46 protein-coding genes, 1 tRNA gene and 1 pseudogene (1 of these 48 running past the window's edge) are annotated in these 50898 nt (G+C 50.7%); 21 read left to right on the top strand and 27 right to left on the bottom strand.

Going from position 1 to position 50898, the window contains the following annotated elements; all coding sequences use genetic code 11:
- Window positions 1–114, top strand: the 3' portion of a protein-coding gene (locus tag QZT94_RS07310; RefSeq protein WP_072510337.1) for an amino acid ABC transporter permease. Its footprint begins 849 nt before the window's first position; only the last 114 of its 963 coding nucleotides appear in the window; its start codon lies beyond the left edge, outside the window; it ends in the stop codon at window positions 112–114.
- The gene (locus QZT94_RS07315; RefSeq protein WP_296761766.1) at window positions 111–965 is read left to right on the top strand and encodes an amino acid ABC transporter ATP-binding protein; all 855 of its coding nucleotides are present in this window, start codon (window positions 111–113) and stop codon (window positions 963–965) included. Before QZT94_RS07310 ends, QZT94_RS07315 begins: the two co-directional genes overlap by 4 nt.
- Window positions 966–1745: 780 nt before the next feature.
- On the opposite strand, the gene QZT94_RS07320 is transcribed toward QZT94_RS07315, so the two are convergent.
- The 4 genes from QZT94_RS07320 to rplJ form a co-directional block, all read right to left on the bottom strand.
- Window positions 1746–3641 (bottom strand): ABC transporter ATP-binding protein, encoded by a 1896-nt coding sequence (locus QZT94_RS07320; protein WP_296761767.1) that lies wholly within the window; start codon window positions 3639–3641, stop codon window positions 1746–1748.
- A complete protein-coding gene (locus tag QZT94_RS07325; protein WP_296761770.1) occupies window positions 3638–5419 on the bottom strand; it encodes an ABC transporter ATP-binding protein in 1782 nt (593 codons plus the stop codon). The genes QZT94_RS07320 and QZT94_RS07325 overlap by 4 nt, the downstream gene beginning before the upstream one ends.
- 133 nt (window positions 5420–5552) lie before the next feature.
- A complete protein-coding gene (rplL, locus tag QZT94_RS07330) occupies window positions 5553–5942 on the bottom strand; it encodes a 50S ribosomal protein L7/L12 (protein ID WP_072510341.1) in 390 nt (129 codons plus the stop codon).
- A gap of 64 nt (window positions 5943–6006) precedes the next feature.
- Entirely contained in the window at window positions 6007–6528 is a 522-nt protein-coding gene (gene rplJ / locus QZT94_RS07335) for a 50S ribosomal protein L10 (protein ID WP_296761772.1), read from the bottom strand.
- Window positions 6529–7333: 805 nt separating this feature from the next.
- On the opposite strand from rplJ, the gene QZT94_RS07340 reads away from it, so the two are divergent.
- Window positions 7334–8836 (top strand): cation:dicarboxylase symporter family transporter, encoded by a 1503-nt coding sequence (locus QZT94_RS07340; RefSeq protein ID WP_296761774.1) that lies wholly within the window; start codon window positions 7334–7336, stop codon window positions 8834–8836.
- A 230-nt stretch (window positions 8837–9066) separates the two neighbouring features.
- Here the strand turns inward: QZT94_RS07340 and QZT94_RS07345 are convergent, their stop codons facing one another.
- The 7 genes from QZT94_RS07345 to QZT94_RS07375 all read right to left on the bottom strand — a co-directional run bounded on the left by QZT94_RS07345 (window position 9067) and on the right by QZT94_RS07375 (window position 17588).
- On the bottom strand, window positions 9067–9687 hold the full coding sequence (locus QZT94_RS07345; protein ID WP_296761776.1) for a hypothetical protein: 621 nt from the start codon (window positions 9685–9687) through the stop codon (window positions 9067–9069).
- 88 nt (window positions 9688–9775) lie between these two features.
- Entirely contained in the window at window positions 9776–10927 is a 1152-nt protein-coding gene (locus QZT94_RS07350) for an alpha/beta hydrolase (protein WP_296761778.1), read from the bottom strand.
- A 9-nt stretch (window positions 10928–10936) separates the two neighbouring features.
- A complete protein-coding gene (locus QZT94_RS07355) occupies window positions 10937–12166 on the bottom strand; it encodes a hypothetical protein (RefSeq protein WP_296761780.1) in 1230 nt (409 codons plus the stop codon).
- Window positions 12167–12258: 92 nt separating this feature from the next.
- Complete coding sequence (locus QZT94_RS07360; RefSeq protein ID WP_296773324.1) at window positions 12259–15393, bottom strand: FAD-binding and (Fe-S)-binding domain-containing protein; 3135 nt, start codon at window positions 15391–15393, stop codon at window positions 12259–12261.
- Window positions 15394–15548: 155 nt separating this feature from the next.
- A complete protein-coding gene (locus QZT94_RS07365) occupies window positions 15549–16877 on the bottom strand; it encodes a Fic family protein (RefSeq protein ID WP_296761784.1) in 1329 nt (442 codons plus the stop codon).
- A gap of 305 nt (window positions 16878–17182) precedes the next feature.
- Entirely contained in the window at window positions 17183–17281 is a 99-nt protein-coding gene (locus QZT94_RS07370; protein ID WP_005504750.1) for an AURKAIP1/COX24 domain-containing protein, read from the bottom strand.
- A 91-nt stretch (window positions 17282–17372) separates the two neighbouring features.
- Window positions 17373–17588 (bottom strand): helix-turn-helix domain-containing protein, encoded by a 216-nt coding sequence (locus tag QZT94_RS07375; protein WP_072510349.1) that lies wholly within the window; start codon window positions 17586–17588, stop codon window positions 17373–17375.
- A 358-nt stretch (window positions 17589–17946) separates the two neighbouring features.
- On the opposite strand from QZT94_RS07375, the gene QZT94_RS07380 reads away from it, so the two are divergent.
- Window positions 17947–19323 carry a potassium transporter TrkG gene (locus QZT94_RS07380; protein WP_296773325.1) on the top strand — a complete coding sequence of 459 codons (1377 nt, stop codon included), beginning with the start codon at window positions 17947–17949 and terminating at the stop codon, window positions 19321–19323.
- A 158-nt stretch (window positions 19324–19481) separates the two neighbouring features.
- On the opposite strand, the gene QZT94_RS07385 is transcribed toward QZT94_RS07380, so the two are convergent.
- Window positions 19482–20150, bottom strand: coding sequence for a TrkA family potassium uptake protein (locus QZT94_RS07385; RefSeq protein ID WP_270626501.1), 669 nt, complete (start codon window positions 20148–20150; stop codon window positions 19482–19484).
- A 100-nt stretch (window positions 20151–20250) separates the two neighbouring features.
- Here QZT94_RS07385 and radA point away from each other — a divergent pair, with 100 nt between their 5' ends.
- Window positions 20251–21651, top strand: coding sequence for a DNA repair protein RadA (radA, locus tag QZT94_RS07390; protein WP_296761790.1), 1401 nt, complete (start codon window positions 20251–20253; stop codon window positions 21649–21651).
- Here the strand turns inward: radA and QZT94_RS07395 are convergent.
- From QZT94_RS07395 to dacB, 9 genes are all read right to left on the bottom strand, one after another.
- A complete protein-coding gene (locus QZT94_RS07395; protein WP_296761793.1) occupies window positions 21638–22243 on the bottom strand; it encodes a hypothetical protein in 606 nt (201 codons plus the stop codon). The two genes, radA and QZT94_RS07395, sit on opposite strands and share 14 nt — an antisense overlap.
- 22 nt (window positions 22244–22265) lie before the next feature.
- On the bottom strand, window positions 22266–22760 hold the full coding sequence (locus QZT94_RS07400) for a DUF3180 family protein (RefSeq protein ID WP_072510354.1): 495 nt from the start codon (window positions 22758–22760) through the stop codon (window positions 22266–22268).
- Between the two features lie 6 nt (window positions 22761–22766).
- Window positions 22767–25013 carry a 2-amino-4-hydroxy-6-hydroxymethyldihydropteridine diphosphokinase gene (gene folK / locus QZT94_RS07405; protein ID WP_296761796.1) on the bottom strand — a complete coding sequence of 749 codons (2247 nt, stop codon included), beginning with the start codon at window positions 25011–25013 and terminating at the stop codon, window positions 22767–22769.
- Entirely contained in the window at window positions 25004–25888 is an 885-nt protein-coding gene (gene folP, locus QZT94_RS07410; protein ID WP_296761798.1) for a dihydropteroate synthase, read from the bottom strand. The genes folK and folP overlap by 10 nt, the downstream gene beginning before the upstream one ends.
- A gap of 98 nt (window positions 25889–25986) precedes the next feature.
- Window positions 25987–26553, bottom strand: coding sequence for a GTP cyclohydrolase I FolE (folE, locus tag QZT94_RS07415; protein WP_270626494.1), 567 nt, complete (start codon window positions 26551–26553; stop codon window positions 25987–25989).
- A gap of 3 nt (window positions 26554–26556) precedes the next feature.
- Window positions 26557–28557: an ATP-dependent zinc metalloprotease FtsH gene (gene ftsH / locus QZT94_RS07420; protein ID WP_296761801.1), complete on the bottom strand. Its 2001-nt coding sequence runs from the start codon at window positions 28555–28557 to the stop codon at window positions 26557–26559.
- Window positions 28558–28713: 156 nt separating this feature from the next.
- Entirely contained in the window at window positions 28714–29265 is a 552-nt protein-coding gene (hpt, locus tag QZT94_RS07425) for a hypoxanthine phosphoribosyltransferase (protein WP_296761803.1), read from the bottom strand.
- Between the two features lie 9 nt (window positions 29266–29274).
- Window positions 29275–30396: a tRNA lysidine(34) synthetase TilS gene (tilS, locus tag QZT94_RS07430; RefSeq protein WP_296761805.1), complete on the bottom strand. Its 1122-nt coding sequence runs from the start codon at window positions 30394–30396 to the stop codon at window positions 29275–29277.
- Window positions 30393–31820 carry a D-alanyl-D-alanine carboxypeptidase/D-alanyl-D-alanine-endopeptidase gene (gene dacB, locus QZT94_RS07435; RefSeq protein WP_296761807.1) on the bottom strand — a complete coding sequence of 476 codons (1428 nt, stop codon included), beginning with the start codon at window positions 31818–31820 and terminating at the stop codon, window positions 30393–30395. The genes tilS and dacB overlap by 4 nt, the downstream gene beginning before the upstream one ends.
- Before the next feature lie 129 nt (window positions 31821–31949).
- Between dacB and QZT94_RS07440 the strand changes: the two genes are divergently transcribed.
- From QZT94_RS07440 to QZT94_RS07470, 7 genes are all read left to right on the top strand, one after another.
- Entirely contained in the window at window positions 31950–32498 is a 549-nt protein-coding gene (locus QZT94_RS07440; protein WP_072510361.1) for an inorganic diphosphatase, read from the top strand.
- A gap of 260 nt (window positions 32499–32758) precedes the next feature.
- Entirely contained in the window at window positions 32759–34114 is a 1356-nt protein-coding gene (locus tag QZT94_RS07445; RefSeq protein ID WP_296761809.1) for a C40 family peptidase, read from the top strand.
- 318 nt (window positions 34115–34432) lie between these two features.
- A complete protein-coding gene (locus tag QZT94_RS07450) occupies window positions 34433–35761 on the top strand; it encodes an ABC transporter substrate-binding protein (protein ID WP_072510363.1) in 1329 nt (442 codons plus the stop codon).
- 184 nt (window positions 35762–35945) lie between these two features.
- On the top strand, window positions 35946–36791 hold the full coding sequence (locus tag QZT94_RS07455) for a sugar ABC transporter permease (RefSeq protein ID WP_072510364.1): 846 nt from the start codon (window positions 35946–35948) through the stop codon (window positions 36789–36791).
- Window positions 36792–36835: 44 nt separating this feature from the next.
- A complete protein-coding gene (locus QZT94_RS07460) occupies window positions 36836–37690 on the top strand; it encodes a carbohydrate ABC transporter permease (protein WP_296761814.1) in 855 nt (284 codons plus the stop codon).
- Between the two features lie 118 nt (window positions 37691–37808).
- A complete protein-coding gene (locus tag QZT94_RS07465; protein WP_270626481.1) occupies window positions 37809–38855 on the top strand; it encodes a LacI family DNA-binding transcriptional regulator in 1047 nt (348 codons plus the stop codon).
- 28 nt (window positions 38856–38883) lie between these two features.
- Complete coding sequence (locus tag QZT94_RS07470; protein ID WP_296761817.1) at window positions 38884–39528, top strand: YesL family protein; 645 nt, start codon at window positions 38884–38886, stop codon at window positions 39526–39528.
- A gap of 96 nt (window positions 39529–39624) precedes the next feature.
- Here QZT94_RS07470 and QZT94_RS07475 read toward each other — a convergent pair whose 3' ends face one another.
- Window positions 39625–40608 (bottom strand): hypothetical protein, encoded by a 984-nt coding sequence (locus QZT94_RS07475; protein WP_296761819.1) that lies wholly within the window; start codon window positions 40606–40608, stop codon window positions 39625–39627.
- Between the two features lie 491 nt (window positions 40609–41099).
- On the opposite strand from QZT94_RS07475, the gene QZT94_RS07480 reads away from it, so the two are divergent.
- From QZT94_RS07480 to QZT94_RS07505, 6 genes are all read left to right on the top strand, one after another.
- A complete protein-coding gene (locus QZT94_RS07480) occupies window positions 41100–41750 on the top strand; it encodes a DUF47 family protein (protein ID WP_296761822.1) in 651 nt (216 codons plus the stop codon).
- A 3-nt stretch (window positions 41751–41753) separates the two neighbouring features.
- Entirely contained in the window at window positions 41754–42797 is a 1044-nt protein-coding gene (locus QZT94_RS07485; RefSeq protein WP_296761824.1) for an inorganic phosphate transporter, read from the top strand.
- A gap of 17 nt (window positions 42798–42814) precedes the next feature.
- A complete protein-coding gene (locus QZT94_RS07490; protein WP_296761826.1) occupies window positions 42815–43285 on the top strand; it encodes a septum formation family protein in 471 nt (156 codons plus the stop codon).
- A 127-nt stretch (window positions 43286–43412) separates the two neighbouring features.
- Window positions 43413–45428 (top strand): ferrous iron transport protein B, encoded by a 2016-nt coding sequence (gene feoB / locus QZT94_RS07495; protein ID WP_296761828.1) that lies wholly within the window; start codon window positions 43413–43415, stop codon window positions 45426–45428.
- 16 nt (window positions 45429–45444) lie between these two features.
- Window positions 45445–45666, top strand: coding sequence for a FeoB-associated Cys-rich membrane protein (locus QZT94_RS07500; RefSeq protein WP_270626469.1), 222 nt, complete (start codon window positions 45445–45447; stop codon window positions 45664–45666).
- Entirely contained in the window at window positions 45651–45917 is a 267-nt protein-coding gene (locus QZT94_RS07505; protein ID WP_296761830.1) for a FeoA family protein, read from the top strand. Before QZT94_RS07500 ends, QZT94_RS07505 begins: the two co-directional genes overlap by 16 nt.
- 267 nt (window positions 45918–46184) lie before the next feature.
- Here the strand turns inward: QZT94_RS07505 and rplA are convergent, their stop codons facing one another.
- The 5 genes from rplA to QZT94_RS07530 form a co-directional block, all read right to left on the bottom strand.
- On the bottom strand, window positions 46185–46901 hold the full coding sequence (gene rplA / locus QZT94_RS07510; protein WP_072510372.1) for a 50S ribosomal protein L1: 717 nt from the start codon (window positions 46899–46901) through the stop codon (window positions 46185–46187).
- A gap of 80 nt (window positions 46902–46981) precedes the next feature.
- Window positions 46982–47416 (bottom strand): 50S ribosomal protein L11, encoded by a 435-nt coding sequence (gene rplK / locus QZT94_RS07515; RefSeq protein WP_072510373.1) that lies wholly within the window; start codon window positions 47414–47416, stop codon window positions 46982–46984.
- A gap of 165 nt (window positions 47417–47581) precedes the next feature.
- Window positions 47582–48433: a transcription termination/antitermination protein NusG gene (gene nusG / locus QZT94_RS07520; RefSeq protein WP_296761833.1), complete on the bottom strand. Its 852-nt coding sequence runs from the start codon at window positions 48431–48433 to the stop codon at window positions 47582–47584.
- A 50-nt stretch (window positions 48434–48483) separates the two neighbouring features.
- Window positions 48484–48672, bottom strand: coding sequence for a preprotein translocase subunit SecE (gene secE, locus QZT94_RS07525; RefSeq protein ID WP_270626625.1), 189 nt, complete (start codon window positions 48670–48672; stop codon window positions 48484–48486).
- Between the two features lie 145 nt (window positions 48673–48817).
- Window positions 48818–48890 (bottom strand) — tRNA-Trp (locus QZT94_RS07530).
- A 235-nt stretch (window positions 48891–49125) separates the two neighbouring features.
- On the opposite strand from QZT94_RS07530, the gene QZT94_RS07535 reads away from it, so the two are divergent.
- The 3 genes and pseudogenes from QZT94_RS07535 to QZT94_RS07545 all read left to right on the top strand — a co-directional run.
- Window positions 49126–50343 carry a pyridoxal phosphate-dependent aminotransferase gene (locus QZT94_RS07535; RefSeq protein ID WP_296761835.1) on the top strand — a complete coding sequence of 406 codons (1218 nt, stop codon included), beginning with the start codon at window positions 49126–49128 and terminating at the stop codon, window positions 50341–50343.
- A 95-nt stretch (window positions 50344–50438) separates the two neighbouring features.
- On the top strand, window positions 50439–50639 hold the full coding sequence (locus tag QZT94_RS07540; protein ID WP_072510377.1) for a hypothetical protein: 201 nt from the start codon (window positions 50439–50441) through the stop codon (window positions 50637–50639).
- A pseudogene (locus QZT94_RS07545) lies at window positions 50636–50898 on the top strand (hypothetical protein); the annotation flags it as partial. The gene QZT94_RS07540 and the pseudogene QZT94_RS07545, both read left to right, overlap by 4 nt.

Consider the following 50898-nt stretch of genomic DNA (forward strand, 5'->3'; position numbering starts at 1 on the left):
GATAACCGTACCGGAGATAAAGCCGGCAAGAAACTGTTTGGCTCGGCTAAACAACGCGCGGTTAATGCCGCCGGAACTACAAAAGACGACCCATTTATCGAGTACACACCATGAGCAATATGAACAAAACAGATGAATCCCGCGACCTAATGGTTAAGGTTCAGGCAGCCCATAAGTTTTTCGACGATTTACATGTGCTTAAGGGCGTAGATTTAGAGGTTAAACGAGGAGAAGTCTGCGTTCTGCTAGGACCTTCCGGGTCAGGAAAATCTACCTTACTACGCTGCATTAACGAATTAGAGCAGGTATCTGGAGGACGTATCTACCTAAATGGTGAACTATTGGGAATGGTTGAAGAAAACCCGTCCTCCAACCCCATACGCGCCCTTTTGGATCGTAAACGGGGGTCAATTACTTCTCAGGGGAAGCTACTACGTAAGCTACCCGACAAAGAAATTGCTCGACAACGCGCAAAAGTAGGGATGGTTTTTCAGCGTTTCAACCTTTTCCCCCACAAGACCGCACTTGAGAACGTGATGGAAGCCCCGATGCAGGTTAAAGGGCTATCTAAGCAAAAAGCAAAATCGCAAGCCTTGGAACTGCTGGAACGAGTAGGGCTCTCTGACCGTGCCGACCATTACCCGGCGCAGCTTTCGGGTGGGCAGCAGCAGCGAGTCGCGATTGCCCGCGCCCTCGCCATGGAGCCAGAGCTTATGCTGTTTGACGAACCCACTTCCGCCCTCGACCCCGAGCTAGTGGGGGAAGTGTTGTCGGTCATGCAGGATTTAGCACGCGGAGGCATGACCATGATTGTGGTTACCCACGAGATTGGTTTTGCCCGGGAAGTCGCCGACCACGTGGTGTTCATGGACGAAGGTAAAATCTTGGAACAGGGCACCCCTGAACAGGTAATCAACCATCCCCAGAACCCCCGAACCCAAGACTTCTTCTCCAAGGTGCTGTAGAGTCGAGAACGCCCCCTAGCTAGCGCGATTTTTAGCTTAGAAATGCTAGACTCACAAATCTTTACTACTAGTATCTATATTCCATACTGATGGAATTGGCGCGATTTGACTGGTGGAATTGGCGAAATTAGGTGATTGCAGACCGGCCCTTGAACGCGCAACTATGCCAAGCACAGACATAGATGAAGGAGCGATGGCAGCTTCATCTATGTAGGCGCAGAGGGTAGATTTTTCCTCCTGCCCAAGAAATTCGGAAAACGTAGCGGCGTTTTCCGAATTCTTATGCCCACCGCACCCACTCGGATAAAATCTCCCCTCCGCACGTAAAAGCAACAGGAAAATCAAGGTCACTCACCAGTAGAAATACCAAACATAGACATCAATGGGGAAGAAAAAGGCACGGGATTAGGTTTTATCCGAGCAGGCTAGGCGGGTGAAAAAGGGGCGCGACCTGCAAAGCCACGGCCTTAACCACCACCCCAACATCGGAAACACACCTATTTAGCCACCACAACAAATTCCATTCTTTACATCTGTAAGGAACCGGATCTACAAGGACCTTTACTTCTTCAGACCCGCAACTTCCAGCGCACAGCAACACCAAAACACAGACATGAATGGCGAAGAAAGCGCTGAAACTAGGTTTTCCCGAGTCGGCTAGGCGGGCGGAATAGGGGCGCGGCCGGCAAAAGATACGAGAGGGGCTTGACCTGCGAAGCAGGTCAAGGGATCCCCGGAGTGCTTTTGCCGAGCCAGCCCCGAAACGCAAGAACGGAGCATTTAAGCATCAATATCACCTTTGGTGAACTGCGCGTTGTAGAGGCGGGCGTATGCGCCCTCGGCGGCCAACAACTCTTCATGCGTACCGAACTCGACGATATCGCCATGCTCCATCACGAATATCACGTCACTGTCACGGATAGTAGACAGGCGATGCGCGATCACGAAGGAGGTGCGCCCCGCAGTAGCTTTGGCTACTGCTCGCTGAATCAGCTGCTCCGTGCGGGTATCGACCGAGGATGTAGCCTCATCGAGAATCAGCAGGGGCTTATTCGCAAGCATGGCACGAGCAATAGTCACCAGCTGGCGTTGTCCGCTAGAGAGGGCGGAATCTTCCCGAATCTCGCTATCGAGACCGTGAGGAAGCTGCGCAACCAAGTCACTGAGCCCTACTGCTTTGATCACCTGCTCCAGGCGTTCCTCGGATACGTTCTGTCGGGAATAAACCAGGTTCTCCCGCAAGGTTCCTTGGAACATCCAGCTGTCTTGCAGCACCATAGCGAACTGCGAGTCCACGTCCTCGCGCCGCATTGCAGAAAGCGGGGTTCCGTCCAAGAGGATTTCCCCACTGTCCAGTTCATAAAAGCGCATTAACAGGTTTACCAGGGTGGTTTTGCCGGCTCCAGTCGGCCCTACTATCGCGACGTTTTGTCCCGGCTGCACCAGCGCCGAAAATCCGTGAATGATTTCTTTGCCCGCTTCATAGGAGAAGCGAATATCCCGGAATTCCACTTCACCTCGGGTTACTTGGTCGGTCAGCGCCGGTTTTTCGGATTCGTCCGGTAGCTCGTCCTCTTCCAGGATTTCAAAAACGCGCCCTCCGGCAGCGGCTGCTGACTGGAAGGAGGCCGCGGCAGAAGCTAGGTTCGATAGCGGCTGGGTGAAAATCCGGATATAGAGCATGAATGCGGCGATTACTCCGATAGTTACATAGCCTTTCACCACCAAGACTGCGCCCAGTACGCATACCACCACGTAACCGAGGTTTCCCACAAATCCCATAATCGGCATCATTAACTGGGAGAGGAAATCTGCGCGCCAAGTCGCATTAAATAGTCGCTGGTTACGACGGTTAAACTCGGCACTGGTGGCGGATCCCGCATTATAGATATTGATAATCCCTTGCCCGGATAAAGATTCTTCGATATGCCCGTTTAGGCTCCCCAGGTAGGACTGCCGGCGAATAAAGAAACGTTGGGAGAACACCATAATCACCGCGTTGAGGACGAACCCCAAAAGCGTTACCCCCATACCGGCGAGCGCCATCCGCCACTCGGTGTAGAGCATCATACAAGCGGCTCCCACCAAGGTGACTACGCCGGTAATGATAGTGGTGATTGTCGAATGCAGGGTTTTCACCAGGGTGTCGATATCGTTGGTTACCCGGCTTATAGTGTCGCCGTGACTGGTTTTGTCGAAGAAAGACAGCGGGAGACGGTCGATTTTTCGGTCAATCGCGGAGCGCATCCGCTGCCCAGTGCGTTGGGTAACTTTGACCATAATCAGCGATTGCCCCACGTTAAAGCAGAGCCCTAAGGCGAGAACGAGGGTAGCCATCCGCGCCAGCGTAAAGATTTTGTCCATATCGATACTGCTACGCAATCCGGCGGTAATCTCATCGGTGATTAACCCGAGGAACATCGGCGTGACCGTAGTCAAAAGCGATCCGGCGATTGCCAAAACTAGCGCGAATAGGATAGCTACCCGGTAGCGCCCTAAAAACTGGGCAAGACCGCGCACCGATTGGGAGAACTGTCCTTTCTTGGCTTTCTCATAGACGTTCCCGCCGTGGCCTCCGCTTGGGCGTACTGGTGACATTTTTTCTGCGACTGGTTCTAGGCCGCGCCGCGCCGACTCGACTCGCCGGCTCCACTCGTTCATTTCTACGTCTTTCATGCCAACTCCTCCTCAGAGAGTTGGGACAGCGCAATTTCTCGATAAATCTTTGAGGAAGCCATTAGCGACTCATGCGTTCCCCGCTCCACGATTTTGCCGTGATCGATTACTAGAATCTGGTCAGCTTCTCGCACAGTAGCTATCCGCTGCGCCACAATGATCTGGGTTTTCCCGTTTGCTTTCGCCGATAATTGCCCGCGAACATCCCGGTCAGTGGCATAGTCGAGGGCGCTAAAAGTATCGTCGAAAATCAAGATTTGCGCATCTCTGGCCACGGTTCGGGCAATCGAAATCCGTTGTTTTTGCCCGCCGGAAAAGTTAGTGCCCCCTGCGGCTACTTCTGCCGCGAATTCGCCCTCTTTATCGGCAATGAAATCGCAGGCAGCGATGTCGCCAGCCTCAACAATATCGGCGGGGGTAATGTTTTTCGAACCTTTTCCAAAAGCAATATTGGAAGCGATAGTGCCGGTGAATAGCGTGATTTTTTGGGGTGAATATGCGATTTGGTTACGCAGTTCCAGCAAAGGCAATTCCCGCACGTCTTTGCCGTTAATCAAAACCTGTCCTTCCCGGGGATCATAAACCCGGGGAATCAGGTTCACCAGTGTTGTTTTCCCGCTGCCGGTGGCTCCAATGAGGGCTACGGTTTGCCCGCGAGCAATCTTCAGATTTATCTGATGGAGGGCGTCGTCTTCGGCTCCGGGATAGCGGAATGAAACGTCTCTAAACTCAATCGCCGGTTCCTGTAGGTCTGGGCGGGTTTCTTTCTCGAGGACGCGGGTGGATTTATCGGCGGTAGCGGCCGACTCAACTAGGGAAGGTTCGCAATCTAGTACTTCCCGGATACGGCGATTAGCAACGATGGCTCTGGGTGCGAAGACGAATACCATTGCCATCATCAAGAATCCGCCAATTGCTTGGGTCGCGTACCCCGAAAATACCATCATCTGTGAAAATAGGGTTATTTTTTCCGCGCCGGCAGCTGCGGAAATCATAAAAGCACCCAGAACATAAATCGCCAGGTTAAGCCCGGATATCACCGTGTTCATCACCGGCATCATGAAGGAAAAAGTTCCGGATACCATCAGATGCGTGTTAGTTAGTTCGGTGTTGGTGGCTTCAAAACGCTGCTCGTGGAAATCCTGGGAGCCGTAGGCACGGATAACCCGCACTCCCTCCATGTGTTCGCGCGTTACTCGGTTCAGGTCGTCAGTAATCCGCTGCATCCGCATCATCCGCGGCATCACGATTCGCCAAATGATGAAAATCATGACCAGCAGTATCAACGCCGCAACCCCGGTAGCGGCGGTCCAAGTCAGGTTCTTCCCGGCGATTTTTACGATTGCCCAAATGGCAAGGATGGGGGCTTTCACCATCATTTGACACCCCATAACCACAAACATTTGCAGCTGAGTGACATCGTTAGTGGAGCGGGTAATTAGCGAGGGCGCGCCGAAACGGTCAAAGTCTGCTTGGGGGAGGGATATCGCTTTGGTAAACACTGCTTGCCGTAAGTTGCGGGCGACGGTGGCACCGATCATGGCCATGCAATAACCGGTGACTATGGCTACTACCATGGATCCGGCGGCGCAGCCGAGCATTTTTGCGCCTTCAGATAGCACCCCGCTGACGGTAGCACCTGGTTTCACAATCATTTCGGTGATGGTCTGCATGAAATCAATCAGGCGCAAATCTAAGAAAACCTGGCAAATAATGGTGATAATCGCCAGCGCGCTGAGCAGCCATTCTTTTTTACCTAGGTGCCGCAGTACGGTCATTATCTAGCAGCCCCTTCCTTTTGGATATTAACCCGATATTAACCCCTTCTTTTAGATTAGCTTCTTTATAAAAAAGGCGGTGCGGGGAAGAATTTCCCCGCACCGCCTTTTTAAAGTAAAAGACTAACTAGCCTTACTTCAGAGTGATAGTAGCACCCGCGCCTTCCAAATCAGCTTTGGCTTTTTCGGCGTCTTCCTTGGATGCGCCCTCCAGAATGGTGGTGGGAGCGGAATCAACCTTTTCCTTGGCTTCTTTCAGAGCCAGTCCGGGCTGTAGGGCGCGCAGAGCCTTGATTACAGCAATCTTCTTGTCGCCAGCAGCTTCGAGCACTACGTCGAATTCGCTCTTTTCTTCAGCTGCTTCTTCGCCACCGGCAGCACCGGGGGCAGCAACAGCGACAGCTGCGGGAGCTGCGGCCTCTACGTCGAATACCTCTTCGAATTCTTTAACGAAATCCGATAGTTCCAACAGAGTCATTTCTTTGAAAGCATCAATTAGCTCTTCTTTGCTGAGCTTAGCCATTTTGGCATTCCTTTCTTTTTGCCCACGCGAGGCAGATTTTTTCTTGTCGATCTATACGGCTTTATTAAGCCGCTTTTTCCTGCTTTTCGCGCAGGGCGTCCACGGTGCGTACCGCTTTGACGGCGGGCGCCTTGAACATATAGACAGCCTGTACCAGCTTGCCTTGCATCGCACCAGCCAGTTTGGCCAGCGTGGTTTCGCGGTTGTCCAGTTCAGCTAGCTGCTTGACTTCATCGGCAGTCAAGAACTTGCCATCTAGGAAACCGCCCCTGATTACCAACTGCTCGTTATTCTTAGCGAAGTCACGTAGCGCTTTGGCTGCATCTACGGCTTCTCCAGTTACGAATGCGATTGCAATCGGACCGGTCAGTTCCTCGTCCAGGCAGTCAATTCCCTGGTTCTTGGCAGCGATACGCACCAGCGTGTTCTTCGTGACGGAATAAGTAGCCGTTCCTGCCAGGTTCTTGCGTAGCTCGGTCATCTGAGCCACGGTCAAACCGCGGTATTCGGTGAGCAGCAGGGCCGATGCGGAGCTGATTTTTTCTTCCAGCTGGGCAATCATTCCTTGCTTATCAGCTTTCGCCATTTGACCCTCCTTCCGTTTATCCGTGCCGGGGACCAGAACAAGAAAACCCCGCGCAGATTGCACGGGGCGAAAATAAACGTACCAATCCTAGCTGCTATCTTCCCCGGGGGGGGAAGGACGTCCTCTTTTTCTGAGGACACGCAACTATTTTCGATACGTTACGCATCGTTCAACCTACACAGGCTTCCAATCTGGAACTTAAACCCACTGGTGTGGGCACCGGCGATCTTGGGCAGTAGCCAATTTAGCAGCCATTTTCCCAGCAGGTCAAGGCAGAAGAACAGGATAGGGCGCTTTTGTGGGTTATTTAACGCGCAGCAGATTATAACGCGCAGCAGATTAGTTCAAGAGAGCATATCTGTCCACAGTCGCTACTAGAGTGCCCTTCTCCCTCCAATCCTCAATCTAGCAAGCTCTCAACTCAACTCTCATGTAGCTCTCAACTATAGAGAGTTACAGTTGAGAGTTGAGTTGAGAGTTAAACCCTCAAGACCCCAGCCACCCCGTGACTTTTACCTAGCACCGCCCGCCTACAAAACAACTCAAAAACACTTGAACATTTAGGCGATAAGACCCAAAAAACCATGATGTGTGCTATCTCACAAACACGCTTTTACAATATAGGATAAAAGACCTACAAACAAAATATGGGGGAAACCAAAGTTTTACTCTTGCATCAAGACTTTAGTGGTTATAGCCTACTTTTACACTTCGATGAGAAGATAAATATTTATTTTCCTCCTAGTCACTTAGTCCCAGATTCCTATAAAACAGAATCACCAACATCAGGAGTTCCTCCATGTCTATGCTCAAACACAAAAAGAACAAAGACGAAGTAACCGGGGAATCTAGCCTGGCGGTTACCGAGCTAACCGCCAGCAGACCCTACGTTCCAGAAAGCAAAAAGCCAAAGAAAGACAACACTCACTGGTTATATATCGGCGTAATAATCGCAGTGGTAGCCGGGATTATTTTCGGGATAACTGCCCCCGATATAGCCAAGGAATTCAAGGTGGTCGGTACCACCTTCGTCCGACTCATCACCATGATGATTGTCCCCGTAATCTTTTGCACCATCGTCCTCGGAATCGGTTCGGTACGAGCCGCAGCCTCGGTAGGGAAAGCCGGCGGAATCGCACTCGCCTACTTTATTGCCATGTCTACCTTTGCTCTAGCGATCGGCCTAGGGGTAGGAAACCTGATAGAGCCGGGACACGACCTCAATATTGAAGCCACCAAAGGAGCTGCTAGCCAGTTCACCTCTGGAGCTAAGCAAAAGGGCGACGGGATTATTGGATTTATTCAATCAATCATTCCCGATACTTTCTTCTCCTCGCTCACCGCTGGTTCCGTCCTCCAAACCCTGTTTATCGCCCTGCTAGTTGGGTTCGCGGTACAGAGCCTCGGCAAAACGGGAGACGGAATTCTGCGCGCAGTTGAAGCCATCCAAAAATTGGTTTTCAAAGTGCTCTACATGGTTCTGTGGCTAGCTCCCATCGGCGCATTCGGCGCTATGGCAGGGGTTGTCGGTTCTACCGGCGCTAAAGCAGTAGGACAGATGTTATTGCTGATGGTGGCATTCTATATAACCTGTATTCTGTTTATTTGCGTCGTCCTCGGCTCGGTATTAGGAATATTTGGGCGTTTCAATATTTTCAAACTCATGAAATACCTAGCGAAAGAATACTTGCTGATTGTAGCGACTTCCTCCTCCGAATCCGCGCTACCAAACCTGATGCGGAAAATGGAGCATCTCGGGGTTCAAAAAGCAACCGTGGGTATCGTAGTACCCACCGGCTACTCGTTTAACCTGGACGGAACCGCTATCTACCTGACTATGTCGGCTATTTTTATTTCCGACGCCATGAATAAACCGATGGGAATGGCAGAACAAATCGGTTTACTGGTATTCATGATGATTGCCTCTAAGGGCGCAGCTGGGGTGTCTGGGGCAGGTATCGCTACTTTGGCGGCCGGTCTACAGTCACACCGTCCCGAACTACTGGATGGGGTTGGAGTAATCGTAGGTATTGACCGCTTCATGTCAGAGGCACGCGCCCTCACCAACTTCACCGGGAACGCAGTTGCTACCCTACTGGTTGCCACCTGGACCAAAACCATTGACCGCCAGCGGGTTTACGACGTATTAAATGGAAAACTCCCCTACAGCCCCCAGGTAGATGACACGGATATTGACCTAAAGAACCCCTCGGTACAAATCAATACCAACCTGCCACACACTCCACAGCCAGATGTGGCTGCAATCGAAAAGTTGGCTTCCCAAGAGCAAGCCACTGCCAATAAATAAAAAGAACGGTTTCACCGCCGACCCCTGGAGCAACGCTTAGGCTCGCTCAGATTGGGATCCCTCCTTGGGCGGTGAATCCCCGGTAAAGCTCTCAGCTAGGCTCTCGAGGGGAGACTCTTTTGGAGTTTCCAACTTAACTGCCTAGCTGAGAGCTTATTATTTAAAAACACTCATAGAGGGATATAAATCCAGGTGAATCAATAACATTTACCGGGTTACCGTCGGAAATCCTATGCCAGCTCGTCTTCTGGATCTGGGATAGCTTCAGTAATCGCGCTCAATATTCCCGTAAAGATTGCTAACCACATTGCTTGCTTGGTGTGCGCATAACGGTGACCTGCCCGACGTCTTTTTTCTCCCCTCGAAAAAATAAGTTTTTCCCCGAGGGGCACTAACGAAAGCAGGAAGGCACCAAAAGTAAAGGCGACTGCTGTCGGGATGGTGATGACCGTATCTTCCTCTTCGCTTTCCGTAACATTTTCCGGGTCGCAACATTCGCAGGGATTTTTCTCCTCTGAAAATTCCCCCTGCTGACTATTTTCAGTCTTGCCCGCCGCGGCATCTCGGTGACATTCGCAAGCACCTCTGCGCTCCGCGCAACCCTTTTTATCTGCATCTTTAGGGTTAATTTGCAGCGAGGGGATAACGCCCATAATCCATCCCGCAGCTATTTCCCCGGCTAGCAACAATACTTTTATGCCAGTGCGAGACTTGCGGGAAGGTAGATAGTCAGGCAACGCATACCAGGAAAAAGTGCTCAAAGCATAAATTGTTCCGCTCCCCAAAGCGCGTTTAACAGTTGATTGTTCCTGGTAGCCCTGTTTCAGCTTTGCAAACACTGATTTGCTCACTACATCCCCCTAACTTTTTACCTGGACGAAACCCGAGAATATACCGAAACATAAGAAAGTGGTAAACATAATACTGGCTAACTACCCCTTAGGGGCAGATGGCGCGGGCTGCGGTCTCGCCGATTTCACTTATAGGACGAGCTTGCCCCGGCAAGGCTTCGGCAAGCCAACGGTGAATGCCGAACCATACCTCTTGACGCACATCGGGGAAAGATAAGAATAGATCGTGTTTTCCGGGGTAACGTTCCATGGTCACGCGACGGGATAGCCGCCAGGCATTCGCGCACATGGTTTGGACGTTTAGCACCGAATCAGTAAACATCATTTCCCGTTTACGTTTCCCGCTAGAAGAAGCGGTAGAAGTCAAGAAATAGGTAGGCACCTCCGTAGGTTCACCCGATAAAAGCCGCTTTTGAGCGACAGTAATCGCACGTACCCAGCCAAAACGCACTACCGCATCGGCACTACCTTTCCACTGTCGAATCAGTGGCCAACCTGCCACTGCGGGGTCTCGACGGAAAGGCTCAAGTCGCTTAGGCAAAGTTCCGTCGATTTTTTTATCCCAACCCATCAAAGAATCTACGTAAGCGGAGTCAGCTGACTGCAGTGGAACCTCTTTCTTGGCTGCCCGCCGGGAAAACAATTCTGCGAGGGCGCGCGCCCCGAAACGCTGGGAAGTTCCCCCCGCCATTTCAATCCAGGGGGAATCAAGCAGCAGTCCTGCCACTTGATCCCGGTGTCGGTTCACCCAATAGGCTGCTGTCAGCCCCCCGGTAGAATGTCCAGCCATAACTAGAGGTAAATCCGGATGTTCTTCCCGTATTACTTCTAAAGCCGCATAAATATCTAGGTCGTAAGAAACAAGATCATCCGTCCAGCCAAAGGTCTGCCATTTCCGCAGCGAACGCCCGTATTTACACAGGTCAATTGCGTAAAATGCTCCCCCTGACAGGGAAACATGGCGCGCCAGTTCCCGCTGGAAGAAATAATCATTCCAACCGTGCAAAAAAAGACAAATAAAAGTGGGGGTAGTGGGAGTTTCGGCAATCATCCAAGGATCCTCGGCGGGCAGATGCCTGACTACGGTAGCGCACAATTCGCCCTCTTCATCGCGAGGAAGCTCTAAAGTGCGTGCTTGAAAACCTTTACCGAGGATATCTGCTACCCATTTCCCTAACGGCGCTGGAGCCGGCGGTGGCTGCGTTGGCAAACCAGCGACAGCTAAACCATTATTTTCCATCTTTTCCCTTTAATGACCATGTTTTCTCTGGTGTGGAGCGGTATTGCGTTCAATTTCGGTATTAACCTCGGCGATAGCTTCCGCCAAGGACGGACCTTGCAGATTCCCAATTCGGAACGCTTCCCACCCGTCCAGGGAGCTATCCCCTCCGACCTTTTCAAATGCTATCTGAACCTGATCGGTGAGCTGCCCGTCCCCAGGGTCAATCACGCCTTCTTCCTTCAGGAGAGCTTCGCAAATCCGTCCCTGATTATCAGACCACAGCAGCACTGCATCTTGTCCCACCAGTGACGAAATAGATTGCAAGCCTTCGGCATCTTTTTGCAGCAGCTTTAACTCGCTGACCGGCTCGTTTGACTGCGCCTGTACTTCATGGCTCTCTAAACCTTGGGCATTGTCCTCTTCAGCAGGAACATCTTCTTCACCGGGGCGCTCTTCAGCAGCAGCAACCCGGTTTTCCGGGGTATCTAACTCTGTAGACTCTGATATCCCCTGCCCATTATCCGCATCTGAAGTTACCTCAGCATCAGTCTCGCCCTCGGAAACAGTTGGAGGAACCGGCGGGGCAGGCGGAACCAGAGTAATCTCTGGTTCTTCAGCGGAAGCAGGATTGTCATCAATATGCCAAGAAATCTGCGGAGCTGGGGCACGATGTCCCCCAATCTGGGGATGTGCGTAGCTGATATTGCTGGGGGTGAGCTGCGCGACCTCTAAAAAGCGTCTGCCATTGGACATTTGTCGTGAAGAAACCTGATGGATTTCCAGACCGGAACTGCGCAGCACCCCGAGCGCCGAATAGCAACCCTCATCTATTTCTCCTACCACCAGGATTAAGCGAGGACCTGGTTGTGTGGTGGGTGGCATGGCTTCGCGGAACTCTGCCCAGCCGGTTTGGAAAGCTTGCACTCCCCCCGGATATTGACTGGCTAAATCCATCCATCCTTGCCCGGATACCTGCCCGAGACGTGAAATTGCAGCTACCAGGCTGACCGGGTCTAGACGGGAGAGTACTTCTACCGAAACAACCTGACCAGAGGCATCTAACGCGGTCAATGAATGCGGACCAGTTCCAGATTGACCGCCGTTTCCTGCCCATGCAACCGGAAACAGAGGACGATCAATTACCTCTAGCACCTGCGAGCGGATAGATTCCAGCACATCCATCTCTAATCCATGCCCTACCGGCGTGCCAAACTGTGCCGGTATTAGGCGACCTGATTCTAGTTCAAAGAGTGCCATCGACTCACCGTTCCCTGTTTTAGCTTTAGGATTCCTCTCCTATTGTGTCACGGATATCCACTGAGACACCCGTTTCCGCGCCGAGACTGGCTCTATGATTTATTTTCTGAGGACGTGCCGATGCGTTTTGTAGCGTTCTTTAGAGCGGTGGCACTGGGAGCTGATAGTAGCTGCGCCAGGTGAATACCGCCGCGACCAGCTAAAGTTTCTGCTTGGGTGCGACAAGAAAAACCATCCGCCAAGAAAATAGCGTCCGGGTTGGCTTTTAACTGCGGTAGGAGGGCGTGCTCGGCTACCGCTAACGACATCTGGCGGTGCGAGGCTTCCATTCCGAAGTTACCGGCCATGCCGCAGCAACCTTGCAGTTCCACCAGATTCGCGCCAGTTTTCTCGATTAGGGCGCGATCGGCTTCCCAGCCCATTACTGAATAGTGGTGACAGTGCGGTTGAGCGACTACTTTCACCCCGGTGAGGTCAGGTAAGCGCAGGTCGGGACAGTTAGTGGTTATGAATTCCGCAAGAGTAAAGGTAGCTTCCCTAACCATTAGGGCGCGTGGGTCAGCTGGGAGGAGTTCTAAGAGGTCATCTCGTAGCACCGCGGTACATGAGGGCTCAATTCCCACAATCGGGATTCCATTAGCGGCAAGCGGCCCCAAACGTTCAAGAAGTCTTTCGAGGTGTCTGCGTGCCCCTTTAAGTTGCCCGGTGGTAATCCAGGTCAGTCCGCAACAAGCATCTGGGGGCGCCAAAAACACCTGCCATCCTGCCCTGCTCAGCAACTGAATAGCGGCTTTGACTCCGCGTTGGTCCAGTCCCCGCGAAAAAGAATCTGCCCAAATCACCACGGGTTTGGAGGCTGAAAGCGCCGCCTGGCGGGTTCTTTTTCCGGCTTTATCTGCATTTTCTTTATCCGCTATTACTCCGGACTTTCCGAAAAAACCTTGTCCCCAGGGGGAAATCTCTGATGCTTTCGGCCATAGTTGGCGGTTCGGATATTGGCTTTCTAAAGAGTGAGTCGCGAAAAGAGGAAGCGCACGCTCCGTATCCAGGTGAAGCAGTTTCAGGGCAAGCTTACTCAATAGGGGAATCTTGGTACCCAAATTAGCCAGTTGCGCTGCTCCGGGTATTCTTGCCATTAGCCGCAGCCACCGCGGTAACCATCCCAGGGCATAATGCGAGGCTGGACGAAGTTTACCCTGGTAGCGTCGAAATAGGGTTTCGCTTCGCCACTTTGCCATATCGACCCCGGCAGGACAATCCGCAGAACATGCCTTACACGCTAGACATAAATCGAGCACCTGCCAGATTTCGGGGTCTGACAATCCGTGAATTAGCCCCCCGTTGGTAGCTTCTTGCAGGATACGCGCCCGGGCGCGAGTCGCATCCTGCTCACGCCGTCTTGCTTGGAAAGACGGACACATGAATCCGCCCGCCCCGCTGTTATCGGCGCGACATTTTCCCACCCCGGTGCAGCGATGGAAAGCATCGGTAAGGCTACCGGCGTCCTCGGAAAAAGCAAAGCCTTCTGGGCGGGCTTTAAGGGCGTGCGCTTGGGTACGCCGCACGTTTACTTCCACCCCATCCGGACCTGCCGGTCCCGTCAGTACCCCGGGATTCATCAAGTTATCAGGATCAAATAAGGCTTTGACTTGCGCAAATAAGTCTACTGCCTGCGAGGAATACATTTTTGGTAGTAGCTCAGACCTGGCTCTACCGTCCCCGTGTTCCCCGGAAATAGAACCACCGTATTTTCCAACCAGCTCCGCGGCGGCAAATAAGAATTCTCGCGATTTACCTAGTCCGGAAGCACTCCCCAGTGGCATATTGAGCCGTACATGTACGCATCCGTCCCCAAAATGCCCATACAGCAGTCCGTCCAACCCGAACTTTTCTAGCAGCTTTTGGAAATCCTGCAGATAGGCGGCCAAATTATCCGGAGGTACCGCCGCGTCTTCCCAACCTGGCCAGGCCTGATCTCCCCGAGGAGTTCGTCCTCCCAGTCCCGCTCCATCTGCGCGAATCCGCCAAAGAGCAGCTGCATCAGCCCCGGGAGGATAAATCATGACTGCCTCTCCGCTGGCTCCAGAAGCATCCGCGAGTTGGCGTGCCCGTTGTAAGGCGGCATCCTCATCTACGCCTTCCCCGCCGACCTCGCATAACAGCCAGCCGCTACCTTGCGGCAAATCTGGGACTGCACCTGAGCCTTTATGTTTGCGCACTACTTCCACTAACCGAGCATCCATCCCCTCCACTGCCAGGGGCTTTAAGGGGAGGATTTTAGGGACGGCAGCGGCAGCGGCAATCATATCTGGGAAACCTAACGCCACCAGTACGGGAGCTTTGGGAAGCGGAACGAGGCGCACGGTTGCCTGAGTGAGAACCCCCAAAGTGCCCTCGGTTCCGGTCAGAAAAGGGGCGAGGGCGCAGCCGTTTTCTGGTAGCAGGTGCTCCAGGGAATAGCCGGATACTTGTCGTCCAAAGCGTCCAAATTCGGTGCGGATAGTAGCTAGATTCGCTGCTACCAGGGATTTTAGACCGGGAATCTGTTTGATTTGCTCGCTGCAGGAGGACGAATCTTGCAGGGAAGCTGACCCGGCCTTTTGCGGGGGCTGTCCAGCTATAATCTCGCGCCCTAACCCATCAATTAACCGCAGCTCTAAAACGTTATCGGAGGTGCGCCCATAGGCGGTGGCGTGCGGCCCGCAAGCATTGTTGCCGATCATGCCACCGATGGTGCAGCGAGAAGAGGTTGAAGGATCGGGGCCGAATCGTAAGCCGTATTTAGCGGCCGCCTGCTGTAACTGGGATTGCACTACCCCTGGTTCTACGATGGCGTAACGCTTTTCGGCATCAATTTTTATGATTCGATTCAGGTGGCGCGAGTAATCAATTACTACTCCGGGACCAATGGCATTTCCCGCACACGAGGTACCCGCGCCCCGGGCAGTCACTGGTACCCGGCATTCCCGGGCAGCCTGAAGTAGTATCCGCAGGTCGTCTTGATCTACTGGGCAGGCAATAAGCCTTGGAGGAATCCGATAGTTAGAGGAATCCGTGGCGTAGACGGCGCGGTCAGCCCGGGAATCTAGGAGTTCTCCGCGAAATTTTTCGCGCAAGATAGAGCGAAATCTATGGTAGTGACCTGCCTGGATACCCATAATTCGCCTTTCGTTACTTCTGTGCCTAATCCTATCTGCTTCCCGCTTAGCTCCTAAAGCGTGTTCCATTCCCATACTCCTGGAGCAGTGTTATTACCGCCAGCAGATTTCTTAAAAACGTTCAAATAGCTTCCATACACCTTAAGTGTCAGAAATAATTATTTCTGACACTTCAGGGAGGCAAGCCTGACACTTAGAGTATTTTACCAGGTAATACCGCCCTTCTAACTGTCAGGGTCATCTCCGGAACCCGAACTGAGCCGTTTTTTCCACCCTGGTACTACCCGCCAAACAACCCAGCGACCTTTGCGTCCTCTGCGTAAAAACCCCATCTCTTCCAGACCACTTAAGTCACCATGCCCGCTAGGACGAGACACCCGGAATCGCTCCGCCACCATCTGCGCCGTCCACAGCATTTCTGGCTCCCCCCGAGATTCCAACAAAATATCGATTTGCCGATTATTCAAGTCGGCGCGATCTTTCAACCCTTCTTTAAGCTCTGCCGCCTGACGGCGATCATCCGCTAGGTATTTCTCCAGATGCTCCACCGCTCTGCGAAGGATTTTTAGCTGATAAATAAAAAAATACGTAAGATCTCCGTCGTCATATTCTACATTCAAAAAAGCCCGCGCATACTGAGCAGGCGCTTGCTTTAGTAATGAGGAAACCACCAAAAATCTGGCTGCCGGAAAACCTGCTTTCAGCAACATCCAATAAAACAGGGATCGTGCAGTTCTCCCGTTGCCATCAGCGAAATAGTGATCATACCCCATCATGAAATGTACAACCATCGCTTTCAACAGCGGGTGCATCCACGGCTCAGGATTATTTATGAAGTCGCACAGCTCCTGTATTCGGGCAGGTAACTCGCTTGCCAGCGGCGGAACATAAATAATCTGATTCGAGTCTCCAAATATCTTTACCCGGTCATTCTGATCAGACTGTACCGTGCCCGCATCGCTTGCTATCTCTAAAGTCCCCTCCGTAACGGTACGGTGTAGGTCTTTAATAAAATCGGGAGTAGCCTCACGATCCAGCAAGTCCTGCAAATTCTCCATCGCCAAATAGTTATTAACTATCATTCTTTCGCTGATATCTTTAGGCTCACGGTTTTGTTCCAACAGCTGCCGGGCAACCCGCCGCGAGGTAGATGCCCCTTCTAACTGGGCGGAATAAATGGCTTCATCGGTCAATCCGTTGTAAATGAACTTGTGACGCTGATACGAAGATACGCTCGTGTCCAAACTAGATAACTTTTGACCCAAGAAGTAACATTCTCGAGAAATAAAAGCGGGAAGGCAATAACGGAAGGGCCTTCCCGACTGCTGCCTGAGGGCAATAGGGATTGCATTATTTTCCCGCTGCAACCGAACAATCCCCCACCATTGAGAAATATTTAAATCAAAGGGAGGGGTTTGGTGGCGAAACTTATCCCAAGGGTCATAGGGCTCAAGAGAGCTTTTCCCCAAGGCTGCAGCAAGATTACCGCCGAGGGTTTTTGTGGCACTGGCAAACTCCTCAATATAGTCAGGAGGCATCGCGGGAGTTTTCATATCTCCACCCTAACAAATGAAGTGTCAGAAATAATTATTTCTGACACTTAAGGGCGACAAGCCTGACACTTAGAGTATCTATCCAGGTAGACTCCGTCCCGAAGTGTCAGCCAGAATTATGCCCTATCAAAGAGGACACAGAATACTGGTCACCAACAGTGCGTTAGAGCGTAAGGACTAGCGGCGCTATTAGATACCAAGAGGGGCTAATGCCCATTGGGTATTATCACCCGAGCAGACCTGCAGGGGCGAGAAATAAAAATGGATTCAGGCTTACCTGAATCCATTTTTTACTATTACCGCCGTTACTTCTTGTTGCGACGTTGGTGACGAGTTTTACGCAACAGTTTACGGTGCTTTTTCTTTGACATGCGCTTGCGGCGCTTCTTAATAACCGAGCCCACTAGGCCCTCCTTTTGCTTCTTGGTGCGCCCAGGGCGCAGATAAAACCAGAGAGTATTTTTCTTGCCCTACTATACAACACCTGAGCGGATACTAACTATTGGCTACGCCGGAGGTCTGTTCCCAATCACCAAAACCTTGCCCCATCATCTGATCTACCGCAGCGGTGGGTACTCTAAATGATTTACCCACCCTGACTGCGGGAATATCGCCAGCGTGAATCATGCGGTAAACCGTCATTTTGGACACGCGCATCAAATCCGCGACCTCTGCCACTGTCACGAAGCGTGGAGCTTGCTCCTGTGCCATAACTGTTCCGTCCTGAGTTTTAATCCATGCCGGTTTGGGGGCTGTCTACAAATTTTAAGTCGTTTACCTAGAGAATCTGGGCGCTCGACATCTATCTATAAAAATACCCCATGAAGCCCACTTTTCTCAACTGTCACAGGATGCTTACTAAAAAATCACTAACGTTTTAAGTTATCTACAATGTCTTGAAGAAACATTTACTATAAATAAACTTTTTCGAGGACGAAACAACAGTTTTCCCTACCCCCAAATAACCCCGTAGAAACGATTACCGCTCCTCCTAACCGAAACTAGCAACTGCGCGCTAATATCAAGGCAGGATAGATTGCTAGAAATACGCTTAAAAACAGGAGGTGTGATGGCAAAGCAACAGCGCAAAAGCAAGCGCACCAGATTTAAGCAATCAATAGACCACTTAGCCCGCACCTCCCCCGCGCGCCTAGTGCTAATACTTTTCGGTGCAATCATCCTGGTAATGCCCTTGTTGCTATCCTTACCGATTGCCACCACGACCGGAAAACCCGCCAACCTGGTAGACGCTATATTTACCTCTACCTCCGCGGTTTGCGTAACCGGACTGACCGTAGTCAATACGGCCTCGTACTGGTCCCTATTTGGACAAATAGTAATTATCCTCGGAATTCACATCGGTGGTCTGGGGGTAATGACCCTGGCATCTATCTTGGCGCTAGCGGTCTCACGCCATATTGGACTCACCCAACGCATGTTGGCAGCAACCGAAAAAACCGCCTCCCTCGGAAAAGTTGGCGGTCTTATCCGCACCGTGATAGTAACCTCTCTAACCTGTGAATTTATTCTTTTTATTGCTCTACTTCCCCGGTTTATAACCCTAAACGAGTCCATTTCCTCAGCAATCTGGCACGCCCTATTTCAATCAATATCAATCTTTAACAATGCGGGATTTATCAACCTCCCCGAAGGCATGCAAGCCCATCTTGGTGACTGGTGGATGGTTAGCCCAATAATCCTCGGAACTTTCCTGGGAGCCCTCGGTTTTCCAGTGATGCTAGACCTAAAAGAGAACTGGCGTTCCCCCCATCGCTTAACTTTGCACTCGAAACTAACCATAACTACCTATACGGCAGTATGGGTGGTTACCGCAGTGGTAATCGCGTTCTCAGAATGGAACAATCAGGGCACATTCGCCGCTATGAGCACCGGAGATTCTCTCCAAACCTCCATCCTGTTCGGCGTAAACTCTCGTTCCTCCGGAATCAGCACCATCGACGTGGGACAAATGACCAGAGGAAGCTGGTTCCTATTAGATGTGTTGATGTTTATCGGTGGCGGATCGGCCTCTACCGCCGGCGGTATCAAAGTATCAACCCTGGCGGTGATGATATTAGCGATAATTGCCGAGGCGCGTGGCGACCGGGATGTGGAAGCATTCCATCGGCGCATACCCCCCTCGGTAGTGCGCCTATCGGTAGCAGTTACCGGTCTGGGAGCAATAATCGTAGTGACCGCAATCTTCTTCTTACTGTCAGTAACCGATTACTCGATGGACGTAATCGGATTCGAAGTAATCTCTGCCTTTGCCACCGTAGGACTATCAACCGGAATTACCCCCGATTTACCAATAATCGGAAAATATTCCCTAGTAATCCTAATGTTTGCAGGTAGGACTGGTACTATGACGGTCGCGGCGGCGCTCGCGCTGCGCGAGCGCCGCCGAGTTATCAGAATGCCCGAAGAACGCCCCATCATCGGATAATCCAGGTAAAAATCTAGGTTAATACCCAAAAATCTAGCGAAAACTGACCTTAAAACAGCAACACCTGTTAGAGCTGCCACAAAGAGAAAATAGGCGCTAAGAACAATCCTCGCCCCGTCCTCGTAAATTCCTAAATCAATATCCTGACAAAAAGTAGGCTAAGGCATCTGCGCGAACTGCTCCAAAAGTTCAGCATCACCGGACACAATAATAATGTCATTAGCATCAATACGAGACTGCGGAGAGGCATACTCAAATGGCTGTCCCGCAGACAGCACCCCAATCACCGTAACCCCATACTTCGAACGCAAATCCAACTCCTCCAAAGTGAAACCATGACAAACCTTAGGAGGACGCATTTTCACCACCGAGAAGCCCTTACGATCCATCTCGATATAGTCCAGCATCTTGCCGCCCACCAAGTGAGCAGTACGCACGCCGGCATCATATTCTGGATAAACCACATGGTGAGCCCCAATCCGCTTCAAAATAGAGCCATGCTCTAGCGAAGTGGCTTTCGCCCAAATCGAAGCAATCCCCAAATCCACCAGATTAGCGGTGATAAGCACCGATGCTTCCAAGGCGGTTCCTACCCCCACCACTGCGGCTTGAAAATCAGTCGCCCCCAATTGTTCGAGCGCCTCCGCACTGGTAGCGTCAGCTTGAACTACCGGAAGTCGCGACTGCCATTGGGTAACAATCCGCGGGGACTTCTCTACAGCTAAAACCTCACGATCCAGACTGTCTAAAGATGCCGCCACTGCCGATCCGAAACGTCCCAGACCAATAACGAGCACTCCAGAAGTGCCGGAATCCCGCTTAGCCATATACGTCCTCCTTATGTTCCCAGACGTAGATAATTACGCCATATGCTTCCAGCCTACCGCGCAACAACCGTTGTTAGGACACCCGCGCTAGAGTTAAAGCATGGCCAAGGTAAAAACTAGCTATCAATGCTCCGAATGTGGCTGGCAATCCAGCAAATGGTTGGGACAATGCCGCAACTGTAAGGCTTGGGGAACTTTAGAAGAAACCGTACCCTTAGAAACTGCCAACACCCAACCCGGTAAAATTGCAGGCAAAACACCTCTCACTAAAGCCCTTCCAATCCGTGAAGTTGATATTGCTGACGCTAGATTTATCCCCACCGGAATTGGGGAACTTGACCGGGTGCTGGGCGGCGGTCTGGTGGCAGGATCCGTGGTGTTACTAGCAGGTGAACCGGGGGTTGGTAAATCAACCCTGTTGCTAGATGTAGCTGGAAAAGTTGGCTCTTTTTGGAAAAACAAATCAGTTCTATATATAACCGGGGAAGAATCGGCAGCCCAAGTCCGTCTGCGAGCCCAGCGGATTGATGCTCTCGCTGACAATCTACTGTTAGCTGCGGAAACAGAACTAGAAAACGTTTTAGGACATATTGATCAATGTTCTCCCGCCCTAGTAATCGTAGATTCGGTACAAACAATTGCTTCTGCCCAGGTCAGCGGGCAAGCCGGGAATGTCACTCAGGTGCGCGCCGTCTGTCAAGCGCTAATAGAGGTAGCAAAGAGTCGCGGAATCCCGATTCTGCTGGTAGGACACGTAACCAAATCCGGTGGAATCGCCGGGCCGCGCGTCCTCGAACATTTAGTTGATGTCGTAACCCAATTTGAAGGCGATCGCCACACCCGTTTACGACTACTGCGAGCGGTAAAGAATCGCTATGGCGCCACCGATGAAGTTGGCTGTTTTGAACTGGTTGAACGAGGAATTATTGGGTTAGAAGACCCTTCGGGACTGTTTCTTTCACAAACCTCCTCACGGGTACCTGGTACTTGCGTGACCGTGACTTTAGAAGGGCGACGCCCTATGCCTACCGAGATTCAAGCCCTGGTTTCCCCGCTAGTCTCGGGAGGATCGGCTCGGCGTACCACCTCGGGACTAGAATACTCGCGAGTAGCAATGACCCTCGCGGTATTGCAGTCTCGCTTGCGCCTGGCACTATCCAACTGTGATGTGTATGTTTCTACCGTAGGGGGAGCAAAAACCAGTGAACCGGCAGTTGATTTGGCGGTGGCGTTAGCTATTACCAGCGCCACCCAGTCGCGTCCTCCCCTAGAGAAAATGGTGGCTATCGGAGAAGTGTCCCTGACCGGGGAAATCCGCGCCACAGTAGGGTGCGGGAGGAGATTATCGGAGGCAGCGCGGCTAGGTTTTAGCCATGCCCTAATACCTCGCATAGGAGCCGAGGAAGTTTCCGCACCCAAGGGAATGACCCTACATCCGGTAACCAACCTGGCAGAAGCAGTTATGACCGCCCTCCCGGCGGAGGGAACTACTTCAAGGTAAAGACTGCTTTAGCTTCCGTTATTTCTTTATCGTTAAGGACGGGAATCGCCTGATAGGTTCCCGCTTGCGCTAAATCGCCCTTATCGCAGCCATTCCTGACTTTGCCATCCCAAGTTAAAGTACTGTTATATTCCACGGCAGTTCCCAGCAACAATGGCTGCTCCTGCGCCGTACCTTGGCATTTCCAAGATTGCCAAACCGTATCTTGACCGGTAACAATTTTTACCCCCACCTTGTCCGAGGCTCCATTCATGGTGCAGGGTTGATCGCCTTTAGTGTTACGTAAAACTATCTTGAAATTGACTGGGGAGCCAACCTGGTTTTCTGCTTTTTCTGGCTGCAACTTGTATGCAATGTTAGCCATATCGCAAGTAGTAGGTTGGGTTACCAGCTCTTTCGTCGTTTGTTCCGCTTGGGCACGCTGCTGAGTATCATCCGCTGCCTGCATCCATGCCCAAGCAAAACGAACAACGAAAACCACTAAGGCAACTAATATTGCCAGGATTAAAAGGGCGACTACCCGGCGCACCCAAAATGTTGCTTGCGAGGGGCGCCCATTAGTATTACGGCGCTGGCGACGGTCTAAATTCATGCCACCAGGTTACCGCACGTGCTTAGGCAGAAACCGGATTGGCACCACCCGGAGCGCTATTTCCACCCGGCTTTCCCTCGTCGCTATCATCAATCATGCACCAGGATTCCACAAGTAACGCGACTATTAACAGCAAAGCATTAGCCAATGCCAACGCAATAACCTGGGCGGCAAAAGAACCCGCAATTTCGGTATGACGTATCTGGAACACCAAAATCAGTTGAGACAGCAGATAGCCTAAAAACAGGGAGGCCCAAACCGCAGATGCTTGGGCAACCAACGCCACCAAGGGTGCTTTTGCCAACTGAATCCAAGAAGATTTTCCCTCTCGTAAACGTTTAACTGACTGCCCAAAAATCCCCAAAACAATCGCGCCACAAAACACAATAACCGTTAAAACTGGGCTGAACTGTAAAGGAGTTCCCCCCATTTTCAGCGCTAAATCACTGAGAAAATAGCCGACTATTAGCGCAATCGCTCCTAGAAACAGTAGGGATAGTCTGCTAAGCGGTTTCATAGGAGCCTATCCCCTATCTGCCGGGTCAAGAAACTCGGTAGGTTGATCAGTAGAATCGTTTTCCGGTTTCACTATCGGAATTGCTCCGGTAGTGGTAGGACGTAAAATCGAACGTCGCTCTACTGTAGGAGTATCGTGCGGGTCGCTATCATCAGCGCGAGATAAATCCTGTTCTGTAATTTCTAGACTGTCAGGGCGGGGAGGATTCTCCAATGTGGGAATCGGACCGGTCACCAGTCTGCCAGCGTGACGACCACTGCCGTATTCTGGTCCTTCCTCAACCTGTTCGGTATCGCTACCGGCTTCCCGGTTTTGATCTTCGACAGTCTTAGGCTGACTATCACCGCCCTGAACAGGACTTTCAGCAGGATTTTCTAATCTGCACTCCTCTTCCATTAAAGGCGCAGGAACGGCATTTTCCCAGGAGTTTTCCTCCAAATCCTCCGGACATTCTGCTGGTTTAGTGATATTTGGGACTGAAGATAGCTGTTCATCGCCTGAGAACTGGCAAGGCGCGGAACTGGGAGAAACAGATTGCCATATCGGCTGCGCCGCATCCTGAGATAGGCTGCTTTCATCTGCTGGGGGCAGCTCATTCAAATACTGTTCACTGCCGGTTTTTTCTCCAATAAAAAACGCTTTTATCCGCTGCCAAATACTCTTTTTCTTTACTTCTTGTACTGGAGAGGAATTATCCCAGTTATCAGGAGAATTGGGTGCTTTAGAAACAGAATCTTCCCCCGCACTGATATCCGCAATATCGGATTGTGGAGCGTTCTTTGCCGGTATTCCCTCATCTAATATCACTGGTTGCTGGGGAATTTCAGTATTTAGGCGCGGCAGCGGCTCCGAAGAGACCGGAGTGGGCAGTGCCGATGAATCGTTACTAACCGCGGGGATGGGGGGAAGCGGCGAGGAGGTTACCGCGTCCTTATCCGAATCAGCAGCATCCTCCGAATCCAGTTGCGGGATTTCTGCACTGGGGTGCAGCTCGCGCGCATCATCTAAAACTCTGGGGGCTGCTGGAGGACGAGTAAGCGCTGACCAGCGAGGTAAGGGAAGCGCCCCGGAACCTGCTTCTGTTTGAGGATGCTCACTGCCCAACCAGTTGGGGTAAATCTCTTTAACGCCGTCACGATCAGCGGCATAGTCAGCAAGAACCACCACTTCTCCCGCGCCCGCAAGCTGGGCGGTAGGAGCAATTAGCGACCAGGGCAATAACACGAAGGCGCGTTTGGCGGCACGAGGATGCGGCAGCTCTAAACGTTCATCATCACTGGTCACGCCTTGATAATCAATAATATCTAGATCAAGGGTGCGCGCTGCCCAACGCTCGGTCCGTTTCCGCCCATGCTCGTCCTCGATACCCTGCAATAAATCTAATAAACCCAGAGGTGAGAGCATGGTTGAAACAATTATTACCGCATTTAGGTAATCGGGCTGCTCTTCCTGTCCAGCAGCGAGTACCGCACTGGTTCGCACCAGCGGTGAAACTTCAACAATCCCAACCCCGCTCGCAGCCGATAGCTGCGATATTACTTGCCGGAAAGTGTCGGAAACATTTCCGATATTTCCCCCCAGGGCAATTACTGCTTGCCGGGGCGAGGAAGGCACCTGTTCCAAGGGGCTATCTAGCCCCCCACTAGCCCTATCTTCCTGCTTAGATGGCTGCTCGGCGGAGTCATTTTCTTCCTGCGTACCATCGGTATTTGACGTATCGGAGTTATTCTGGTCGAACGGGGTAATATCTTCTTGATTTGGCGAGGGTGCGGCAGCGGAAATCTCTTTAAGGTCTAGCAGCTCGGTGTCAGGCTGAGAATCTTCAACCTCTTCCGGCAGATAGGTTTTAAAGTTATCTAAACCTCGCCAGATGTTTACCGAGACATCTTCTTTTTCTACCCCCAGCGGCGCGTCTGGTTTATGCACACAAACCCGAACTGCCTGCACATTGGGAAGCGCTAGGGTTTCCTCGGCGATTTGGGCAGCCACTTTTTCGAGTAAATCTTGAGGCTCACCGCTAATGATACGGCTAATAATGCCACTGACCTGCGAGTAATCAACCGTATCTGCCAAGTCGTCGCTGCGTCCTGCCGGCTGCATATCCAAGTAAATATCAGCATCAACTGAGAAAAGTTGCCCATCCTGGCGCTCATGGTCAAGCACGCCGTGTAGACCGCGTTCCTTAATACCGACCAGGCTGATGTGGTCGAAATACTGGAGACGTTCAGTGATTTCGTCGGGTTTTAGCAACATTTTACTTCCCTCCACAGTTGGCCGGCTGCGACCGCACTGGCTGAAGCCGCAACATTATGTACTCGCACTGCCCAAATTCCTTTAGCTGCACACAGGGCACTTACTGCCGTGGTTGCTGCTTCGCGTTTTAGCGCTCCGTCTTGCACACCGGCAGGAATCTGACTGTCACAAATCTTAGGTATCGCCAAGTCTAAGAATCGTTTCCTTGAAGCCCCGATAAGCAGCGGATATCCTAGATGATGCAATCTATCGATATTTCCCAGCAGCTCCCAGGACTGTTTGGCAGTTTTGGCAAAGCCTAGCCCCGGATCAAGAATGAGACGGCGCATATTAACCCCAGCCTCCTGGCAGGCGTGAGCACGCTTGGTCAAACCCTGACAAACCCTGCCGGTAACATCTCCCCCGTAATCACACAGGTTATCCATAGTTTTGGGGTTACCGCGCATATGCTGACAAATATAGTAGGCATTATTTTGTGCCACTACTTCCAGCATCTGCGAATCCTTCACCCCGCCCGAAACATCATTGATTATTTGCACCCCGAGCGCTATTCCCGCCTGGGCAGTGGAGGCATTTACAGTGTCTAGAGAAATAGGTAGCGGGTGAGAGGATTGTTGCCGATACCCGCGAATCACCGGCAGAACCCGGTCTTGCTCTTCGCTGGCACTAATCGCTTTAGCCCCCGGACGGGCGGATTCCCCTCCTATGTCGAGAATATCTGCCCCCTGTGCTTCTAGCTCCAGGGCATGAGCGATTGCTTTATCAGGGTCGTACCATTGTCCACCATCGGAAAAGGAATCTGGAGTTACGTTGATAACCCCCATGACTTTGGTGCGCCCGGGCGTAAAAAGGTTCCGAATCTCCAGAATTTGCATAGTTCTAGCCTACCCGTGATTAAAGCCCCTTGGTGTTTACTAGGAGGTCGAAACTGATTTTTCTGGTTCTTTAAGCCGAGAGCGTCCTCTGGGGAAAGTCAGTTTGCGCGAATCAGGGAGAGCACTTCTGCTCTACTACGTGAATCTGAACGGATAATTCCACGTAGAGCCGAGGTGGTGGTGCGTGCTCCCGGTTTTCTAATCCCCCGCATGGACATACATAGATGTTCCCCTTCGATTACCACTGCGACCCCGCGAGGATTTAGCTTTTCCATTAAGGCATCCGCTACCTGGGCGGTTAGACGCTCTTGCACCTGCAAGCGATGGGAAAAACCCTCAACTACTCGTGCCAGTTTCGACAATCCGGTTATGCGACCATCACGGGGAATATATGCCACATGTGCAACCCCAAAAAAGGGTAACAGGTGATGCTCACACAGGGAGTAGAAAGGGATTCCCCGCACCATCACCAATTCGTCATCATCAACCTGGAACTGTTTTTCTAAAGGCTGTGCGGGATCGGTTAGCATCCCCGAAACAGCTTCTTTCCAGGCTCTGCCCATGCGGGCAGGGGTTTCCTGTAATCCTTCTCGGTCAGGGTCTTCCCCGATAGCGATTAGCAGGTCGCGAACCGCTTTTTCAACCCCCTCTTGGTTATAGCCCACCAGTTATTTACCTTCCACTTCCAGGTCTTTAGGAATCGGAGCGGTAGTTGGGGCGCTAGGTTCAGCAATCGGATGTCCGATTACTGCCCCAGGAACAGCCCCATCTTTGCCGTATGACCATATTTCTCGCTCGGCTTGCTTAGTTACCGGAGCAAAAATATCTGTTAGTTCTTCTTCTAGCAAAGTTTCTTTTTCGATTAGGCGGGCGGCTAAATCGTCGAGGATACTGCGGTTTCGCGTCAGAATCTCCCAGGCTTCACGGTTGGCACTATCCAGGAAGTTACGTACCTCTTCATCAATGGTACTGGCTACGGCTTCTGAATAGTTTCGGCTAGAAATCCCGTCACGCCCCAAGAACGGTTCACTGTCATCTTTCCCGAGTTTTACCGGCCCTACCTTATCGGACATCCCAAAATCGGTTACGAGGCGACGGGCAGTAGCGGTGGCCTTTTCAATATCGTTGGACGCACCGGTAGAGGGGTCAAGGAACACCAGTTCTTCAGCTACCCGCCCTCCCATGGCATAAACCAATTCATCTAACAGCTGGTTGCGGGTGCGCGAATAGCGATCTTCAGTGGGCATCACCATGGTGTACCCGAGGGCGCGCCCACGTGGGAGTATCGTAACCTTGGTAACCGGGTCGGTATAACGCAAGGCAGCGGCACAAAGTGCGTGCCCGCCCTCGTGATAAGCGGTAACCAGCTTATCGTGATCGTTCATTACCCGAGTGCGTTTCTGTGGCCCGGCAATCACCCGGTCGATAGCTTCATCAACTGCTCGCATATCAATCAAATCGGCATTAGAACGCGCAGTCAGCAGCGCAGCTTCATTAAGCACATTTTCCAGGTCAGCACCGGTAAAACCAGGAGTGCGTTTGGCAACCTGTCCCAAATCAACATCTGTGGTCATTGGTTTGCCTTTGGCGTGCACCTGCAAAATCGCTTTGCGCCCCTTGATGTCGGGCGCATCTACGTTTATCTGCCGATCAAAACGTCCTGGACGCAGCAAAGCCGGGTCTAGCACATCGGGACGGTTGGTGGCGGCAATCAAAATCACGTTAGTGTTTTCATCAAACCCATCCATCTCTACTAGCAGCTGGTTTAGGGTTTGTTCGCGCTCATCATTCCCGCCACCCATACCGGTACCGCGGTGACGACCAACAGCATCAATTTCATCAACAAACACGATTGCGGGGGCGGATTCTTTGGCTTGGCTAAATAGGTCACGTACCCGCGAAGCCCCCACACCCACGAACATTTCTACGAATTCGGAACCCGAGAGAGTAAAGAATGGTACCTTAGCTTCCCCAGCTACCGCTTTGGCTAGCAGGGTTTTACCGGTTCCCGGAGGGCCACACAGCAGCACGCCCTTGGGGATTCGAGCACCCAGGTTATGGAACTTAGCCGGGTTAGCCAGGAACTCCTGGATCTCTCGTAATTCCTCTACCGCTTCATCGGCTCCCGCAACATCACCAAAGGTAATCTTGGGGGCGCTGGCATCAAGTTTCTTGAACTTCGATTTACCAAACCCCATAATGCCGCCGCCCTGCATTCTGGACATTGCCCACCAAATCAAGGCAAAGAAAAGCAGCAGCGGAATCATCATCTGGGCTAGGGCTGACCACCAAGAACCGGTGGGGAAAATCGAGTTATAGCCCTTTTTGAGGTTAGAGTCTTGAATCAGTTTGTTAATCTGTTCTGCTTGTGGCTGCACAAACGTGAAAGTAACTTCTTTGGCGGCACTTGGCGGGAATATCTGCGTATCCTGTCCCAGATTCTTTGGGGTGTATTTCTTTGAGAGCGTCAGTTTTACCTGTTGAGTACCATCATTAATCACTGCCCGCTGCACAGTTTTAGCTTTTAACAGCTCGATACCCTCGGAGGTATCGACCACTGTGGGCGCCATGGCTTGCGAGAATACCCAAAACACGGCAATCACGACAAGCGTCGGAATCCCCCATTTGAGCCAGTATTGCTTGTTACTATTCTTTTTCTTATTCGCCATTTATCGGTTTCATACCCTATTAGCCGGTGCCGCTAGGCGGCGTTGTCTCGATAGATTTAAGCCTAAACGCTTTGCGCCCTAAATGCTTACTTTGGTTCTTTTCTCCCCAATTATTATGCTTTCGGCGCAGCGGTTTAATTAACTGAGGAAAAACTCCTACTGATAAACGTGAGGAGCCAGTGTACCTACGAAAGGTAGGTTTCTATACTTCTCTGCATAATCCAGACCGTATCCAATCACGAACTCGTCCGGAATATCGAAACCTATGTATTTCACCTCGACTTCAACTTTTGCGGCCTCGGGTTTACGCAGTAGAGCCGCAATTTCTACCGAGGCTGCACCCCGCGATGAAAGGTTGCGGGTGAGCCAATCCAAGGTTAGCCCCGAGTCAATCACGTCCTCTACGATAAGCACATCTCTGCCGGTCAAGTCGGAGTCTAAATCTTTTAGAATCTTCACTACCCCAGATGATTTAGTAGCAGCTCCATAGGATGAAACTGCCATCCAGTCTATTTCGGCAGGAGTGTGGATAAGGCGAGCCAAATCAGCCATCACCATGGTGGCGCCCTTTAACACTCCCACCAGCAGTATTTCGCGTCCTCGATAATCTTCATCGATTTTTTTCGCCATTTGAGCGAGCTTATCTTTGATTTCTTGCTCGCTGATTAATATCTTTTCGAGCGCATTGCCCATATCGTTTGCGTCCATTTTCCCAGTTTATCCTTTTGATTTTGTTCGATTCTGCCTAAATAAAAGCTTATAACTGCCTTTTGTTCGCGAACATACTACCTGACCAGGCAACTGAATCGGACCGGTTCCCCGGCGGGCAGTCGCTAAAAAGTCCACGGTATCTAGCTGAACTTTCCGCAGGTCTGAGGCGCGCGCACCAGCCGTAAGCGCGGCCAAGCGCCACACTCGTTTACGAATAGCTGCCGGTTGGGAAAGAAGTTCTTTGGTGTCTACTGTCACCGTCCCCACCTCGTCCTGACTGGTTTTGTTAAACCATTTTTCAGCGAGAGCATCTAAAGCATCAAGGTCTTCTTGTAAAAGTAAAGCAGTACGCGCGAGGGCGGGACGCGGATCAACTCTTAAAGCTTTTTCGAGGGCGGGTAGCCCAAGATGTCGTAAAGCAGCGCGACGCAATGGGTTTCCATCTGCTGCCTGTACCGGCCCATCTGGATAGTTAGAAGGGTCATCTATATAGGGCAAGCCCCACTGTTTACAGGCAGCGACAGTATCGGTGCGCGGTAGGTCTAATAGGGGGCGTAAATACCCGGCTCTCTTGGCGCTATGTCCGGTAGCTACGCCCTTTGGTTTTATGGTTTCAAAGGGGCGCATTCCGCAAATCGAACGCGCTCCACTGCCACGTATCAGCCCTAATAGAACGGTTTCTGCCTGATCGTCACGGGTGTGCCCTAATAGGATAAATACTTCCGATCCTATTTTCCCGTAGTATCTAGCTTGCTTCTCCAACGCGAGGTAGCGCGCTTTACGTGCCGCGCCCTCTTTACCACTGCCGTTTTCTTGGGCGGAAAGCTCTAATAGGGCGATATCTGCGTAGCCGAGTTCCTTGAGGATTTGGCATACCTGCCTTGCTTGAAGCGCTGATTCTTTGCGCCAACCATGATCTACGGTTACGCCTACCAGGTGAAAGTTTCTAGAGGAGGCAAGATGACTACAGGCAGCAGCCAGTGCCAGGGAATCTGGCCCGCCTGAACAAGCAACTAGCAAGGTGGCGTGAGGATTAGTTTTTTCCAGGCGCCTAAGATACGCCAATACGGCGCGCTGTACGCGCCCGCCAGCACCTGCCGGCACACCCGGTAGCTCCTGTGCTTTCACAGGGTTGCCAGTCCGTTTACAAAGTTGTCAATAGCGGCGCGGGCGTTTTCCCCCGTTCCTTCTTTATAGGAATCAATGATTACGGCAAAGGTTAGGGTGCGACCAGATTTTGTGGTCACCAGACCGGTTAAAGATCTGGCGCGCTGCAATGAGCCAGTTTTTGCCCGCACATTACCGGATGCGGCTTGCTGCGAATACCGGGTATCTAAAGTTCCATCTAGAGCCCCGATTGGCAGTGAGGACACTATGGGGCGCAACTGCGAGTCGCTACCTGTTGCCGCTTTCTGCATGACTGCCGCTAACAGAGCCGGTTTGATCCTATCTTCAGTTGATAGGCCAGAACAGTCTTGATTAGCGAAATCTGCGCTCTCTAGATGCAGTTTTTTCAAGACTTTCTGCGCTGCTTTTATCTGTCCGGCAAAGTTAGTACCGGAACCAATTTTGGCTGCCGATGCCCGACAAAGCACCTCTGCCAGCATATTATTGGATTCTTTTAGAGTTTCGTGAACGATTTCGTGCAGGGCAGCACTTTTTACTTCCGCTAACATTGCTGCTTCTTTAGGCGCAGTACCGCGTTGAACCGCTTCGACACTAATCCCGTTATCTTTCATTCGCTGCGCGAATTGTTGGGCTGCTGAAAGCGCAGGATCAGGCAGGTATCCGTAGGATAGCTGTGGGTTCGCCAATCCGTTATTGATGGCTATGGGAGTGGGCTTACTTTCATATCTGTCGTTTCCTTGCGCTTTCCAGTTGGGAAGCGGATTTTGGTCTCCGAAAATGCTTTCATCTAGGAACAGCTGCGTGGTGCTGACTTTTTGCGCTTTGAGTTTCTTCGCGGTTTTAGCAGCTAAATCTCCCAGACCTGCATGTCCAGAGATAGCGTCGGGATTGCCCGCATTGGGGGATAATAGCTGATCCCCGTTTCCTCGCAGGTATAGTTTCCCGGCTGCGAAATGGGTTGAGGTGGTGAAGCGATATTGCGCTCCGAGGGTATCCAATGCGGTGGCGGCGGCAATTATTTTTGAGGAAGAGGCGGGGGTCATCAGCTGGTTTCCGTTTATCTGGGCAATAGTCTTCCCGCTTGCGGTATCAATTACGACCGCTCCCGCTCTGGCGTTAGTATCCGGGGAAGCTGATTCCTGAGATTTATTGTCTACTCCGTGTTGTGCTTGACTAACTAGCTGATCCATCAGGGGTTTTAACTGTTCTGGCGTGACTTGATTAGCCTGTTCATTTATCCCTTTGGTAGCCTCGGCTTTCGTGGTGTTGAGGTCGATTTGGACGGTTTGCGGTAAATCTAGGGATTGTTTTTCTATTGTTAGGATTCCTGGAACCAGATTGTAAGCGTCGGCCACCGCATATCCGAGGCTTCCGATTACTAGGGCGACCAGAAGAATTAGCGGCAATAGGACGGATTTTCGCATTCTTCCCCTAGCTGACGAATTTTCAACGTATTCTTACAATATAAAAAGTAGATGCCATGACTTCGGCGGTAAATACTTTTGCCCCGATTGTCGCATATTTCGCTAAAAAGGCGGAAAGGGGAAAGGGAAATGGAATTTGACGTTACTATCGAGATTCCGAAGGGTAACCGCAACAAGTACGAGGTTGATCACGGAACGGGTCGTATCCGCCTAGACCGTATGCTGTTTACTTCTACTCGTTACCCTGATGACTATGGCTTCATCGATGGGACTTTGGGCGAGGATGGCGACCCTCTTGATGCTCTGGTGATTTTAGAGGAAAGCACTTTCCCGGGTTGCGTTATTCGTTGCCGTCCGCTTGGAATGTTCCGGATGCGGGATGAAAACGGTGGCGACGACAAGGTGCTATGTGTTCCGGCAGCAGATCAGCGGGCTTCGTGGCGTACCGAGATAGAAGACATTTCCGAGTTTCACCGCCTTGAGGTTCAGCATTTCTTCGAGGTTTATAAGGACCTAGAGCCAGGCAAATCGGTAGAGGGCGCGCATTGGGTTGGGCGCAAAGAGGCCGAGGAAGAGATTCGCCGTTCTCGTCAGCGTATGAAAGATTGGGAAGCGGAAAACGGCAAGAAGTATTTCGGACTGGTTGCCGATGTTTTCGACGGACATATAACCGAGTAGTTTTTTCTGTTAAGCACGCGAGAAACACCAAATAGCCTATATTGTGAGCTATTTCATACTTTACTGTTTCTCGCGTGTTTTTCTTTGTGACACCAGCTATAACACCTCGAAACTGCCGGTTTGATTAAAAATAAGCTTCAGCTTTCATCTTTGTTACACATGTTATTAATGTGAAATATGTTGTTAGAGATACTAAAGCGCGGTATTGTGACACTTAGCTCGACTTATAACTCCCAAAAGTCGCTCTAGGAGGATAGCTTATGAAGCTCCACGTATCTACGGAGCGTAAAGCCGGTAGGCGCGCGCTGGTAGTCTCGGCCAGTCTCGCCCTAGCAGCTTCCGCTTCAATATTTGCACCCGCTGCCTTTGCTTCACCTGCCGATGACAAGGTCGAAGCGGCCAAGGCGGCAGAAAATAGCGCTGCTAACTCAGTGGCAGACATTGAGGCTCAGCTGGTCAAGCTCAGCGCCTACACTCAAGATGTCCGCGATCAAGCAGAGGACGCAGAAGCCGGTTATAACGACGCCATCTCTAACTTGGTGGTTGCCAAAGAAACCGCTGACAAGACCGCGAAGGACTCTCAGGAAGCCAAGGGAAAAGTTGAGGAAGCCCGTAAAGCTCTGGGGGGACTAGCCCGCACGGTCTATACCACGCAAGGATCACTATCCTCGCTGACTCCTTATCTACATGCCGACGGTTTGCAAACTGTGGAAATGAGGAAGGTCTCCATCGAACTGTTCGGTTCGAAGGCGGATTCCCAGATGCAGACCTTCGACTCGATTGCCAAAGTTGCAAGCGTTTTGGAAGCGCGAGCTAAAGCGGCACAGAATGAAAAAGCTGAGGCAGCGCGGGATTTAAAAACTCAAAAGGAAGCTGCTGACAAGCTAAAGGCTGACACTGAGCAAAAGCTAGCTTCCCTGGGAGCTCAGCGTGAAGAGCTAGTGAAGAAACTAGCAGCTGCACGCGGTGTAACCGAGCAGGCAGAAAAAGAGCGCCAAGAGCAGATTGAGGCTGAACGGAAAGCCCGGGAAGAAGCCGCAAAGCAAGCTGCTCTAAAGGCTGCTGAAGAACAGGCAAAGCGCGAAGCAGCAGAAGCCGCCCGTAAAGCAGCCGAGAAGAAGGCTCGCGAGGAAGAAGCCGCTAAACGCGCAGAATCAAACCGGAAGTCTAAAGACTCTAAAGCTAGTTCCAGCCAAAGAAAAAATAAGAGCAATACTGCTAGTAGTTCAGATTCCAAAGCAAACAATACCTCTGAGAAAACCTCCTCTGCTAGCCAGCATGGCTCTAGAGCTGGAGTAATTTCTTATGCTAAACAGTTCATAGGGGTTCCTTATGTTTGGGGAGGCTCGACTCCAAAGGGATTTGATTGCTCGGGACTTACCTCTTATGTCTATCGGAATGCTGCCGGAATATCTCTGCCTCGGCGGGCGATACAACAGCGTAGCGCCGGAACTATTATCCCCAAATCACAGGCTCAACCAGGGGATATGGTGAACTACCGCAGCCACGTCGGAATTTACCTTGGAAATGGCTATATGATTCACGCTCCCAAACCTGGAGATAAAGTCAAGATTGCCCGAGTTTACGGAAATCCGGTTTACGTTAGGGTGATGTAACCCCTTAGGCACGTCCTCTAAAACTATAAATAGAAATGCCCGGTGGCGGCGCGGATGGTTTAATCCCCGCGCCGCCACCTTTTTACATATTCACTTTCATCAGCGCAGCAGGGCTAGCCTCGGTATTCTAGCTGAGCTAGTTTCGAGCATTAACCTCAATTTTCAACCCTGAAAGTTAACAAGACGATAACAATTTCCCCAATTAGACTTCCATCAGAAAGCAAGATGAGGTAGGTTATCTCTATACATCGGAAACGTTTCCGATGGGACGCAAGTAATCGCTTCCGTCTTTTACCAACGCTCCAAGGGAGGACGTTAATGAAAAGGAAAACTCGTATTCTGGCAGCAGCTGTTGCTGGAGCATTTGCGCTAACCGGTCTAGCTGCCTGCGGATCTGGTTCTGACAACGCTAACGAAAAAGGCTCTGTTTCTTTCCTAAACTTCAAACCAGAAGCAGAAGAAGCCTACAAGAAAATTGCTAAAGCCTACACCGATGAAACCGGAGTAGAAGTTAAAGTCGTTACCGCAGCCTCGGGCACATACGAGCAAACCTTAAAATCGGAAATTTCTAAACCCAAGCCACCCACCCTGTTCCAGGTAAACGGTCCGGTAGGTTTAAAGACTTGGCAGAAATACACCGCCGATTTAACCGATGCAAAGTTCGCTAAAGATTTAAATGACCCCAACCTGGCTCTCAAGGGCGAGGACGGAAAGGTTTACGGCGTCCCCTTGGCGGTAGAGGGCTACGGCATCATCTACAACCAAGAAATCATGGACAAGTATTTTGCAATGCCAGGCGCCAAAGCCACCAAGATGGACGAAATCAACAACTTCGCCAAGTTGAAGGAAGTTGCTGACGATATGCAGGCTCACAAAGCCGACTTGGGAATCGATGGGGTATTCGCCTCTACCTCGCTAGCTAGCGGTGAAGATTGGCGTTGGCAAACCCACCTCTCCAACATCCCCATGTATTACGAATTGCAAGACGCTAAAGCGACCGATATCGCCAAAGCAGAATTCAAATACAACAAAGAGTTCAAGAACATTTTCGATCTTTACCTAACGGATTCTACCGTTGACAAGAAACTGACCCCCTCCAAGACCGTGACTGACTCCATGGCTGAGTTTGCTCAAGGGAAAGCTGCGATGGTACAAAACGGTAACTGGGCATGGAGCCAGGTAAAAGATGTTGAGGGGAACAAAGTTAAAGAAGATAAAATCAAGATGCTCCCCATTTACACCGGTCATCAAGGTGAAGAAAAGCAAGGACTGGCAGTAGGAACGGAAAACTTCCTAGCTGTTAATGCCAAAGCTTCTAAAGCTGACCAAAAAGCTACTATTGATTTCGCTAACTGGCTATTCACCAGTGCCAACGGCAAGAAATTCGTAGTTGAAGATCTTGGGTTCATCGCTCCGTTCAAGAGCTTCAGCGCTAGCGAAACCCCCAATGATCCGCTAGCTAAGGAAGTTGCTGCTGCCTTAAGCAACAAAGATCGTAGCGTGGTACCGTGGTCGTTCACCATTTACCCCTCACAAAAGTTCAAGGATGGCTTCGGTCAGGCACTAGGACAATATGCTGCCGGAAACATGGACTGGAATGCGGTAGTAAAGAACTTCACTGACGGTTGGGCAGCTGAAAAGAAATAGCTAACCACCCTGCAGTAAGACAAATCGGGTGACAGCCCGGCTGGGAGGGGAGTAAAACTCCCCTCCCAGCAAACCTCCAAGCTATGCAGGACAAACAGCAGATTCTGATTTAATTAGTTTCAAAACTACAAGCAAAACAAGTTTCATCCTGAGACACTAACCATGATCAGGAAAAGGACAGACAATGAAGTCAAAGTTAAAATATTACTTCCCAATTTTCGTATTACCGACACTGTTGGCATTTCTTATTGCTTTCCTAGTGCCTTTTATTATCGGTTTTTTCCTATCATTTTGTGATTTCACCACCATAACCGATGCAACTTTTGTAGGAATCCAAAACTACGTCGATATATTCGATGGTCGTGACGGATTTACCTCTGCATTCATTTTTACAGTTATGGTGGTAATCGTATCTATCGTTTCGGTTAATCTGTTTGCGTTCGCAATCGCTTGGGTATTGACCCGTAAACTAAAAGGAACAAACTTTTTCCGGACTGTATTCTTTATGCCCAACCTGATTGGTGGCATCGTATTGGGCTACACCTGGCAAATCATTATCAATTCCATCTTGTCAGAATACGGAGCTACCCTCGTAAGTGACTGGAAATATGGATACCTAGGGTTAATCGTGCTGATTAATTGGCAGCTGATTGGCTATATGATGATTATTTATATTGCCGGACTGCAAAACGTACCCCCAGAGCTTACCGAAGCAGCAGAGATAGATGGGGCAGGTCGCTGGCAAGTGCTGCGTAACGTCACTATTCCCATGGTGATGCCCTCTATAACCATCTGTTTATTCTTAACTTTGTCAAACACTTTCAAAATGTACGACCAAAACCTGGCACTAACCAATGGTGCGCCCTCCGGTAAAACCGAGATGGTCGCCCTTAACATCGTAAATTCCATGTTTGCCGAGGTAGGGGCAGAGGGCGTCGGTCAAGCTAAAGCCGTAATTTTCGTAGTAGTCGTGGTAGTTATCGCCATGTTCCAGCTGCGGACCACCAGAGCAAGGGAGATTGAAGCATGAGCGAAGTAAAAGCACCAGCTCCCCTACCCTCAACAGGAATGAAAATGAAAGAAGATAAAAAAGGAACCAGCCCGGTCACCAAAGCCCTGCTTTACGTGGTCTTAATTGCTCTTACCTGCATATTTTTAGGGCCGATTCTGTTCGTTGTTATGAACTCGTTCAAATCGAAATTTGAACTATCGAACAGTCCCTTCTCTATCCCCCTCGGAGATTCCTTCGTAGGTTTACAAAACTACGTTACCGGTCTGCACCTATCGAATTTCTTCAGTTCGATTTTGTGGTCTTTCGTAATTACTATCGGATCGGTAGCGATTATAGTAATGCTTTGCGCTATGACTGCCTACTACATCACCAGGGTTAAGAGCTGGTGGACGAGCGCACTCTACTATATTTTTGTTTTCTCGATGGTAATTCCATTCCAGATGGTAATGTTCCCCACCGTACAGGTATCCAGTCTGCTCCGTCTGGATAACCCGCTCGGATTAATGGTGCTTTACCTCGGGTTTGGAGCCGGTTTGAGCGTGTTCATGTTCGCTGGATTCGTAAAATCAATCCCGATTGACATTGAAGAAGCTGCCACCATTGACGGTTGTAACCCTCTTCAAACCTATTTCCGAGTAGTCTTGCCAATGCTAAAACCCACTGCCATTACGGTAGCTATCCTCAACACCATGTGGGTCTGGAATGACTTCCTGCTCCCCAATCTGGTGTTAGGACCGGGCAGTAGCTATCGAACCATCCCCATTGTGGTGCAGTTCCTGCTGGGATCGAACGGAAACCGCGATATGGGTGCTTTAATGGCTATGCTGGTACTGGCGATTATCCCGATTGTAATCTTCTACATTTTGATGCAGAAATACATTATCGAGGGCGTCGCTGCCGGGGCTGTAAAAGGCTAAAACTTTAGCAGGGTTTGGGGCGAAACATCTCAAGTTTTCGCCCCAAACCCTGTTTTTATTTCCACCCGATATAATTTCAATACCTACTTTTATTTACTTTTACTTAAGGAACATCTCCATGGCACAGTTAGCGGCAGTAACCATTAAAGACATTGCCGCTGCTGCCGGAGTGGGAATTACTACCGTTTCCCGCGCCCTCAATAATCAAGACGAAATATCTCCCGCCACCAGGGCACGCATCCTAGAAATTGCCGACGACTTACAGTATCTCCCCAATCGCCATGCACAAAACCTCAGGTCATCTCATATAAATAACATCGCTATGGTGATGAAGGGTCCTTCCAATCCCTTCTTCTTGTCACTAATCGACCCGTTAGAAAAAGAAATCCGTTCCCAGGGTTACCAAATGTCCCTGCTGCGAGTTCCGCACGGAGTAGAAGAAGTAGAAATCGGGCGTGGCGCGCAGCAAAACTCTGGAGCCGCCGGAGTATTATTTTTAGGGGGAGAAGCCCATCAATCCACAGCCGTGTTCGACACTTTCCCCTTACCTTTCGTTATGTGTACTGTTCCCCCCGGTCCACAATGGAATCACACGGTTGCCACTGTCAGCGTGGACGAAAACTCTGCCATTGCCAAAATTGTCTCCCACCTGGTGAAACTGGGACATAAACACATCGCCTTTTTAGGGCCGGACAAGTCAGAACATTCAGTGGGACTAATCCGTCAAGAAGCTTTTATCTCCGCTCTAAAACAGGAAGGAATATCTTACGATAAGCAGCTAACGGTACAGGGAAATAAGAAAGATAACCCCTATTCTCTAAGCTACGGATACCATATGGCTCAGCGCCTCTTGGCACGTAAAATCCCGTTCACTGCGGTAGTAGCTATCAGTGATGTGATTGCTATTGGTGCTCAAAAAGCCCTGATAGATGCCAATATTAGAATCCCACAAGAGGTTTCGGTAACTGGATTCGATGGCATAGAGTTCTCCCGTTACACCAACCCCGCTTTGACCACCATTGAACAACCCATTGAACAGTTAGCTGAAAACACCTGTCGCCTATTGTTTTCCCAAATAAACAAGAAAAAGGTAAAACAGTCACAAATACTACTACCCGGCAAACTGCTGGTTGGCGATTCTACTGCCCCAGCACCAAATTGTTAATATTTTTCTCCAACAATCCACATTTACCATGAACCGATTCTTTTCCCATGAAGGCTCCTTAGCCGCTCTCCTGACTCTCCTCGCTGATATCGCCATGATTAGTGCCTTTATCACTATCGCTTCGATTCCGGTAATCACTATCGGTCCGGCTCTAAGCGCCGGATTCTATGTTCTTTTACAAATCGTCCGCGAGGAGGGAGCAAGACCGGGATTTACCTTTTGGAGACGTTTTCGTGCAGATTTTCGCTCTTCCTTACCCGGTGGCATCATCCTAGTCGTCCTCTTGCTGGTAGGTATCTATCAGTTACAACTAATAAAATATCTTCACCTCACCCCCACCTGGACCTTGATAATGCGCTCCGGAGTAATCCTCGGCTTGGCAGCAATCGTTGCTATCGCTACTTGGTTTTTTGCCTATGCTTCCCAGTTTTCCGCTTCCTTTAGCCAAACTCTACGCAATGCCGCCCTGCTGGCTCTAGGGCGGCTACCGCGCACCCTCATAGCCCTATTGTTTAGCGCCCTGCCGCTAGGGGCTATCTACTTGCGTCCTTCTTTAGCCTGGAGCGCAATAATCTTGATGCCCCTTTTTGGCTGGGGATTCATCCTCTATTTGCAAGCATTGATATTAGATACTCCTTTGACCTTGCTCAAAGATACCGAATCCACCAGATAATCCCCCTTAGTTCCCAGCTAAGAATGATTATTACCCGTCCTAAGAACCTTTAGATGACCTAGATAGCATTAGGTGGCAACACCCTTTGGGAATACCCTATTTCGTGGTTGCTGGCTGGGATTGCTTCGCAGCGAGGGCTTTGCGGGTAAGCACTTGCCCCCCACCTTTAACCGGGTCGCCAAACCAGGCTTTATAAAACTGATAAAAATTTAGATTCCCCGGTTGCGCACACTCGTCATTTAGTCCAGCAAGCGCATCTGATGAGGGCAAATAGGGGGTGTAGTTGTACAGTGCAGCAGTTGCCCAGTTTTGAGGAACAATTTTCTTACTTCCGCAACGCGAATCTGGTCCAAATCCCAAAGTAACTGCTTGACCTGCCGCTACATCATAATCCTGCGGATTTAGCTGGTAGCGCCGCCACTGTCGCGCCGCGTAATAAACCTGAGTACCAAACCCATAAAACTGCGAGTCACAGGCTTTATGATCCGGACAGGCATACCCCATGGCAATTTGGTATCTGCGAGGAGTAAGGCGCGTTGAAGAAGCAGTAATAAGTCCCTGTTCTTTTTGCAGGGTAACCAAAATAGCTTTCGGGTTAATCCCACAGGCACGGGACACCTGAGCAATGATTTGCCCCGCGGTTAAGTTTTCGCCACCCTGAACTGCCCGAGAACAGAACCGGTCAGCGTCGTGACCTGTAAGGACGCCCCGATAGTCTTTCAAACAGGGCACGGATTGGCTCTGTTTATCCCCGCCACTAGCCGGGTTATAGATTCCAGTATCTTTCGGTATTTTTTCGGCTTTCCCACTGCGACATCCATATCCCCAATCAGTAATGAATGCTTGGATTTGCTCAGAAGAAAGAGAATTCCAGCGAGTGAATTCGCTGTCGCTAATCAAATTAGTTTCATCAAAGCCCTGAGAGCTGACCGGAGGCATTCTAGGCTCAGCCGGTAGCTGAGCACTACTATCCTGCCGGTTAAATAGATAAATTAGGCTCACTACCAGGGCGATTATTATCGTCAGTATCAGCAAACTAACTAGACGGCGCAACCGATATTTGGGGGCATTATTAATCACCTCTTCATTATCCCTAGATTGCTTCTTCCTGGGCAAAGAGGACGAATAACGGCTTGAGGATCTGGAAAACAATCGTTCAAACCAATGTCAAAGCATCATAGCCGCTACTGAGTACCCCTAGGTGCAAGGGGAGGTAGCTTTCGATAGACTATAGGAGCGTCGGGCCGTTTAGCCCCGGGCTCCAAAAATTGCCGCTACGAGCGGCCTCAGCGCCGACTGGCGCTTCACGGTCCGGCGTTTTCCCTCCCTTATCCCCTACGCAACACCCCCTATAGAAACATCAAAGAAATAATCGAGGATTCCCTCTATTTAGTTCCCGCTACCGGCAGTTCTATCCCAGGTGTAGCTGTGAGGCTATCTCACACTTAGACCTTATTTTCCCTGTTCAAACCCCTTTTATTTTCACAGGTTGTTCCAAGCACTCCCCCTATAAAAAATACCGGGAAAGCTAATTATCGGTTAGCTAGAAAAGTTGGATACCCTTAAGGCGGATGGTTCTTCGTCAAGGAGGCAAGATGCTGTTCGGCAAGAAAAAAGAAGATAAAGAAGATTTCTTCGACCTATTCAATAAAGCGGCGCATAACCTAGAAATCGCGTCGGAATTACTGCTTAAAATTACCAGTGTAGATTCCTTTGAGGAGCGAAAACAGTTACGTTCTCAGCTGCACGATCTCGAACATAACTCGGACGAGATTACGCACCGCACTATGAATATGCTGAACGCCACCTTTGTCACCCCCATGGATCGCGAAGATATTTCTCTGCTAACGGCAGCATTAGATGATTGTATGGACGGTATCGACGAAGCAGGCGACCTAATCGTCCTTTACGAAATAGAAGATATTCCGCGACGGCTAGAAAAACAGGCACAAATCCTGCAAGAATGTGCTAAGGAAACCGTGCAGGCTCTCCCGAAACTACGGAAAAAGCAGAACATCAAAGACTACACGGTAAAAATCAATAGCCTAGAAAACAAGGGCGATAAACAGTATCGCAAGATTTTGGCAGAGATTTTTAGCTCCGAAACCGACCCCATCTATGTTATTAAACTGAAAGATGTGGTCGAGTCGCTAGAAACCACCTGTGATTCTTTTGAACGCCTAGCCAACGCGGTTGAGGCCATCTATATCAAGGAGTCCTAAATCGTGGACACTACTTTGGTACTGGTCAGTATCGTTGTGGTTATCGCTTTAGTTTTTGACTTTACTAACGGTTTCCATGATGCCGCTAACGCCATAGCCACCTGTGTTTCTACCCGTTCGATGCGTCCTAAATCTGCTCTGTTAATGGCCGCGATAATGAACATCGTGGGTGCCATGCTGGGAACTGGGGTGGCTGAAACCATTGGGAACGGGATTATAGATATTTCCCATTTCACCGAGTCCACCTCTGTTGCCGAGCAGCATCATGGCCTAGTGATTATTTTGGCTTCCTTAGTGGGGGCAATCGCCTGGAACATTATCACCTGGTATTTCGGGCTTCCATCTTCCTCTAGCCACGCTTTGATTGGGGGGATGGCAGGGGTTGGTTTAGCTTCTGCCATCACTGTTCAATGGATGGGGATATTAGATCATGTAATCATCCCGATGATAGTTTCTCCCCTGGTAGGCTTCTTTACTGCCTATTTGATAATGCGAGCGCTCTTAGCGCTACTCAAGAACGTCAGCTATCACCGCACGATGAACAATTTCCGTTTCCTACAGCGTTTTTCAGCTGCTGCTATGGCGCTCGGTCACGGCTTGCAAGATGCCCAAAAGACTATGGGCATTATTACCATGGCGCTGCTTACAGCGGGATACCATGGGAGTTCAACTGGGCATTTGACGATTCCTTTCTGGGTTAAGGTTGCTGCTGCCGGTGCGATTTCTCTGGGAACCTATTTCGGGGGAGGACGGATTATGCATACCCTCGGATCTAAGGTTATCGACGTTACTCCGGCTCACGGTTTTATTGCGGAGCTAACTTCTTCTTCAATCCTGTATTTCACCGCATTCGTTTGGCATGCTCCGATTTCTACTACTCAATCGGTTTCTTCCGCGATTATGGGGGTAGGGGCTACTAAGCGTCTGTCTGCGGTTCGCTGGGGGGTTGCCGGTAATATCGCGATTGCGTGGGTGCTTACGCTTCCCGGGGCAGGTTTGATTGGGGCTCTCAGTTATTTCTTGATTCACGCCGTATTCCCTTATTAGACGCTAGTGTGTAAGTAATGACTGTTTTTAGTTTTCCTCGTCTAAGGACGCACCTGGGGTTGCTTTGCGCCCTGGCAGCTTTGAGCCTGGGGTCTTTATCTGGGTGCTCCTCTCAGCCAGTCGCTACCTCTGATTTAGAAGTTGGCGATTGCTTCAATATGAGCGAGGAAGTCTTGACCGGAAAACAACCGGCCGGACAGGTAGAACGGGTGGATTGTAGCCGCTCCCATAACTCGCAAGTGGTTGGGATAAAATCCCTGGACGGAAGCTCTTTTCCGTCTCAAAAACAGCTCTACGATTTGGCTCTTAAACAGTGTGCCCAGGATTTTCAAGATTTCGTGGGGATTAGTTACCGCGATTCCCGCTGGGATCTTTATCCTCTTTCTCCCACCGAGACCAGTTCCAAGGATGAGAGTGCGCGAAAGCTAACCTGCGTGGCCTTAACCCTTCCTCCAAACCAGACTTCTTTACAGAATGCGAAAGAGTAATCTTTCGCATAGCTAATCCAAAGCTTTAAGTCCTATTAAGGATTGCCTTATAGTAGGTAAGGTTATATTTAGTTAGGTGCGCATAAGCAGTATCGCTAATATCGCAGATTTCAGAGAGGATTAGGCTATGCGAATCGCCTTTGCTGGTAACCCCAATAGCGGTAAAACCACTATGTTTAACGCTTTAACCGGCGAAAAAGGGAAAGTTGGAAACTGGAGCGGAGTTACCGTAGGGCAAACTGAGGCTAGCCTAAAGCCAGAGCTAAGTGGGCAACAGGTTGCCACAGCGGTAGACCTGCCCGGAGCCTACTCTATGTCTCCTTTTACCCCCGAGGAAACCATCACCAGCAAATATGTCCGTGACGCTAATCCGGATGCGATTGTGAATATCGTTGATGCCACCAATCTGCGTCGCTCTCTATTCTTTACCACCCAGCTACTTGAGCTGGGGGTTCCGGTAGTAATCGCCCTCAATAAAAGCGACATCAACGAAAAAGAAAACACCCAGATAGATACGGTAAAACTGCAAAACAAACTGGGCTGTCCGGTCGTGCCCACCGTTTCCACCGCGAAAGATAACAACGGTTTAGCGCAGGTACTAAAGGAAGTATTTACCCAACTCGGCAAGACCCAACATCCGCCCTATATGCAGGCTGATATTGACCTTACCGATAAACAAGCCGTAGAAAACGCCGACCGTGAGCGCTACCATTTCGTAGACCAGGTGGTAGACCAGGTGGAAACCCGGGCAGTAAAAGTCGCCTCCCATACTCGCCAAGACACCCTGGATGCGATACTAACCAACAAAGTTGCTGGTATCGCTATTTTTGCTGGGATAATGTGGGCAGTTTTTGCCATTTCTCAAACCTATCTGGGCCCGCTCTTAGCTGATTGGCTAGTAGGTTGGATTGAAACTTTCCAGGACTGGGTTAGCGAACAAATGGCAGACAGCCCCGCGCTACTGACCACGATTGTTGCTGACGGTATTATCGGGGGCGTAGGTGCAGTTATTGGATTCTTACCACTGGTTATGGTGATGTACTTCCTGCTGGCGCTCCTGGAAGAATCTGGTTATATGGCCAGGGTAAGCGCCGTCCTCGACCCAATTTTCAAACGGGTGGGGCTGTCCGGTAAATCAGTAATTCCCATCATCATCAGCACCGGATGTGCCATTCCGGGTATCATGAGTTGCCGTACTATCCGTGACGAGCGCGAACGGCGAGCAACCGCCATGCTGACCTCCTTTGTTCCTTGCGGGGCAAAAATCCCGGTTATTGCCCTATTCTGTGGTGCATTCTTTGCCGGATCCGCCTGGGTCAGCTGGGTTAGCTACTTTTTAGGTCTCACCCTAATCTTCTTGGGAGCCTTGCTGGTAAAAATGGTTACTGGCTACAAGTTCCGCAAATCCTTCTTCATTATGGAACTACCCCGCTATAAAGTCCCTAACCCGTGGCACGCAACCATATCAATGCTAGAACGCGCCAAAGCCTACATCATCAAGGCTGCCACCATTATTTTGCTTTGCAACCTGGTAGTACAGCTAATGCAAACCTTTACCTGGAACTTCCAGGTAGTTGAAGAGGGCGCCGAAAACACCTCCATTTTGGCTTCTATTGCCACTCCTTTCTCGATTCTGCTAATCCCGCTCGGGTTTGGAACCTGGCAGCTGGCTGCCGCCGCCGTCACCGGTTTTATCGCTAAAGAAAACGTAGTAGGTACTTTGGCGGTGGTCTACGGTCTTACCCGGTTCATCGACACTGAAGAACTAGCGATTACTGGAGGTGCAAACACTATTGCCACCACTATGGGGCTTACCTCAGTAAGCGCCCTCGCCTACCTGTTCTTTAACCTGTACACTCCTCCCTGTTTTGCGGCTATCGGAGCTATGAACTCGGAAATGCAAGATCGCCGTTGGCTCTGGAGCGCTATCGGTCTCCAATTTTGTACCGGTTTCACTGTTGCTTACCTGGTGAACCAGGTGGGAACCCTGGTACTCTACGGACATTTAGCCGCAGGTTTCCTACCGGGACTAATTGCGGTCGCCCTAATGGCTATGGTCATTACGGTGATTGCCCGCCGAGTACGCGCTAGCTTTGCTGCCGAATACCAGCTGCACCAGCAAGCCAAACTAAGCGCCAACTAAAGAAAGAGATACTGCTTTGAGTACAGTAATTGCTAGCCTGGCTTTAGTCGTAATTGTTGGTCTAGCTATCGGTTACATTGTGAAAGAAAAACGCAAAGGTACTAAATGTATTGGGTGTCCAATTTCTTCCGACTGCACCTTAAACCCCAATGTTGCAGCCCAGTCGGAAAACCGTCATAATCTACAGATAACAGAGATTGCCAATCAGCCAGGTGAAGCGAAATGTCACTGTCATTAGCGTGCCAGACAAAGCAAGCCTGCCGGACTAAGGAACGAATGAATCTTCTGGAAGCTATCGAAGGTCGAACCTATGTCGTCAAGGATATAGCTACTGATGACCCGGAAATGGATAGTTTCCTGTTTCGTCTCGGCTGCTACAGCGGACAAGAAATCACTGTTATCTCTCGTAAGCGCAAAATGTGCATCGTGGTGATCAAAGACAGCCGTTACAGCATCGACAATCAAATTGCCGAAGCCATTATGATTTAGGGCGCCGACTGAGTGCCTTTTTAGTAGTTATTCTCCGCGCTGCGCCCAGGGGCTGGCTCGGTAAAAGCACTCCGGGGACCCCGTGAGCCTCGCAAGGCTCGGCTCAAGCCCCTCTCGTATCTTTTACCGGCCGCGCCCCTCATGTGAGCAAATATTTGGAATTAACGCGAGAAACTAAAAAGGGGTCCCGCCGGTGGATTTTTCCACCGGCGGGACCCCTTGATTTTCAGCTATTACGCCTTTGCCCTAAGGCGGGCACGGCAATCCTTAGCGAGGATCGTCAGTCGCTAAATCTTTAGTCAACGAGCTATCCAAAGGAATAGACGGTCCCATCGAAGTAGAAATCGCAATCTTCTTGATGTACTGACCTTTTAGAGCTGATGGACGCAGACGCAGAACTTCATCCAGAACTGCCTGGTAGTTCTCAGCCAACTTCTCGGCATCGAACGAGCTCTTGCCCAACACCACGTGCAGGTTGGCATGTTTATCTACCCGGAAGTCGATACGACCACCCTTGATTTCGGTAACTGCCTTAGCTACGTCCATGGTTACAGTCCCGGTACGCGGGTTAGGCATAAGCCCACGCGGACCGAGGACGCGACCTAGACGCCCCACTTTACCCATCATGTCCGGGGTAGCTACTGCCACATCAAAGTCCAGGTATCCCCCCTGAACCTTTTCGATTAGTTCGTCGCCACCAGCTTCGTCAGCGCCAGCGTCCAATGCTTCTTTATCCTTGGGGCTATTGGCAAAAACCAGGACCCTAACGGTCTTACCAGTGCCATTAGGCAAAGAAACAGTGCCACGAATCATCTGATCGGCTTTACGCGGATCTACTGTGAGACGGAAAACCGCATCTACAGTGGAATCAAACTTGGTGGAAGCAATATCTTTCGCCAAGCGGAAAGCCTCTAGTGGCTGGTAGAGACGATCCTTGTGTACTTTTTCAGCGGCCTGCTTAAAGGCCTTTGAGTGCTTTTTCATCTGCTTTACTCCTTGCAGTTGTGGTGAGGGCGCACGTTCCCCTCCACGGTCTATAAGTCTTATTTATTAGTGCCTTGAAGTTAGCCTTCGACAGTTACACCCATAGAACGAGCGGTTCCCGCGATAATCTTTGCAGCTGCATCGATATCGTTGGCGTTCAAATCGGCTTTCTTTTGTTCGGCAATCTCTTTAACCTGATCCATGGTCAGCTTGCCTACCTTATTGGTATGCGGAGTGCCCGATCCCTTTGCAATCCCAGCAGCTTTCTTAATCAGCTGAGCAGCCGGCGGGGATTTGAGAACAAAGTCAAAGGAACGATCCTCATAGACGCTGATCTCTACCGGAATAATATTTCCACGCTGATCCTGCGTAGCCGCATTGTAGGCTTTGCAGAATTCCATGATATTTACCTGGTGCTGCGATAGCGCCGGGCCAACTGGAGGCGCCGGGTTAGCAGCACCGGCCTCGATCTGTAACTTGATCAGGCCGACTACTTTTTTATTCTTTGCAGCCATTTAGGGTCCTTCTCAAAATAATAATTTGTTGTTTTACTTTTCCCGACGGTTGCCGGAAATCTTTACTGCTGTCATGTCCTGTCTAAAACAGAACAGCCAGCACAATCGTCCATTCTAAGGGCGTGCACACAGATTGAACCAATTAATACTGGTCACTGTGAGCAATTAAATCTTTGCGACCTGGTTAAAGCCGAGCTCTACCGGAGTTTCCCGATCGAAGATAACCACCAATACCTTGAGCTTCTGCTGGTCAGGCATAATTTCCGAAATGGTAGCGGGCATAGTAGCAAACGGACCATCGGTAACGGTAACGTTCTCTCCAACCTCGAAATCAACCTCAATAACCGGTTGTTCTTTAGCCTTGGTCTTGCTGGCACGTTCGTCCTGAAGCTCCGCAGCTTTAATGGAAGCGGGGGTCGGAGCCAACATCGAAACTACCTCGTCCTCGGTTAGTGGCACGGGATGCTGGGAATCCCCTACAAATCCGGTGACCGCCGGGGTGTCTTTAACAACCCGCCAAGCGTCAGGGGCGTCCTCTACCGCTTCCATCCGTACCAGAGCGTAGCCAGGAATCCGAACCCGGTCTATCACTTTACGTTCAGTAGATTTAACCTGAACCACTTTTTCCATGGGGACTTCAATTTGATAAATGTAATCCTCCATATTGAAAGTGACGATCCGTTGCTCAAGGTTGGCTTTTACTCGCCGTTCGTAACCGGAATAGGTGTGCAGTACATACCAATATCCGGGCAGGAACTCTAGTTCTTCGCGTAGTTTGTCCTGCTCTTGGCGACTAAGCTCCTCAGCGGTAGCTGAGGGCACGAGCGGTTGATCTTGAGCGGTATCAGTAATTTCCAGCTCGGCGGGTGCTAACTGTTCTGGGGTCGTATCTGCATCCGGTGCTGCCACTGCAACCTCATCGGGAGTGGTCTGCGCTGCCTGTGCAATGTTTTCTGGCTGCGCATCAGCGCTATCGGAGGATTCTACCTCCGAGGAGAATACAAGATCGTTACTCACGCTATTTTCTTCCTGCTCCATATTGCCTTCTTGCAAATCCTGTTCCTAAACTAACCGCCAAATACCAGGTTCACCAGCCAGGCGGTGATTACGTCAATAACCCCAGAAAAAGCCATCATTGCCAACACAAACACGATTACGACCACAAAGAACGTGGTTAGCTCATCGCGGGTTGGCCAAACAACTTTCTTTAATTCCGCAATAACCTGTCGCACAAACTGTAGGATGCGGCTGAAAATATCGCTCTTTGCCTTTTTGGCATCTGCCTCTACGGAGGCTGAGCCCTGGTTAGGTGCCAAGATCGTTTCCTCACTTGCTGTCTTGGGACTCCCGTCGAAGCCCCTATCTCGTCCTGTACCGGGCCCGGCACAGGTTTCAAATTTGCAGGGCAGGCGGGACTCGAACCCACAACCTACGGTTTTGGAGACCGTTGCGCTACCAATTGCGCCACTGCCCTTCCAGCCTAATGGCTGACCGATTAAGGTGCTAGATAAGTTTATGAGGTTTTCCTAGTCACGTCCAACTTAGGACGGCATAGTGGGGAAAAACGCATCTTTAACTTGCTTACCCCCAAGAGAAAACTGGAGATAAAAACCCGCGCCACGTCCTCATTATTTAGACAGTTGGCAATAGCTAGATGAAAATTTGGTCCTGCGGGGAAAGGAAACCCACAGGCGTGGCAAAATGAGAGTATGAACAAACCACAAGAATGCAGAGTTTCTAACCGTCTAGCGCAAATTTCACCTTCCGCAACCCTGGCAGTAGATGCCGCTGCGAAAGAACTTAAAGCTCAAGGGCGTCCCGTTATCGGATTTGGCGCCGGAGAACCAGATTTTCCCACCCCTGACTATATTGTGAAAGCCGCACAGGAAGCCTGCAGTGACCCCGCCATGCATCACTACAGCCCCGGTAAAGGACTACCCCAACTGCGAGCGGCGATTGCGGAAAAGACCTTACGTGATTCGGGATACAGCGTAGATCCCGACAGCGAAATTATTGTCACCAATGGCGGCAAACAAGCTGTTTACGAGGCTTTTTCTTCGATTATCGACCTCGGAGATGAAGTAATTGTCCCCACTCCCTATTGGACTACCTATCCGGAAGTTATAAAAATGGCGGGCGGGCGCATGATAAACGTGGTCGCCACCGCAGAACAGGGATATAAGGTGAGCGTCGAGCAATTGGAGGCCGCGCGCACCCCTGCTACCAAGGCTCTGCTGGTGGTTAGCCCTTCCAACCCGACTGGCGCGGTCTATACCCCTGCCGAACTAACCGAAATCGGTCAATGGGCCTTAGAGCACGGGATTTGGGTAATCACCGATGAGATTTATGAACACCTCCTCTATAACGATGCCCCCAGTGCCCATATCGTAAAGCTGGTTCCTGAACTGGCAGCGCAAACTTTAGTGCTTAACGGGGTTGCCAAGACCTATGCAATGACCGGTTGGCGTGTGGGCTGGATGATTGGCCCAAAGGATGTGATTAAAGCCTGCGCCGCGTTCCAGTCTCACACCACCGGGAACGTGTCGAATGTGGCGCAACGTGCAGCCTTGGCGGCGGTGTCTGGACCTTTGGATCAGGTAAAGAAAATGCGGGAAGCCTTTGATCGGCGACGTAAAAAAATGGTTTCTATGCTCAACGAGGTTTCAGACCTGGTAGTTCCAACTCCGAAGGGCGCTTTCTACTGCTACCCCTCTGTAAAGAACATTTTGGGGCGCAGCTTAGCAGGAGAAACTCCCCAAACTTCCGCGCAATTAGCGGATTTAATTCTGCGAAAAGTGGAAGTGGCAGTAGTTCCCGGCGAGGCGTTTGGTCCTTCAGGATTCTTCCGGCTCTCCTATGCCCTCAGCGACCAGGATTTAGAGGAAGGCGTAGGGCGCATTGTCGATTTTCTTAATCAAGTTAAGTAGGTTGCCCTTTGTACCCAATCCATCATCTATAATAATTAAAGGAGAGGACGCGAGTATCTCTTAGAACAGTTGGAAACCCGAAGGAGGGGCTAGGCGTGCGCAAGTTTGCATCGGTTGCGATAACCATCGTTGCCGTATCCCTAGCTGCTTTCATCGGGATACGCGCGATGCAACTAAACGGGGTCTACGAGTTAGGACCGGCGATTAGCTTCGAACCTCAAGCCCCGGTTCAAGTTCAGCAATCTGCTCCCAGCGAACCTGTCTCCCCCATACCTGAAAAGGCAGGTCAGCCATGAGCGAGCAACCAACTTCCCCTCGCCACAGCTATCCTGGCAGCCCTAAAGCCTCCCCGCTTTCACCTGCCACCCCAGCTGGGCAACCCTGGGGAAATACGCCGATTCAACCCGCGAGCCCGCCCGCCGCGCGGGCGCCACTTCCAGCAACTCCTCCCCTAACCGACAATCCCCCCAGCTCAGTTAGCCTACTAGAGGAAATGACCATCCCTAGGGTCGAAACCAAACCGCTAACTACCCCGACCAAGATTTCTCCCCCAAA

Origin of the sequence: Varibaculum sp. (genome assembly GCF_008661855.1) — a bacterium.
Lineage (GTDB): Bacteria > Actinomycetota > Actinomycetes > Actinomycetales > Actinomycetaceae > Varibaculum > Varibaculum timonense_A.

Coding starts and splice junctions, on each gene's coding strand:
- rplA (WP_072510372.1), bottom strand. CDS start 46,901: ATGAAAAAGCACTCAAAGGCCTTTAAGCAGGCCGCTGAAAAAGTACAC.
- QZT94_RS07340 (WP_296761774.1), top strand. CDS start 7,334: ATGCTCAAACACAAAAAGAACAAAGACGAAGTAACCGGGGAATCTAGC.
- QZT94_RS07315 (WP_296761766.1), top strand. CDS start 111: ATGAGCAATATGAACAAAACAGATGAATCCCGCGACCTAATGGTTAAG.
- folK (WP_296761796.1), bottom strand. CDS start 25,013: ATGTTGCTAAAACCCGACGAAATCACTGAACGTCTCCAGTATTTCGAC.
- dacB (WP_296761807.1), bottom strand. CDS start 31,820: ATGCGAAAATCCGTCCTATTGCCGCTAATTCTTCTGGTCGCCCTAGTA.
- QZT94_RS07535 (WP_296761835.1), top strand. CDS start 49,126: ATGAACAAACCACAAGAATGCAGAGTTTCTAACCGTCTAGCGCAAATT.
- QZT94_RS07385 (WP_270626501.1), bottom strand. CDS start 20,150: ATGGCTAAGCGGGATTCCGGCACTTCTGGAGTGCTCGTTATTGGTCTG.
- folP (WP_296761798.1), bottom strand. CDS start 25,888: ATGCAAATTCTGGAGATTCGGAACCTTTTTACGCCCGGGCGCACCAAA.
- feoB (WP_296761828.1), top strand. CDS start 43,413: ATGCGAATCGCCTTTGCTGGTAACCCCAATAGCGGTAAAACCACTATG.
- QZT94_RS07320 (WP_296761767.1), bottom strand. CDS start 3,641: ATGAAAGACGTAGAAATGAACGAGTGGAGCCGGCGAGTCGAGTCGGCG.
- QZT94_RS07360 (WP_296773324.1), bottom strand. CDS start 15,393: ATGGAACACGCTTTAGGAGCTAAGCGGGAAGCAGATAGGATTAGGCAC.
- QZT94_RS07350 (WP_296761778.1), bottom strand. CDS start 10,927: ATGGAAAATAATGGTTTAGCTGTCGCTGGTTTGCCAACGCAGCCACCG.
- QZT94_RS07440 (WP_072510361.1), top strand. CDS start 31,950: ATGGAATTTGACGTTACTATCGAGATTCCGAAGGGTAACCGCAACAAG.
- QZT94_RS07455 (WP_072510364.1), top strand. CDS start 35,946: ATGAAGTCAAAGTTAAAATATTACTTCCCAATTTTCGTATTACCGACA.
- QZT94_RS07375 (WP_072510349.1), bottom strand. CDS start 17,588: ATGGCACAGGAGCAAGCTCCACGCTTCGTGACAGTGGCAGAGGTCGCG.
- QZT94_RS07480 (WP_296761822.1), top strand. CDS start 41,100: ATGGTTCTTCGTCAAGGAGGCAAGATGCTGTTCGGCAAGAAAAAAGAA.
- QZT94_RS07355 (WP_296761780.1), bottom strand. CDS start 12,166: ATGGCACTCTTTGAACTAGAATCAGGTCGCCTAATACCGGCACAGTTT.
- ftsH (WP_296761801.1), bottom strand. CDS start 28,557: ATGGCGAATAAGAAAAAGAATAGTAACAAGCAATACTGGCTCAAATGG.
- rplJ (WP_296761772.1), bottom strand. CDS start 6,528: ATGGCGAAAGCTGATAAGCAAGGAATGATTGCCCAGCTGGAAGAAAAA.
- QZT94_RS07460 (WP_296761814.1), top strand. CDS start 36,836: ATGAAAGAAGATAAAAAAGGAACCAGCCCGGTCACCAAAGCCCTGCTT.
- hpt (WP_296761803.1), bottom strand. CDS start 29,265: ATGGACGCAAACGATATGGGCAATGCGCTCGAAAAGATATTAATCAGC.
- QZT94_RS07505 (WP_296761830.1), top strand. CDS start 45,651: ATGTCACTGTCATTAGCGTGCCAGACAAAGCAAGCCTGCCGGACTAAG.
- QZT94_RS07465 (WP_270626481.1), top strand. CDS start 37,809: ATGGCACAGTTAGCGGCAGTAACCATTAAAGACATTGCCGCTGCTGCC.
- QZT94_RS07365 (WP_296761784.1), bottom strand. CDS start 16,877: ATGAAAACTCCCGCGATGCCTCCTGACTATATTGAGGAGTTTGCCAGT.
- QZT94_RS07400 (WP_072510354.1), bottom strand. CDS start 22,760: ATGAAACCGCTTAGCAGACTATCCCTACTGTTTCTAGGAGCGATTGCG.
- QZT94_RS07380 (WP_296773325.1), top strand. CDS start 17,947: ATGGCAAAGCAACAGCGCAAAAGCAAGCGCACCAGATTTAAGCAATCA.
- QZT94_RS07445 (WP_296761809.1), top strand. CDS start 32,759: ATGAAGCTCCACGTATCTACGGAGCGTAAAGCCGGTAGGCGCGCGCTG.
- rplK (WP_072510373.1), bottom strand. CDS start 47,416: ATGGCTGCAAAGAATAAAAAAGTAGTCGGCCTGATCAAGTTACAGATC.
- QZT94_RS07450 (WP_072510363.1), top strand. CDS start 34,433: ATGAAAAGGAAAACTCGTATTCTGGCAGCAGCTGTTGCTGGAGCATTT.
- QZT94_RS07470 (WP_296761817.1), top strand. CDS start 38,884: ATGAACCGATTCTTTTCCCATGAAGGCTCCTTAGCCGCTCTCCTGACT.
- QZT94_RS07325 (WP_296761770.1), bottom strand. CDS start 5,419: ATGACCGTACTGCGGCACCTAGGTAAAAAAGAATGGCTGCTCAGCGCG.
- QZT94_RS07490 (WP_296761826.1), top strand. CDS start 42,815: ATGACTGTTTTTAGTTTTCCTCGTCTAAGGACGCACCTGGGGTTGCTT.
- rplL (WP_072510341.1), bottom strand. CDS start 5,942: ATGGCTAAGCTCAGCAAAGAAGAGCTAATTGATGCTTTCAAAGAAATG.
- radA (WP_296761790.1), top strand. CDS start 20,251: ATGGCCAAGGTAAAAACTAGCTATCAATGCTCCGAATGTGGCTGGCAA.
- QZT94_RS07395 (WP_296761793.1), bottom strand. CDS start 22,243: ATGAATTTAGACCGTCGCCAGCGCCGTAATACTAATGGGCGCCCCTCG.